This is a genomic window from Castellaniella daejeonensis (assembly GCF_039523555.1).
In the GTDB taxonomy this organism is placed as follows: Bacteria; Pseudomonadota; Gammaproteobacteria; order Burkholderiales; family Burkholderiaceae_B; genus Castellaniella; species Castellaniella daejeonensis.
The window spans coordinates 76,007-133,677 of sequence record NZ_BAAAFN010000006.1; the positions used below are offsets into that span (position 1 = coordinate 76,007).

Below are 57,671 nucleotides of genomic sequence, written 5' to 3' on the forward strand. Positions count from 1 at the left end.
CGTTTCGGCAGGAAGGACCTGCTCCCGAGCCCGGGCCGAGGCGCCGCGACAGGCGGCACCCCGTGCAGGATCAGGCCAGGTTGGCCGCCGCGAAGTCCCAGTTCACCAGGTTCCAGAAGTTTTCCAGGTACTTGGGACGGGCATTGCGGTAGTCGATGTAGTAGGCGTGTTCCCAGACATCACAGGTCAGCAGGGCCTTGTCGGCCGTGTTGACGATGGTGCCGGCATTGCTGGTGTTGACGATGTCCAGGCTGCCATCGGCCTTCTTCACGAGCCAGGTCCAGCCCGAACCGAAGTTGCCGGCGGCGGACTGGGTGAAGGCGGCCTTGAAGGCATCGACGCTGCCCCACTTGGCCTCGATCGCCTGGCGCAGGGCGCCGGAAGGCTCGCCGCCGCCCTTGGGCGACAGGCTGTTCCAGTAAAAGGTGTGGTTCCAGACCTGGGCGGCATTGTTGAACACGCCGCCGCTCGATTTGCGGATCACGTCTTCCAGGCTCAGGGAAGCCAGCTCGGTACCCTCGATCGCCTTGTTCAGGTTCGTCACGTAGGCCTGGTGATGCTTGCCGTAGTGATATTCCAGGGTTTCCTGGGAAATGTGGGGCGCCAGAGCGTCCATCGGGTAAGGCAGCGGCGGCAGGGTAAAAGCCATGACAGTTCCTTCAAAAAGATGTTGCATGCACCACGTCCGGCGCGCCCTGGAACCGAGCCGTCCGGCCGCAATGCAGCCCGGCGCAACGGATCAAGACGCCCCTGGTGTCCCTAGAGCAACACATCGGTCCGTGTCACTTCGGCCTGGGCACGCCCCTGGCCGAACTCGATCTCGATGGGCTCATGAATCTTCAAGTCTAACGCATTTTTGACGATTGCCCCGTCGGCCCGGCGGACCAGCGCATAGCCGCGTCCCAGCACGCGATGAGGGTCCAGCGCCCCCAGGGCAGCCAGGGGGGCTTCCAGCCGCCGATGGCAGTGCTGCAGCAGGCCATCCAGGCCGATGGTCAACCGATCCATCGCCATCGCCGGACGCCGGCGACGTTCCTGCAGCAGCCGGTCCAGGCCGGCCTGCAGCAGCCGGGCGGCAAATTCCAGGCGCTGCCGCCGCAGCTGCAAGCGCTGGACGGGAGAGACCAGCTGGGCACAAGCCCGGTCCAGCCGGATGGCCACGTGCTCCAGGCGCCGCTGCTGGCCCCGTGCGAACAGATCGCACGCAGCCTGCAGGCGTCCCGCGAGCCGGCCGCGCTCCTCGCAGCACAGTTCGGCCGCAGCCGTCGGTGTGGGCGCACGCAGGTCGGCCACGAAATCGGCAATGGTGAAATCCGTCTCGTGCCCCACTCCGCTGATGACCGGAATCGGGCAGGAAGCAATGCGGCGCGCCAGAGCTTCGTCATTGAAGCTCCACAGATCTTCCAGGCTGCCGCCGCCGCGCACCAGCAGCAGCGTATCCACTTCGGCCCGCGCGGCGGCCCGGTCCAGCGCGGCGCACAACTGCGGCGCGGCGTCGCGCCCCTGAACCTGGGCCGGATAGATCACGACCCGCACATGCGGGGCCCGCCTGGCCATGACCGACAGCACATCGCGCAGGGCGGCTGCCGAGAGCGAGGTGACGACCCCCACGGCCTTAGGCAGGACGGGCAGCGGACGCCGCCGCGCGGGGTCGATGAGGCCTTCCTGGGTGAGCCGGTCGCGCAGGCGCAGGAAGGCCTCATGCAGATCGCCCCGCCCCGCCTGGCGCATGGATTCCACCTGCACCTGATAATCGCCCCGAGGCTCATACAGCGAAACCTGGACGCGGAACTCATAGCGGCCGCCGACTTCCGGAATGAAACCCACCGCCTGCGCCCGGCCCCGGAACATCACTGCACGCACGGCTGCGGCTTCGTCCTTGATGGAAAAGTACCAGTGCCCGGACGCGGCCCGGGTGAAATTGGAAACCTCGCCCGCCACCCACAGGCGCGGCACGCCGTCTTCCAGCAATTGCGCCACCCGGCGATTGAGCTGCGACACGGTCAGGACCGCATCGCCGCCCGACTGGCCGTTCTCGGCGATTCTCGGGGCAGAAAAACTCATCAAAACCTATCCACAGAAAGCGCTGCTTTGTCAAACCCGCCTATTTTCGGGCTTATCAGGGGGTCTCATCATGACTCACTTCAAAAAAACATTGCAAGTCATTGATTATCAACAAACTTAAATCCGACACGCGAGTGTGCAAAAAATAACCAATCTAGTACGAAGGGCCATGAAATGAGCGCATCCGGGCTGTTGTGCACAGAATTATCCACAGAAACTGTGGATACCGGCGGGAAAGCCGCGCCCTGATTCAGGTTCAGGCCTTAGAATACGCATTTGCGCCGATTCCCGGCTCCGCATCTCAAGGATCAGGACTGTGCTGGACATCATTCACGCGGCCGGCTGGCCGATCTGGCTGCTGGTCGCCACCTCGGTCATCACCCTGGCGATCATCATAGAACGATTCCTGGCGCTGCGCGCCCGCCTGGTCATGCCCGCGGGTCTGCCCGAGCAGGTGCTCGAACTCATGCGCCGCCAGCAGGACGAACCCGATGCCATCCTGCGCCTGGCACGCGGCAGCCCCATGGGCCGCATCCTGGCCGAAATCGCCGCCCACCGGCACCAGGACGATGCCTGGCGGCTCGCTGCCGTCGAAGCCGTCGGCCGCGACGTATCCTGGCGCCTGAACCGCTACCTGCCCGCCCTGGCGACGATTTCAGTGATCGCCCCGCTGCTGGGCCTGTTCGGCACCGTGGTCGGCATGATCGAAATCTTCGGCGCCTACGATCCTGCCAGTGGCGACCCCGCCCAGCTGGCCCACGGCATCTCAATCGCCCTGTACAACACCGGTTTCGGCATCCTGATCGCCATCCCGGCGCTGGCCTTCCACCGCTATTTCCGCTCGCGTGTCGAATACTTCCTGCACACGATGGAACGCGAGGCCGAGACCCTGAACCGCCTGATCAGCCGGCGCGCCGCCACATGAACTTCCATCATCATCGCGCCCACGACGAGCCCGAGATCAACCTGATCCCGTTGATCGACGTGCTGCTGGTGATCCTGATCTTCCTGGCAGCCTCGACTTCGTTCACCCGCCACCGCCAGCTGCAGGTCGCCCTGCCGCAGGCCCAGGCCCAGGCTCCGGATACTTCGCCCTTCCTGGAACTGGCCATCAGCCGTGACGGGCTGTACGCCCTGGATGGCCATTTCGTGGACGCGGCCGACGACGCCTCCCTGGCCGAAAGCCTGCGCCAGGCGGTCTCCGGCCGTCCGGACATCGCCCTGCGCATCGACGCCGACGGCCAGGCCACCCACGCCGCCGTGGTCCGGGCCTTGGAAGCCGCCCGTCTCGCGCACATCGGCAAAGTCCATTTCCTGACCCAGGCCCGGCCGTGAGGATGCCGGACCGCTCGGGAGGCGAAGAAACCACATGAGCCGCAGGCTCGAAGACCTCATGCTCAAGGCCTGGAGCCGCCGTGGCGGCCTCAGCACCCTGCTGCTGCCCCTGTCCTGGCTCTACGGCCTGGTGGCGGCCCGCCGCCTGCGCGCCCAGGCAAGTGTGGCCTGGAAAGCACCGGTCCCGGTGGTGGTGGTCGGCAATATCCTGGTCGGTGGCACCGGCAAGACCCCCGTCACGATCGCCGTCTGCCAGGCCTTGCGATCCCGGGGCTGGCGGCCCGGAATCATCAGCCGGGGCTACGGAATCGACGTCGGCCCGAAGCCGCGCCTGAGCGACGACGGCGCCGCCGCCGACCGCCTGGGCGACGAACCGGCACTGATCCACGCGTCAACAGGAGCGCCGGTTGCGGTCCATCCCCGACGCGTCCTGGCGGCCACCGCCCTGCTGTCGGCCCATCCCGACACGGATGTGCTGATCGCCGACGACGGCCTGCAGCACACCGCCCTGGCCCGCGACCTGGAAATCATCGTCCAGGACGGGCGCGGCATCGGCAACGGCCGCCTGCTGCCGGCCGGCCCCCTGCGCGAGCCCCCCGGCCGGTTGGCAAAGGCCGACTGGCTCGTCACCCACCTGGCGGCCGGCGAACCCATGCCATCCGGCCCCGCCACTTCCCTTCCCGGCACGGACCCCGCCCCCCGCGCCGTGGTCATGCGCCTGCAGCCGGAGAGCGTCGCGCAGCTGGCCAGCGGCCGCGAGCAGCCCTGGGACGCCTGGCAGTCCGGGCACGGTTCGACACCCTGTGCCGCTGTAGCCGGCATCGGCCGCCCCGAGCGCTTCTTCGCCATGCTGCGCGCCGCCGGCATCACCCTGTCGCGCACCGTGCGGGTTCCCGACCACCAGGCGATCCCCGCGGACACGCTGCGGAACCTGCCCGCCGCCCCGATCCTGATCACGCCCAAGGACGCCGTGAAATGCGCAGCCCCGCACGACCCCCGCCTGTGGGTGGTACGGGCGGCCCCGGCCTTTTCCGACCCATGCTGGCTGGACGATGTGGACCGGGCACTGCGGGGCATCGTCCATGAACGCGAACGGCCCGGCAGCCCCTGAGCGCGGCGATCCGGCCACTCGCACGGCAAACCCCTTCCCGCGCATGGAAACCGGCCGCACAAGCACGGCGGCAGGCATTACACTCTATGCTTCACCACCCTTTCCCGTATCCTGCCCGCCCATGGAAACACGCCTGCTGCAGATCCTAGTCTGCCCCGTGTGCAAGAACACGCTGCGCCACGACCGCGAACGCCAGGAACTGATCTGCGCCGCCGATCGCCTGGCCTACCCCATCCGCGACGGCGTGCCCATCATGCTGCCTTCCGAGGCCCGCTCGCTGGACGCGGCGCCGGCCGCATGAGCTTCATCGTCATCGTCCCGGCGCGCGCCGCCTCCACCCGCCTGCCCGGCAAGCCGCTGCTCGACCTGGGCGGCCTGCCGATGGTGGTGCGCACCGCGCGGCAAGCCGCGCTTTCGGGGGCGTCCCGGGTCCTGATCGCCACCGATCACGCCGACATCGCCCGCGCCGCGGCCGAACACGGCATTCAGGCCCTGATGACCCGCCCGGACCATCCCACCGGCACCGACCGCCTGTCCGAAGTCGTCGAAACGCTGGGCCTGGACGACGATTCCATCGTGGTCAACGTCCAGGGCGACGAACCGCTGATCGACCCTGCCCTGATCGATGCCGTGGCGGACCTGCTGTCACGGCACGCCGATGCGGCCATCGCCACCTGCGCGGCGCCGATCCTCGACGCCGAGACGCTCTTCGACCCGAACGCGGTGAAGGTCGTGCGCGGCGCCCGTGACCGCGCTTTGTATTTTTCCCGGGCGCCCATTCCCTGGGCCCGCGACGCGCTGGCCGACGGACAAAAACGCCTGGCTCCCGGATTGCCGGCCTGGCTGCACATCGGCCTGTATGCCTATCGTGCGGGCTTCCTGCGGCAATTCCCGGAACTGCCCCCCGGGCGGCTCGAACGCGTCGAGTCTCTGGAACAACTGCGCGCCCTGGAACAGGGTTTCCCCATCGTGATCCATGCCACGGACGCCGTTCCGGCGCGCGGGGTGGACACGCCCGAGGACCTGGACCGGGTGCGCGCCCTGTTCAACGACGGAGCATCGCCGCCGCCGGCCTGAATCCCTGCAGGACTTGCTGCGTTGCGGCATAATCGGGAAAACTCAAAAATAGCGATTGATCGGAGGAAATCATGCGTTTGATTCTGCTAGGCCCCCCGGGAGCGGGCAAGGGCACCCAGGCTGCCTACATCACCGAAGCGTTCGGCATCCCGCAGATTTCGACCGGCGACATGCTGCGTGCAGCCGTCAAGGCGCAGACTCCGCTCGGTCTGGAAGCCAAGAAGATCATGGACAGCGGCGGCCTGGTTTCCGACGACATCATCATCGGCCTGGTGCAGGATCGCCTGCAGCAGCCCGACTGTCAGGCGGGCTACCTGTTCGACGGTTTCCCGCGCACCATCCCCCAGGCCGACGCACTGAAGAACGCCCATGTGCCGCTCGATTACGTGATCGAGATCGCCGTCCCGGAGGAAAACATCATCGAACGCATGAGCGGCCGGCGCGTGCACGTGGCCAGCGGCCGTACCTACCACGTCAAGTTCAACCCGCCCAAGCGCGAAGGCCTGGACGACGAGACCGGCGAACCCCTGATCCAGCGCGACGACGACCGCGAGGAAACCGTCCGCCACCGCCTGTCGGTCTACCGCGACCAGACCCGCCCGCTGGTGGATTACTACTCCAGCTGGGCGGCCACCGGTGCGGCCGAAGCGCCCCGCTACGCCCAGATCTCGGGCGTGGGTTCGGTCGACGAGATCCGCGACCGCATCCTCGACATCCTGCGCGCGCACCACACCGCCTGAACGCCACCGGACACCGCCATGGATCTCCGCAACCAAGTCATCCTCGTCACGGGCGGGGCCTCGGGTCTGGGTGCAGGCACGGCACGCGCCCTGACAGCCCAAGGCGCCCGCGTTGTCCTGGCCGACGTTCAGGACGAAGCTGGCCAGGCACTGGCGGCCGAACTCGGCCAGACCTACATCCACTGCGATGTCACCGCCGAAACCGACGCCCAGGCGGCCGTCGATGCCGCTACGGCCCTGGGCACGCTGCGCGGCCTGGTCAACTGCGCCGGCATCGCGCCGGCCGCACGCATCGTCGGCAAGAACGGGCCGCACGAGCTGTCCCTGTTCCGCCGCGTGATCGACATCAACCTGGTCGGCTCCTTCAACATGGCCCGCCTGGCGGCTCAGGCCATGTCGGCCAACGAACCCCAGGCCACCGGCGAGCGCGGCGTGCTCATCAACACGGCTTCGGTCGCGGCCTACGACGGCCAGATCGGCCAGTCCGCCTACGCCGCATCCAAGGCCGGCATCGTCGGCATGACGCTGGCGATCGCGCGCGATCTGTCGCGCCTGGGCATCCGCTGCATGACGATCGCTCCCGGCATCTTCGGCACCCCCATGGTGTTCGGCATGCCACAGGAAGTCCAGGATTCCCTGGCCGCCAGCGTGCCCTTCCCCCCACGCCTGGGCCGCCCAGATGACTACGCCAAGCTGGTGCTCTCGATCTTCGAGAACGACATGCTCAACGGCGAGACCATCCGCCTGGACGGCGCCATCCGCATGGCGCCCAAGTAGATAATATGAGACCCGTGCTGGCCCCCACGCCGCGCGGCCTGCCGGTCACATGAGTCTTCTGCGTTCGGCCGCCACCATCAGCGGCCTGACCCTGTTCTCCCGCGTCACCGGCATGCTGCGCGATGTGCTCATCGCATCGGTGTACGGCGCCGGTCCGCTCACCGACGCGTTCTGGGTCGCATTCCGCATCCCGAACCTGCTGCGCCGCCTGTTCGCCGAGGGCGCCTTTTCCCAGGCTTTCGTTCCCATCCTGGGCGAAGTCCGCCAGCAAGGCGACCATGAATCCCTGCGCCGCCTGCTGGACAGGGTAGCCCTGCTGCTGTTCATCGTCCTGTGCTGCGTGACGGCGGCCGGCATGCTCGGCGCCGCCTGGGTTGTCACCGCCATGGCCAGCGGCCTGCGCAGCGCCGCGCGCGCGCACGAATTCGGCGAAGCCGTGTGGATGACCCGGATGATGTTTCCCTACATCATCTGCATGTCGCTGGTGGCCTTCGCCTCGGGGGTGCTCAACACCTTCGGCCGCTTCGCCGTTCCGGCCTTCACCCCGGTCCTGCTCAACCTGTCGATGATCGGTGCCAGCCTGCTGCTGGCAGACCGCATGGCCGAGCCCATCCATGCCCTGGCGGCCGGGGTGCTGATCGGCGGCGCGCTGCAGCTGACCGTGCAATGGCTCGCGCTGGGGCGCCTGGGCCTGCTGCCACGCTGGGGTCACGGCCTGCGGGCGGCATGGCGTGACCCGACGGTGCGCCGCATCCTGCGGCAGATGCTGCCCGCCACCCTGGGCGTTTCGGTCGCCCAGCTATCCCTGCTGATCAACACCAACATCGCCACCTGGCTCGCGCCCGGCAGCGTCACCTGGCTGTCCTTCGCCGACAGGCTGATGGAGTTCCCCACCGCCCTGCTGGGCGTGGCCCTGGGCACTGTGCTGCTGCCCAGCCTGTCGGCTGCCCACGCCCGCCAGGACCATACCGCCTACAACGCCCTGCTGGACTGGGGGCTGCGCCTCGTGCTGCTGCTGGGCCTGCCGGCCGCGCTGGGCATGGCGCTGCTGTCGGACGGGCTGGTGGCCGTCCTGTTCAACTATGGCGCCTTTTCCCCCACCGACGTCGCGCAAACCCGGCTGGCCGTCATGGCTTACGCGGTCGGCCTGCTCGGCCTGCTGGCAATCAAGATCCTGGCCCCCGGCTTCTATGCCAAGCAGGACATCCGCACTCCGGTGCGCATCGCCATCGCCGTGCTGGTGTTCACGCAGTTGCTGAACCTGGTCCTGGTGCCCTGGCTGGCCCACGCCGGGCTTGCCCTGTCCATCGGGCTGGGCGCCAGCGTCAACGCCCTGACCCTGGTGGTCCTGTTGCGCCGCAGGGGGCTGTACAAGCCCCTGGACGGCTGGCCCGCTTTCTGCCTGCGCCTGCTGCCGGCCCTGGCTGCCCTGGCGGGCGTCCTGATAGCGGCCGACCTGCGCCTGGACTGGATCGAACTGGGCGCCCAACCGGCCATTCGGGCCGCCTGGCTGACGGGGGTTCTGGCCGCAGCCGTCGCAGCCTATTTCAGCGCCTTGTTTTTATTCGGTTTTCGCCCGAAAGACTTTACACGCCGGCGTGCATAGGCTAGAATCGCTGTCTTTGACGCAACCCCGAATACAGATAACCTTTATGGCCAATTCCGCTCAAGCCCGCAAGCGCGCCCGCCAGGCCGTCGCTCACAACAAACACAACGCCAGCATGCGTTCGATGCTGCGCACCGCCATCAAGCGTGTGCGCCAGGCCATCGAAGCGGGCGATCAAGCCGCCGCCAACGAAGTCTTCCGCAAGGCCAGCAGCGTCATCGACCGCGTGGCCGACAAGCAGATCATCCACAAGAACAAGGCTGCCCGCCACAAGAGCCGCCTGTCGGCAGCGATCAAGGCCCTGGCCTGATCCAAGCCCCGGGGGCTTGCGCCATCAAAAAGGACGCCTCGGCGTCCTTTTTGCTTTGGGGCGGATCCTATGAAGCCGGGCCCGCCCCCGGGCAAGGCGCCGCGGGGCGCGGCGCACGAGCCCCAGGTGATATTCAGTCAGGAATCCAGCCGGCCCAGCAACAGGAATTCCATCAGCGCCTTTTGCACATGCAGGCGGTTTTCAGCCTCGTCCCAGACCACGCTCTGCGGGCCGTCGATGACCTCGCCCGTGACTTCCTCGCCCCGGTGCGCCGGCAGGCAATGCATGAACAACGCATCGGGATTGGCGGCCGCCATCATGCGGGTATCCACGCACCAGTCGGCAAAGGCCAGGCGCCGCGCCTCGTTTTCGTCTTCGTAGCCCATGCTGGTCCAGACGTCCGTCGTGACCAGGTCCGCACCCCTGCAGGCTTCCAGGGGATCGTCGAATTCGCGCAGGACGGACGGCGGCTGGCTGCCCACGCGCAGCGGATCCAGGCGGTAGCCGGCCGGCGCAGACACATGCAGCGTGAATCCAAGCAATTCGGCCGCCTGCAGCCAGGTATAGGACATGTTGTTGGCATCGCCGATCCAGGCAACCGTCTTGCCCCGGATCGGACCGCGATGCTCGATGAAGGTCAGGATGTCGGCCAGGATCTGGCAGGGGTGGTATTCGTTGGTCAGCCCGTTGATGACCGGCACCCGCGAATGGGCGGCGAAACGTTCGATGCGGGTCTGCTCGAACGTGCGGATCATCACCAGGTCGACCATGCGCGACACCACGCGGGCAGTGTCCTCGATGGGCTCGGCGCGACCAAGCTGGGAGCCTTCTGTGGTCAGGTAGATGACCGAGCCCCCCAGCTGGTACATCCCGGCCTCGAACGACACCCGGGTGCGGGTACTGGCCTTTTCGAACACCATGGCCAGGTTGCGGTCGTGCAGGGTGTGATGCGGCAGGTAGCGCTTGAACTTGTCCTTGATGAGGCGCGCCCGGTCGATGACGTAGAGAATCTCGTCCTCGGAAAAATCACGCAGCTGCAGAAAATGACGCAAAGGCCCGGTCGGATTGGCGGAAGACATGTCACACCCTGAGTAAAACGGCCATATTACCGTGCGTCCCGTACGCGTGCAAAACCTTCGGGGCCCGCGATCGGATACAATGCGCGGCGAAGGGGACGACGCACGACCTTTATCCAGGATCGTGTTCCCTTTTTGGAATCTCCACATGAGCGACCCTGTCCAGTATTTGATCATCCATGGCAAGACCCTGGAGGGCCAGCGGTTCCGGCCCAGCGACTGGGCCGAACGCCTGGCTGGAGTCCTATCCCAGTTCCGGCCGGCGGGTTCCATCGCCAACCCCCTGTCCTATTCCCCCTACGCCATGCCGCGTACCCTGGACGGCCTGCCCTGCGTGATGATCGACCACCGCCTGCGCCGGCTCGAGCCCCTGGCCTGGAAATTCGCTTGCGAATTCGCCAGCAGCAACCGGCTTCAGACCACGGATACATCCGATCGCACCGGCGAGGAAGCCGCGCCTTCGGCGCCCTCGGCTGCCTGATCTCCTCGCAGGCTTTCCCGCCGCGCACGCCCCGCGGATCCGGCAGTGCAGGCCACTCCGGCCGTCCCGGCAGCGATCCGCCCCGGACCCGGGCTGTGTCAAAATCGATCCATGACGACTCCCGATCTGTTCGGCGACCTGGATCCCGGGCGCCGCACGCGCCTGGGACCCGACGCGTGGGTACTGCGAGGCTTCGCCCTGCCCCGCATGGATGCATTGCTGCCGGCCCTGGCCGGCATCGAGGCCGCGTCGCCCTTTCGCCACATGAAGACCCCGGGCGGCTACACCATGTCGGCCGCCCTGAGCAGTTGCGGCAAGCTCGGCTGGACGAGCGACCCACGCGGCTATCGCTATAGCCCCACCGATCCCGAGACCGGTCTGGCCTGGCCTCCGATGCCCGAGGTTTTTTCCCGCCTGGCTCGCGAGGCCGCAGCCGCCGCCGGGTTCGAGGGCTTCGAGCCTGACGCCTGCCTGATCAACCGCTACCTGCCCGGGGCCCGGATGTCCCTGCACCAGGACAGGAACGAGCGCGATTTCGACGCACCCATCGTCTCGGTTTCGCTGGGCATGAGCGCCATCTTCCTGTTTGGCGGTCTCACGCGTTCCGGCAGGGCGGCGCGGGTGCCGCTGCATCATGGGGATGTGGCCGTCTGGGGAGGCGCCGACCGGCTGCGCTACCATGGAATCATGCCGCTCGACGGACAGCCCCATCCGCTGCTGGGCGCCCGGCGCATCAACCTTACCTTCCGCAAGGCCGGCTGACGGCGCTGGATGGGCCGGCTCAGGACACAAGCAGCCAGGCGCCGCCCCCACTGCAGCAAGAAACGGAGTGTCGGCGGCAGACATCCCCTTTAATCTGGCAGGGAACGAGATCCATCAGGACGACGCCATGAACGCCTTTTTCCTCGCCCCCGACGCACCCGGCATCGATGACGCGGGCCGGCAGGGTCCAAGACCCGAGATTCCCCGATCCGATGCTCGGACCCGCCATGCCGCCATCGTGGAACGGGCCTGCCGCGCCATCGAATCGGCCGCCATGCCCCTGTCGCTTGGCGAGCTGGCCGCACAAGCGGGCCTGAGCCCCTATCACTTCCACCGCATCTTCAAGGCAGCGACGGGCCTGACCCCGAAAGCCTATGCCGCGGCATTTCGTGCCCGCCGCCTGCGCGAGGCGCTGGATGCGGCCGGCGGATCGGTCACGGACGCCATCTACGACGCCGGTTTCAATTCCAGCAGCCGCTACTACGAAACCGCCGGGCAGCTGCTCGGCATGCGCGCCCGGGACTACCGGGCCGGGGGTGCCGGCACGGCAATCCGCTTCGCGGTCGGCCAGTGTACGCTGGGAGCCATCCTGGTCGCCCGGAGCCAGGTGGGATTGTGCGCCATCCTGCTGGGCGACGACCCGGACCAGCTGGTGCGGGACCTGCAGGATCAGTTCCCCAGGGCCGAACTGATCGGCGGCGACGCCAGCTTCGAGCGCCTGGTGGCCCAGGTAGTGGGATTCGTCGAAGCACCCGCCATCGGGCTGGAGCTGCCCCTGGACGTGCGTGGCACCGCTTTCCAGCAGCGAGTCTGGCAGGCGCTGCGCGGAATCCCGCCCGGCGCCACCGCCAGCTACGCCGAGATCGCCGCCCGGATCGGTGCGCCCAAGGCTGCGCGGGCCGTGGCGCGGGCCTGCGGAGCCAACCCACTGGCTGTCGCCATTCCCTGCCACCGCGTCGTGCGCCGCGATGGCGATCTGTCGGGCTACCGCTGGGGAGTGGAACGCAAGCGCGAACTGTTGCGGCGCGAGGAAACCCGGCCATAGCTCCCGAATGAAAAAGGCTCCCCGCAGGGAGCCTCGGATCACGCGGAGTGCAAGGGGCGCGCAGCCCCCTGCACGGATTACTTCGCCGGCGTGTCCTGCTTCAGCTGAGGAATGTCCGACTGGCCGGTCTTGGTCAGCAGGCCCGTCTGGGTATAGGTGAACAGCTTGGCACGGGTATCCACGATGTCCAGGTTGCGCATCGTCAGCTGGCCGATGCGGTCCAGCGGCGAGAACATGGACTCGCCCTTTTCCATCGTCAGGCGGTCGGGGTGATAGGTCAGGTTGGGCGAGCGCGTATCCAGGATGGAATAGTCGTTGCCCCGGCGCAATTCCAGGGCGACCTCGCCGGTGATGGCGCGTGCCACCCAGCGCTGGGCGGTTTCGCGCAGCATGATGGCCTGGGGATCGAACCAGCGGCCCTGGTACAGCAGACGACCCAGGCGCAGGCCGTTGATGCGGTACTGCTCGATCGTGTCCTCGTTGTGGATTCCGGTCACCAGGCGCTCGTAGGCGATGTGCAGCAGCGCCATGCCCGGGGCCTCGTAGATGCCGCGGCTCTTGGCCTCGATGATGCGGTTCTCGATCTGATCGCTCATGCCCAGGCCGTGGCGGCCGCCGATGCGGTTGGCTTCGAGCATCAGCTCGACCGGATCGGCATACTCCACGCCATTCAGCGCCACCGGCTGGCCTTGGTCGAAGCGCACCGTGACTTCCTCGGGCTTGACCTCGACTTCGGGCTTCCAGAACGCCACGCCCATGATGGGCTGGACGATGCGGATGCCGGAATCCAGGTGCTCCAGGTCCTTGGCTTCGTGCGTGGCGCCCAGCATGTTGGAATCCGTGGAATAGGCTTTTTCCGCCGACATCTTGTAGTCGAAGCCGTTTTCCTGCATGTACTGGGACATCTCGGCGCGACCGCCCAGTTCGTCGATGAACTGCTGGTCGAGCCAGGGCTTGTAGATCTTCAGGTCGGGATTGGTCAGCAGGCCGTAGCGGTAGAAACGCTCGATGTCGTTGCCCTTGAACGTGCTGCCGTCGCCCCAGATGTGAACGTCGTCCTCGCGCATGGCCGAGACCAGCATCGTGCCCGTGACCGCACGGCCGATGGGCGTGGTGTTGAAGTACGTCACGCCGCCGGTGGAAATATGGAAGGCATTGCATTGCAGGGCGGCGATGCCCTCGGCCACCAGTTGCGCACGGCAGTCGACCAGGCGCGCGCCCTGGGCACCGTAGCGCAGGGCCTTGCGGGGGATCTCGTCGTAATCCGGCTCGTCGGGCTGCCCCAGGTTTGCCGTATAGGCGAAGGGCAGCGCGCCCTTGTTTTTCATCCACAGCAGCGCGGCGCTGGTGTCCAGCCCGCCCGAAAAGGCGATGCCGACCTTCTGCCCGACCGGCAGGTTTTCAAGAATGGTTGTGCTCATGGGGGTCCGGATAAGCCTGAGATTGGAATCAATCCAGCATTATATCGTCGCGGCATGACCCCGGACCTCGTCCAGCCAGTCCATCGCGACGGCCGCCGAAAGTCCCAGGTTGCCTGTCTGGCAATGCCCGTCGGCGCCTTCCTCGGCCGTGAAGACGTGCTCGTCCGCCAGCCCGGCGACCGAGCGCACGAACAGCCGCGACTGGCGCAGCGGTTCGCCCCCCTCGCCCTCGCCCACCAGGGCCAGGCAGGGGCAGGCGATCCGCGCCAGGGCCCCCTCGTCCACCCGGAACTCGCGCAAATAGCGGTAAGTCGACCGGAAACTCGCCTGTCCGAACCGCAGCATCAGGTTGCGGGCCATTTCGCGCGTCTGGGCGTTCATCACCGTATCGGGGATATGCGGCAAATCGTCCGGACCGAAATCGTCGGCATCGGACAGCCCTGCCGGATCCAGGCCGATGAACGAAGTCATGTAGGCATGCAGGTCGACGATGGGCGAATTGGCGATCAGCGCGCCGATGCGCGGCTCGTGGGCTGCGATTCGCACCGCGAAATAACCGCCGAAACTGATGCCCATCAGCGCCAGCCCCTCGGCCCGCAGGCCCGGCAGCGCCAGGGCGCGGTCCACCACGGCTCTTCCGATGCGCTCGAAATCCGGCACGAAGTGGCTGGCGGCATTGAAGCGCCAGGTATCCATCTGGCCCGGCCCGGTGAACAGCAGCAGGTCATGGCCGCGTTCCAGGGCTGCGGCGCCGTAGGCGATGTAGGTTTCCTCCAGCGTCCCGTCGAAGCCGCTGACAATGGCCAGCAGACGATCCCCCGCCGAACCCGGGCCACGCACATGGTAGGCGGGCAGACGCAGACCATCCAGTTCGAACCACCACGGCTCGCAGGCAATCCCGCCGCTGCGCATCGCGGCCAGGAACGCCCGCCGGCTCGCGAGCCCATGCTCACGATGCAGCGAGTCGTCCACCCGCAGGTAGTATTCCGCCGCGCGGTAGCTGTTGCAGGCCACCAGATACTGGTCGCGCGCACTGATCCCATGTCCTCGGGACGCCCGCGCCTCGGCATCGGCCTCCTGGCGGGCGGCCGCCTGGCCGAAGGCGCGCACCCAGGCGTCCGGATCTGCGTCCCCGATCCCGGCGGCCAGCGCCAGGCACTCGCCCACGGCGGCTCCGCCATAGCGCGCCGTGCCCAGCTGGCGCATGAGCTGGAAATCCATTTCGGGATCCGCGAATCCCCGCACGCGCGTGCGCCCGCGCTCCAACGATCCGGCCATGACATGTCCTCCGATGATCGCCGCCCGGCATGAGCGGCCGCAGCCGGGCACAGGGTAGCGCGGCATGCAGGCAGGCTGAATCGGGGAAACCACGACCAGCCAGATTCGCACCCGGATGTACCGGCAGTGGCCTGTCCGATTCTTCATTCCAGCCTTGCCCTCATTGGGATTTTCTGTGCTAGAATGCTCGTCTTTCGGGGACGTAGCTCAGCTGGGAGAGCGTCGCGTTCGCAATGCGAAGGTCGGGAGTTCGATCCTCCTCGTCTCCACCAGAATTCATTCCAGATCAGTACCAAGCGGTCCAAAAAAGGGCTGGAAACCTAGATAAACACTAGATTTCCGGCCTTTTTTTCATTCAGACTCGTCCAAAGGTGTTCGTTGCAAGCCACGGTTTCTTGACGGTAACATCGACGGTAACCCCTATGCTTACCGTCAATTCCGAAAAAAGTTACCGTCATGGCGCTCTCCGAAACCGCGATCAAAACTGCCAAGCCCGGTGAAAAGCCTCGCAAACTATCGGATGAAAAGGGCCTCTACCTACTGCTGCGGCCGAATGGAGGGCGCTGGTGGCGCTTTGACTACCGTTTCGCAGGTAAGAGGCGCACTATCAGCTTCGGGATCTACCCAGACGTGTCACTGAAGGCCGCCCGAGCCCTACGCGACGAGGCTCGCTCCATGGTGGCATCCGGCGTAGACCCTAGCGAACAGCGTAAGACTGAGAAAGCTGCTGCCACGATTGCAGCAGCGAACAGCTTTGAGGATGTGGCTCGCGAGTGGTTTGCGAGACAAAAACCAAACTGGGCAGCAAGCCACGCCGAAAAGGTCATCCAGCGACTGGAACGCGATGTATTCCCCTGGATTGGCTCTCGCCCAATCTCCGAACTGTCCCCTCTTGAGATGCTGTCAGTCGTACGCCGAGTTGAAGCACGTGGAGCAAAGGACACATCCCACCGGGTGATGCAGAATATTGGGCAAATCATGCGTTTTGCCGTAGCAACGGGTCGTGCCGACAGCGACCCTACCCGAGACCTGCGTGATGCGCTCCCCCCTCTCAAGCACAAGCACTTTGCTTCCGTCACAGAGCCAGCCGAAGTGGGAGCCATGTTGCGAGCATTCGATGGATTCACTGGTACCTTCCAGGTCAAATGCGCCCTGCTCCTCGGCCCACTGCTGTTTGTACGCCCAGGAGAGCTTCGCAACGCACGTTGGTCCGAATTCGATCTAGAGGCTGCACAGTGGCTGATCCCCGCTGAACGAATGAAGTCGCGTAAAGACCATGTTGTGCCGCTACCCAAGCAAGCAGTCGCCATCCTGCGCGATCTTTACCCGTTGTCGGGCCACAGAGAGTTCGTATTCCCAGGCCGATCTCCCAAAAAGCCCATGAGCGGCGCTGCCATCAATGCCGCATTACGCCGCCTGGGGTTCGACACCGTCAATGAAATCACGGGGCACGGCTTTAGAGCCATGGCACGGACAATGCTGCACGAGCAGTTGCACTTCGCACCAGAAATCATCGAGCACCAGCTTGCACACCGGGTTGCGGATAGTCTCGGCAGTGCCTATAACCGGACCAAATTCCTGAAAGAGCGTAGAAAAATGATGCAGGTATGGGCCGACTACCTGGATCAGATCAAGGTGAGCGGCGAAGTGGTGCCATTCCCCGGCACCAGAGTTCAAGAACAGGCGTGAATGTGCCTGAGATTCGTCATCGCGCCAGATATTCCCCCCCCGCAGCCACTCCCAAGATGAACAGAAGCATTACTGGATACTGGGACGACTCCAGAAACGATAAAAACATTCCTTCGCTGGTGAAGGATAATCTACGTCCATATACCAGGTCAGATGAAATACACGCACAACTTGCTGACATATGGCGTGCTATTGCAAAGACATATCGATCCGGAGAGTCTTATGATCAATTAATGAAAGAGCTAGAGGTTGCGTTTTCCAATCACACGAAAGCGTATGCCAATGCAGTCACAAATTACATGGCCGTCTGTGAGAAGTACGGCAGCATATACGACACACTCCTCGTGTTTCCGACAGAGAAACAGAAACGGGAGCAAGATGAATACCGTGCAGCACAGGTAGAGTTCGGCAATACGCCTTATGCCCGAGTTTTCGAAGATCTAGGTATGTCAGGACTCCTTGAGAGACTGGCCTTTGACTTAGCTGCTGGTCCTCCATACCAGTTTGGCCGCCTAGCTATCAGGGCAAAAGTCCAGGAAGTATGTCTGCGGTTGATCGAAAGCGATCATGAGGCATCTCTAGGAAACATCAACTCGGCCGCATACATTCAGCACGAAGCACGATGTGCGCTTGATCAACTGTTGGCCATCCATGAAAAGAACTACTTCGTAGGACAGCATTCGCCACAGAAGGCGAATGGTGGCCACGCGAAAGCAAGGGAGCTGCAGGAGGTCAAGAACGAGGTTATCAGGCTCCTTCACGACCTTCGCCCTGAACAAGGCTGGGAAAGCATACAGAAAGCCGCCGATGCCATGCGGGATAGGCTTATTGGCGAGTTTGTGGAAAACACCCTTTTGAGGGAAACGCAAGAAGGTCCAATCACGTTGTTTCAACGCAACCGAGGCATTACAGAAGGATTATCTTCTGATGGAATGGAACGTACCTTGAAAAAGTGGATGGGCACCGGCAAGGATGCCGATGCCAAAGTCCATGCGGCCTTCGAGGCTACGAAAGCATCGAAGGCCTAAAGGACGCAACTACATCCCGCTGGAAAGCTGGCCTGAGGGGCCGGAAACACTACGAGGCCGCCCCCGCTTCGGACCAGGCTTTGGTGTCACCCCTCTGCCGAACGAACGAGCGCCGTCAGGCAGTTTCAACTTTACGCAGGCATCAACCTTGGTCAGATATTCGGCCACGGTGTTTTCAAGATTCTTGCGTGTCTTACGATCACGATAATCGATCAGGCCGATTCCGAGGGAATCAAGGCGGCTATATACGATTTTCCTGCTATTACAATTATAGTACCGGCCTTGATTGTTGGTTACAGCCATCCACCGCTCACCAATCAGTTGCCCGAGCGTGACATCCTCACAGGATTTCTGCCCATCCAGAAACACCAGGGTGTGGTAATGCCACCCGGTCCTTGGGCCATATTCGAGCTTCCAGCAAAAGCCGACCAGCACATCCTTGTCGAGCTTCTGCTTCAAATGCCCCGGCAGGCTTCGAAAAAAAATATCGCGATCCGCTGCCACTTGATCGTGGGGTATTTTGAGACCAAGCGACCAGCCCGTTGCATCGTCGGCCATGTATTCCAGGTCGAGGCGAATGACAAGCAATTTCGAATATGCCGTGAACAATCCGTTGATATAACCGATCAAACTCCGGTGGTTTTTGTTTGCGGAGCGCTCAAAGTTGCGGACCGTCTCCTTGAAATCGGGCCGCTGAGCATCCTGGCGGAGGGCAGTCACCAGGCAATTCAGACATTTGCTCAAATCGTACGCCACAGTCATAGGGAGACGAGGCGTTCTTACATCCATGGAAAGCGGAAAATACTGCCGATTCTGCACAAAGGCCTGCAGGTATGGGTTGACCTGGTAGTTTGGAAACAAATTGGTCAGCGTGTGGGCGAACTGGTCGTGCAGCAGGACAACCAGACTATTGGCCAGATGATTGCGAGGCTTCACCGTAAAGCTCTTCGCGCCGAGCGCATCGATTTTGTTTTCGACGGTAGCAAACAGGTCGCCCTCCGAGCGGGTGATGCATTTCAGGATGTCAATGGCCTTCACAATCCATTGCGCATCGTGATAATCATTGAAAATCACAGACTGTACAGAAGTTCCCGAGAAATCGTGGTATATGGTTTTTCCTTGCATTGCATCAATCATATTCATACATGTATTCCATAGGACAGAGACGAGCTTTTCTTTTCCGCTCATTGCTATCATTGATATTGTGTTGGATGACTCTGACATCCATTGATCACTTTATATCTGGGTGATATTTGGATATCAAAAAAACCTGAATTGCTGTGTATGGAATGCGTCCCCAAAGCCGGAAGGATTCCGGTTGGTGTCTGCACACCACAACGTTCTGCGTACATCGAGTTGGTGCCAACAGCAGCGGAAGCTACTGCATGCACCTTTGTCTGAAACGCGGGGGAATCCTCGACGATCCGAGCCGGTTTGCATGCAGATTGGTTCCCGACGTTGCGATGCGGTCCTGTCCTGCGGGGGCCAGCGCTTCGCCACCCTCGCAGGTCGTTTCGCCCTGTGATGGGCTACTCGTCCGAACGCGCAGCAGCGCGGGCCTTGATCCAAGCCATGACCTCGGCCTCGAGCCACCCAACCGTACGCGGCCCGAGATGGATGCGCTTCGGGAAACTGGCGTCGTACCGTGGCGACAATTTGCGACTGCGGTCGTAAATGGCTGACCGCGACAGTCCGACAAGTTTGCACAACTCGGGCAGGCGAATGATGCGCCCGGCCGTGTGCAGATTGACCGTGGCGGGTGCCTCGACCTCCGCCACGGAATCGGGCGTGTCCGAATCGGCGGCCTGGGCTGCAGGAGCAGCATCGGCCACAGTCACTACGCGATAGCGCTGCGGGAAACGTGCGCGAAACCGTTCGGCACGCGACAATTTAGTGCCAGACGCGCCGGGAGGCGTGGGAAGGGGTACCGACTGGTGAGAGGGTTGTGCAGGTTGAGACATTTCGGACTCCACTTGGGAATAGATAACGGAAAATCGCGCGATGGAATCCATTCTGAGCGAACTACACATCTCCCCACAGTCCGTCTGCTCGACGGAATATATTTACCGAATAGCAGATGTCTTGACTGCAGATAAATTCTGATATAGATCCTTTATCGACATCAGCTCTGGTGTTTGGATCAGTCTCTGACACTCCATGCCTACGCATCGGCTCGACATTTGGTTCAGTGCGGACAGGTGCAGGCGTGCGACAGTGCCAATACTGCGGTCTGCTACGAGCCCCCCAGAGCCGCAACTTGGCGCAGATACTTAGTTCCTCGCACGAGGGGAACAACCCCAGGAGTTTGGTGGCTTCACCTATCCCCCACACCGCCTCCGCCAGCGCTCGGCATCTTGCCGGTCATACCAACAACGACGGCAGTGCTCAATGCCCAGGCGGACGACCACAACGAAGCCCACAAGGGCCAAAATCTGCTTCATGGAACCTCCCTTGCAGAGGCCGCCGTCAAGCGGCCCCCTCTTCCCATTGGATTAGCTTATGCAGTAAAAAACGCCAGATCTGATGCCTACTCGCAGCCCGTCACGCAGCAACTGCGGCCTTGGCCGCAAGCTTGGCCGCGAGAGAGCGCGGCTGGGGCTGCGTCAGATCTGCCTCGTGAGGTGAAACTTTCCCCGACTCTTCCGGGAAAAACTCCTCCGCAACTGCAGGCAGATCCTCGTCGGTTTCCTCGAATGACCCATTCCCAAATCCTAGCCGTGCAGCCTCATCTAGTGCCGCCTGGTCAAAACCCTGTGCCTGACGTTCTGCATCGGCCCTCCGTGCCTCCTGAATGGCATCAGGTAGCGTCATACCGTCGCGAATGACCAGATCGACATAGAAGATGGGTGTCCGGTAGCTTTGCGTCGTGGACTTGCCGCGTAGCTTCAATTCCAGCGGCATCGTCGCCAGAAGGCCCCCAGAGGCGGCGGCGTAATATCGCAGACGGGCGGCCAGCGTCCGGATCGAGTTGTACGAAGTCGTTCGGAAGATGAAAACGCCAATGTCGTCTTCCTCTCCGATCTTCACATACAGCCGTCCGTAGGGCTTGGTGTCGCTCTGATGACGGCAGCAATCCGGGCTGGCGGCACAAGTGATGGTTTCCATGTCTGTGCCAGTCCGGCGCTGGCAAGTCAGCCCATCGCTGATCGCCACGGGTCGGCCCGTCTCCCGGTTGAATTGGACGTATTCGGCCCGCAGGTTCAGGTCGGGATCATTAAAAGGCAGCATGACCGGGATGGTGCGCAGTTTCGTCGCCTGGGATTGCTTCAACAATGCCTCGTGAGCCGGATGCAGAATCCAGCCATCATGGTTCTGTACCTGGGTGGTCAGCGTAAATTGGTCATCTTTCTCGGGCAGTCGCTTGCCGTTTCGTTCGACAACTCGGCCAATGGAGATGCGCCCGACGATGGGCGGGGTGATGGTAAAGCCTTTGAGCATGGTGAGGCTCCTATAAACGAAAAAGGCCCGCCAGAGGCGAGCCACGAGGGAGTGGAATGGGTAGAGGATGCTTCGTTCATGTCAGCACACGAAAGCGCCGGGAACCAGGGCGTGTGCTGGCGTAGGCCACGACCAGCTCCGGGTGATCCAGCAGCAGCCTATCGACATCGAGCAGCGTGGCATCCCGGCTGCGTTTGAAGGTAACGCGGCCTGTCTCGAATTGAGCGCTGTCTGCATTGCCCATGGCTTGCTGCAGGGTCTGCTTCAGATTTTCGGCCTGGGCCTCCCGATCCTTGATGTCGGCCCGCATCATGACCAGATCCGCAAAGGTGGCGGACAGCGTCCGGTCGTCACTGAAATCCACTGTGGGGCCGCTACCGGGATACAGACAACGCAAAGCTCGATCAGCCGACTCTGATCCATCGGCAGGCGGCGGGGTGTCCTTGATGACGTAATCCCAGAACCGGGCTTCAAGCTTGATCAGCCGGTCAATCAGCTCATCGTCACGTTCGATGCGATGAACATCCAGGCGCTGGCCGCACAGCAACACCGCCACATCTGCTGCATGCTTGCCAGTGACGGCCAACTGGTGTTGAACCTGCAACTGCACGTATTCCGGCACACCCTCCCGCCAGAGGGCCGCGCCGTATTCCCCGGCGGTCTTGCACTCCAGGATCTGTACGGCAGGACTGCCAATCACTTCACGGTCGAGATTCGCCAACATGAAAGAGTGCTGGGGGTGCTGTAGAACCGCATTAACTTTGCGTACCTTGCGCTCGGTCTGCTGCGTGTAGGCCGCAGCTACAATCGGCTCCAACAGCGTTCCCCAATAGACAGGTTCCGTGGTGTCTTTGGGATCAGGTTTGGGCAATGTGTCATCCCGCCCGGTTTTTTCCAGCCACAGTTCCAGCGGGCTTTTGTAGGGAGACAGTCCCACGGCTGCGGCTGCATCCGATGCGCCGATGCCGGTCTTTCGGACTTCCAGCCATTCGGTGCGATCCAGTTTTCGGGTATCGACCAGACGTAGCGCGGGGCGGCTATCTGGTTTGCGGTTGGGTAATGCCATGATGAAAACCTCCAGAATGACGAAACCCGGTCAGCGCATAGGCGCTGCCGGGCTTTATGGGGTTGATGGGTGCGAACGGAAGACGTGAACAGCCAACATTCGTCAGGCGACGAGTTTGAGGGCTTCATCCCAGGCTTTCTGCTTGATCGCAGCACCCTGGCCGAACCATGCTGCATCCAGTCGGTGATCCGTACTGCGGGATCGGCGGTGGTGGTCCACGAACTCGGTCACAGAACCCAGCAGCCCCCAGGCGGTGCCAGCAGCCGATCCAAGCTCCGCACCCATGCCGTGCCCGTTGTAGAGTTCCTGGACGCTTTTCAAGGCCCGATTGTTGACGGCTGGCTGCCTACCATCAGCTGCAGCTGGATAGGTCAGCACACGACGCAAGAACGCCTCTGCGGCGGTGTCCGTGATCTTGCAGTCGGCCAGTGCCTTCATGCGAACCATGAAGCTGTCCCAGCTGGATACGGCAATGCCCAGTTGCCGCTTCACGCTGTCAGGATCAAAGACGCTGCGATGCGACACACGCACGGCACCTGCCCCGTCACCCAGGGCAATCGCCAGCGTGTTGTTGCAGACGACCCGGACAGAGGTGAATTGGGCCGTGGTGGCCAATGTGCCGTCGCAAGCCGTAGCCAGCAGCAAATAGCCATTCACCTCATCCCGCCCTTTGAGGACAGCCTTCTGGCCGGTACGAGCCAGCGCCCAGAGCTTGCGTCCGCCCTTCAAAACGCCAGCGGTTTCCAGTTCGTAGCCCCCGGCCTCCGTCAGGTCTTTGTAGAAGGACAGGATTTCCTCCGGCTGCACGACCTGAAAACGGTCAGAGACTACGGACAGTGGGGCTTTGGTGTCCGATCTGTACAGGACTTTCTGGCCGGGAAAAGCATGAATGGAACCCAGGTGGTCTTCTTGGGCGATGTAGCGGACATCCCCTGCTTGGATGTGCCAGTTCATGCCAGCTTGCTGTGCCCAGACTTGAAGCGATTGGTGGCGGGCGAGTTCATTGCCCAGGCCATGCCAGGGCGTTTGGCCAACATAGGCCATGGATTCGACGAGATGCATGTTTTAATCCTTGAAAGAGACAGAAAAACACCCATGCCACTAACTCTGACTGCTAGTGGCGTGGGCGTTATGGTGGTAAACAGGAAAATCTCTACTAAGCCACAGGCATGTGGAACATATGGCCGCAATTTGGCATTCGTAGCTGTCGAGTACCAAGACGTCAAGTTGGCGACTATAGCTATGACCGGTTGAACAACCCATGATGCACCCCAGCAACATGCCCATCAAGCTGCCAGCCAAGCTGCCGATAACACCGATGGTGCTATCGGTCTTGCTGCCGTAGTCTCGTATGATGCTGTATTAGGATTTGCAGCGGGTAATAGGAAAGAGGATATATCAGCTTCGGGGCGGTAGTGGCAGACAGACTTGGACAACCTCGCCCCCCCTGAGGAAAAGATTTTGAGGGTGATATATGGATGAGAAAATCAAAAATAATATTTAGCCACAAAACCCTCATACTTCCGCCTTTCCAATAAGGTCGAATTAATTTCCAAAAAGGTTGCACTGTGGAAAAAGAAGAATTTCATCTGGCAGATCTTGCGATTAATCTGGCAATCGACAGAATTCTTGAAAAAGGGTCTGATGACGTATTTAAACCTCCTGTCTTTTCTCTATCTGTGGAAAGTTCTATTCTTTCAAAAAACGCAGACGCATTTCGTAAAGTTGCTTATGGAAAAGCGCTTGATTTCTTGAAAGCAGCTGACTTAACTAGAGAAAGAATAGGTCCGGCACGCCGCGGCCTTGTCGCGAAAGATAAAAACAGTTTCCGTCAGTGCGCTTGGCTGGACCCCTTTGATGCTGTTAAATATCTAGCTGTTTCATATATGCTTTTCCATGAAATTGAAGCAGCTCGCATCCCCAAGCATGAGCGGATAGTGCATTCGCATCGCTTGTCAGAAAAAAGCGATGAAATATTTGATCAAAATTTTGGATATGACAGTTTTCGCCAAAGATCATCCGAGCTTTCCCGCGATCGTATTGGGAAATGGAAGGTCGTTACGGACATATCGAATTTTTTTGATCGCATAAGCAATCACTCACTTGAAAACCACCTTCTTGATCTTGGATGCAACAAGAAATATGTTTCTCTTGTCCGAGAAATGCTGTATTTTTGGGCGGGCGATCGCAGGAGTTATGGCATCCCTGTTGGTTCTGATGCCAGTCGCATCTTATCCGAAGCGGTTTTATTGGACGTTGATGCCAAGTTAAAAAATTATGGGATTGTTTTTGTTAGGTATGTTGACGATTTCAGAATATTCTCCGAAACAAAAGCTGAGGCATTAAAAGCGATTGAGATTTTGACAAATCTTCTTGCGGACGAAGGATTGTCGTTAAATAACAGGAAGACGGATATCTTTAAAATAGTTGATGCCGAAGAGATTTCTCAGTTTACAAATAAACTATCTGAAGGGGAGCATCAAGGTATAGACCTAGAGGAAAAGATAGAAGTAAAGCGTGCGATCCGTGTAAGCGGCAAATCCTCAATCTCTCGTTTTTACAGGGAACCAGGAAAAGAGGCTCTTGAGAAAATAAAGAAAATATCAAAAGACGAAATAATCAATGGATTCATTAATAGCTCTGATTTTGATATAGAACAACAAATAAAGCTGGTGGTCAAGTATTTTGTATATGTCGACCAAGATGTTGATCTTCTAAAGATTTTAATAGATAAAAAAATAACCTCAATTTTTTATATAGCGGATGCCTTGATTAAAGAAGTGAAAAAATTTGATCAAGAAAAGCGCGAAGCAATAAAGAAAACTATTTTTGATTCTGTTGAGTGGTTGGAGTGCGCCTATCCGTTACAGATCCCAATATTAAGAATTGCAGGCCACCCCTTGTTTATGGAGCCTGGATTTGTGCATGGCGTCATCGATAGGCATTTATACACAGATAATATTATTTTTTTCAGAGAAGCAATCACTCTAGGGGCTCACTGTCTTGATAGGTCTAGATTAAGAACGTTAGCCATGAATGTATTTGAGAATGTTCCTGATTTTGTGCGCCGGCAAATTTATTTTTTGGTAAACAGCAGTGAAATATTATCCGAATCCGAAAGACGACCACTATTGAGAAATATGAAACAGCACATAGATGACTGGTTCATTGGTCAGATTTAGCACTATTTCCTCAGCACGGTTAGGCTTGTAATGAATTATGACTTTTCCAGCACAAGACCCCCTCGCTTAATTTCAGTAAAACTATCATTATTTCTTGGTGAAAAATAATATTTTATATATTTCGAAAACACATCGATCAACAAGAACGTTGCCAGCAGAGACATTCGGGATCATGTTCACGATCTACTACAAAGAAATGGGACGAGACGGCATAAATCGCTGGCGTTCCATCATGGATGCCAGCGACCTCATGAACGAGAGAAAGAATCGGAAATTCTGTACTTTTCGGTATTACCTGCCTCAGCGCAGCTGATCTATATTTCTTCAGGTCAGGTGAAGCAAAAGCCACAGGCATTGCACCTATAGTTTTTGAGAATATTGACATCAAGCTGATGTCCTAATGCTCTACCGGCCGCACAGCCTGCTGTTGCTCCAGCCAGAACCCCGGTAAACCCGCCTAGCACGATCTCCGCCGGGTCTGCCGGCAGACTTGTTTGCACGCTACGAATCACCGTAACAAAACCGCATAATGCGCCAATAGTCGCTCCAATAGCTGCACCGCATCGTTTGGCGCAATCACGTGTGAGGATGCGACTGGAGCCACATGCAGGGCATAAATGGATAAAACGTTGGGTCATAGTTACCTCTGATGATCAAAATGCAGGCATGGATTTCGTCTGGCCGCATCCAGCCTGATGCTCACTTAGGTGATATAGGGCTGAAAAAATCTGGAATTCTGGCTTTATGGCGGAGAACGGGAGGTAGTACTAGCCCCCTACTGCTTGCATTCGACGGGAGGACATCTGCTAGACTTCGCAGGTAACAAAATATCCCAGGGCATTAACCCAACAGGAGTCAATTCGCCGTGTCCGCTTCATCACTAGACCAAGACCAACTGCGCGATCTGATGCTATCCCTGGTACCCAATGATGGCACCACCATTGGAAACACGGCATTGCGCCGAGCGATTGAGGCAAAGCTCCAGGACGGTACTACGCTGTCCGACGATGCCTACTGGCAAGCCCATGCTGCCCTGATCGCCAATGGCCTGTTGGTCAAAGGACAAGGTCGAGGTGGTTCTGTGCGGTTGGCCTTCCCCACCAATACCGACAGTGTGGACAAGGCCGATCACGACGGATTCCTGTTGGAAACACAACAGGCACCCGATCCCGACGATGAAACCACGCCCCCCGCACCTCGCAGGACAAAATCGACCGTCCGTAACAGTCGGACTACTGCCGACGAAGCCCAGATCCTATCCTACCGCCACGCCGACAAGCGCGTGAACAACCCCGAGGTAGGCATGGTGACCCCCGCAACGGATCCTGAAGAAGGCAAGACAAAATGGGCGTATGACCCTCATCTGGATCCTGCGCTGCATTTTGTCCCGCAGCGCAGCCAGATCGAACGCCTGATTGACGATGCACTGGCCTCGGGCGACACCGATCAGATGCGTGCAGCCCTGGAAGAGCTGAAACGCCAGCAAAGCCCCTATCTGAACTGGGCAGGCAAGGCAGAACGCACCAATTTCGACATCGATACCGTCAGCCTGCATGTCCACGAACGTATTGACCCAGCCAGCATCCTGGCCGCCGTGCGCAAGGCCATGACCGGGAAAGCCAAGAGTCAAGGAGCCGCCAAAGCGCTGCAGCCAGGACTGTTCGATGCTCCCTTTGAAAATCTGCCGCTGCGCGATGCCATTGATTTTTACCGTCACGAACGTGGCTGGGCCAATCGATTGATTTCCGGCGACAGCCTGCTGGTCATGAACAGCTTGCTGCAAAAGGAAAACATGGCTGGCCGGGTGCAGATGATTTATATCGACCCGCCCTACGGCATCAAGTACGGCAGCAACTTTCAGCCCTTTGTCGGCAAGCGGGACGTCAAGGACCGCAAGGACGAGGACCTGACTCAAGAACCAGAAATGATCAAGGCCTTCCGGGATACCTGGGAATTAGGGATTCACTCGTATCTGACGTATCTGCGGGATCGACTGTTGCTGGCACGGGAGCTTTTAAATGAAACAGGAAGCGTGTTTGTGCAGATTTCAGAAGAAAATGTACACCACGTCCGGGAGTTGCTAGATGAAATAATCGGTGAAAGCAACTTTATGGCCGATATTATTTTCATAAAAGCTGGCGCACTTGGTTCTGTAGGCCTTCCTAGGCGCAACGATTACATACTGTGGTATTGCAAAAACAAAAGTCAAGTCAAATATCACCAGCTCTTCCTTGAAAAGGATCCTATTGAGGATATAGGAGCTTATAGGTTAACCCAAGAAGCCAATGGGAAAATTCGTCCACTAAAAAACAACGATGATTTGTCAAAGGTACGCCCCCTTCGATACGTACTAATGACAAAACCTGGTCCAGGGCAAAAATATTCTTACGAGTTTCAAGGAAGAGAAATCACCAGTGGCAGTAGATGGTGGGGGTTCCCCCCAGAGAACCTTGAACGCTTGCGAAAATCCGGCCGGATAGCGAATAGTGGGACCGATAGCATCCGCTACCTGTATGATTTTCCAGCCTCATACCTTTCAAATGTGTGGCTCGATACCGCCACTGGCAGCGGCATGGGAAAAATCTACGTAGTCCAAACCAATGAAAAAGTCATCGAACGCTGCCTCCTGATGACCACTGACCCTGGTGACCTAGTCCTAGACCCCACATGCGGCTCTGGGACGACGGCCTTTGTCGCCGAAAAATGGGGCCGCCGATGGATCACCTGCGACACATCGCGCGTGGCGGTCACGCTGGCCAAACAGCGTCTGATGACGGCCAGCTACGATTACTTCGATCTGAAATACCCACAGGAAGGCCTCAAAGGCGGCTTCGTCTATAAGACCGTACCGCACATCACCCTGAAGTCGATTGCGAACAACCCGGAAATCGACACCATCTACGAGAAGAAGCATCCGGCTATCGAAGCCTCCCTAGCAAAACTGAACCAAGCCCTGCACACGGCAGGGGCACCTGTCTTTACTATCACTGAAGGCGGCCGCAAAGGCCAAGAATTGGATTTCTCCCAGGGCGATGCTTTGTTTGAATGGGAGGTTCCTTTCGACTGCCCGGAAGGCTGGCACTCTACTGCACAAGAAGCACTGGCTGCATTCCATTCGAACAGACAAGCCATGCAAGCCCAGATGGACGCCAGCATCAGCGCACATGCGGACCAGGAAACCCTGTACGACCAGCCGACCATTGCCCGCGACAAACTGCGCATTACAGGCCCCTTCACGGTAGAAGCCGTCCCCTTCCCCAGTGTCAAGTCACTGGACGAAGCTGATGGCCCGCCAGAAGCCGACACCAGCATCGCCCGCACGGGCGAATCCGGCCGTCAGCATCAATGGCGAGATGAACTGCTGAAAACTGGCATTCGTGGCAAGGGCGGACAGAAACTGAATTTTGCAGACCTGGAGCCACTACCCACGGACGACGGCATGAAACATCTGCATGCCACCGGCCACCTGGACTCAGGTGAGCGCGTGGTGGTCAGTTTCGGCCCGGAATACGGAGCGTTGGAACAGCGTCAGGTTACCAATGCGCTGACCGAAGCGGGCAACCTGTTCCCGCTCCCCAAGATGATCGTGTTCTGCGCCTTCGCCTTTGACCCCGAAGCGGCGAAGGACATTGATGCCTTGCGAGGCATCACAGCACTAAAAGCGCAGATGAATACCGATCTACTCACGGATGACCTGCGTAAAGCGCGTGCCCACAACCAGAGCTTCTGGCTGATGGGCCAGCCCGAAGTGGAGGTGCGCAAGGTCAAGGGCGACCAGTATGTAGTGGAGGTCCACGGCTTCGACTACTTCGATACCGTCAAGGGCGAACTGATTTCCGGTGGCAAAAAGAAAATTGCCATGTGGGCACTAGACACTGATTACGATGAGCGGAGTCTGTTTCCACGCCAAGTCTTCTTCCCCATGGCGGGACGCGGTGAGGGGTGGGAAAAGCTCAAGAAAAGCATCCGGGCAGAACTGGATGAAGCCCGCCTGGACACGTTCCACGGCACGGTCAGTCTCCCCTTCCAGGCAGGAGATAACCGCAAGATCGCAGTCAAGATCGTGGACGACCGAGGCATCGAGTCCTTGAAAGTCATTCCGCTGGATTGAGGGAGGATTGGTCATGGCACATCCGTCCCTTATCATCAGTTCCCCTTTTGAGGCACCCACGCACCACTGGGTTCGGGAGTCCGACAATAAGCTCAAGCTGGCATTTGGGCGTCGGCCTGCTGGCTATGAAATTTTTGATACCAGGAACAATACGGTACGCGGAGTCGAGCTGGATCTAGTCAACCGGATCCGGGAACGGGTGTCTGCTTGGCGTCAAGCTGATTACCCAGGAGTCACGGCCATTACTCGCCAACTGTTGGAGCACTGGCACGATAGCAGCGCCCGCCAGTACACGTTCTATTTCTGCCAGCTGGAAGCCATCGAGACCCTGATCTGGCACATCGAATCTCCCGCAGAATACAAACAGGGGATTGCCATTCCTGGAGACGGTGGAGCCTGGGAGCGCCTGTGCAACAAGATGGCAACGGGTACCGGCAAAACGACGGTCATGGCCATGATCATCGCCTGGCAGGTGCTCAATGCACTGACCTACCCCAAACGCAACAAGGATTTTTCGCGCGCCATCTTTATCGTGGCACCAGGCTTGACCGTCAAAGAACGGCTCCAAGTGCTGCAACCAGGACATCCTGCAAATTACTACGACCAGTTTTCCATCTGCCCCAACGAAGCACTGCGACAGAAACTGAACCAAGCTGTCTTGCTGATCGATAACTGGCACAGTCTGATGCCGCTCAAAGATGTCGCAAGGTCTGTTGTCAAAAAGGGGGCCGAAAGCGACGAAGCCTATGTACGTCGCGTCCTAGGTGCACTGGCAAACTACAAAGACATCGTCATCATCAATGATGAGGCCCATCACGCCTATCGCAATAGACCCGAAGCCAAAGTCAGCAAGAAGGAAGCAGAAGCGCTCGGTATCAACTTGGACGATGCCACACGCTGGATCGAAGGACTTGATCGTATCCACAAGATGCGCCGCATCAGTCATTGTTTTGATCTGTCGGCTACCCCCTTCGCCCCCACCGGAAAAACCAGCACGGAAACTGCGCTGTTCGATTGGGTCGTCTCTGACTTTGGCTTGAACGATGCCATTGAGGCGGGCCTGGTCAAAACGCCACGCGTCGTCATCCGAGACAACGCGTTGCCCAATGCCAAAACGTATCGCAGCAAGCTATACCACCTGTACCGCGAACCTGAAGTCCAAGAAGATCTGAACCGGCGTGGGGCGGAACCCCATGAGGCACTTCCTCAGCTGGTACAACAGGCCTATACGTTGCTAGGGGCTGACTGGCGCGAGGCCTATGCAGCATGGCAAGCAGCGGGGCATGTTTCTCCTCCCGTCATGCTGACGGTCTGCAATCGGACCGAAACCGCTGCACGGCTTGAGCACTATTTCCGTCAGGGCGATGCCCATTGGCCTGAATTGCAGGCCCCCGCTCGTACACTGCGGGTGGATTCGAAAGTCCTGGACAAAGCCGAAAGCGGGGAATCTACCACGGCTGACAAAGCCTACGAAGAAGTCCTACGCGATATTCTTGAGTCCGCCAACATCCCAGAAACGATCAAAGCACGCCTGCGGCCACTGAAAAAAGAGGAACTGCTCCGTGCCATCATCGACAATGTGGGCAAAAGAGGCACGGCAGGCCAGGATCTACAGAATGTCATTTCCGTCGCCATGCTGTCCGAAGGCTGGGATGCCAAGAACGTCACCCACATCATGGGGTTGCGCGCGTTTACTAGCCAGCTCCTGTGCGAACAGGTCATTGGCCGTGGGCTGCGACGCGTATCCTACGACACCGAGCCTGTGCAATGCCCAGACGGCCAGGTACGCGATCTGTTCAAACCAGAGTTCGTTAATGTCTTTGGCGTCCCGCTCTCCATCTTCCAGGATGTAGACGATAGCGGTGACGCGCCCCCTCCACCGAAGCCCAGCATTCAAGTCGAATCCCTTGCTGATCGAGCCGAGCTTGAGATCAGTTGGCCCAACGTACTGCGTGTAGACACCGTCTTGCGCCGTGAACTGACGATCGATTGGAACAATCGCGCTGCGTTGCAATTGAACATTGATCCGGCTCAGATTCCGGTCACTGCCGACCTGGCCCCTGCCTTGGGCGGAGCTGCCGATATGTCCAAAGCCGTCCCGATTGATCTGGAAAAAATCCCCGAGGGCTTTCGTCAGCAACGATTGTTATTCATGGCTGCCCGCAAGGCCATGGAGAGCTTGGGAGGGAAGTTTGTCGGAGGTCGCGAGCTGCTGGTGCAACAGTTAGTCCGCCTGGTAGAACGCTTTTTCAATTCTGATCACCTTCATATTCCGTCCCTGTTTCATCAAGACCCTCTGCGCAAACGGATCCTGATTGCGCTATCCATGGACAATATTGTTCAGCATGTTGCATCGCTGATCGAGCAGCAAAATAGCGAACGGCTGGAGCCCGTATTTGATCCGGAATTTCCGATCGGTTCGACCAGATTGATGCGTACTTGGTACACCACCAAGCCGTGCACCGAAACAACAAAATCTCAAATCAGCCACGCTGTCACTGACAGCACGTGGGAGGATTACGCAGCCAAACGACTAGAAGCCAGACAGGACGTCACTGCGTACGCCAAGAACGACCACTTAGGCTTTCAGATCTATTACCTCTGGCGTGGCAGCAAACGCAAGTACGTTCCAGACTACCTGATACGCCTGGCCAACGGAAAAATGCTGGTACTGGAAATCAAGGGCGAAGACTCAGATCAGAACCGCAAGAAACGACTGGCGCTGGACGCCTGGGTTCGGGCGGTCAATGCACGCGGTGGTTTTGGCGTCTGGTGCTGGGATGTGGTGAAAGGTGAACCAGCACAGATCGATGATGTCATCGGGCATCATGCCGCCTCACCTCTTCACTCTGAGCCTATTGGAGAATCCCTTGGTGCCAACTGATGCACCGAAGGTAACCAGCAGCGGTTGGCCGAATGGGGCCACCTGGGAGCAGCAGAACAAGCACACCGCGTCGAGGAACAGTCGGCAAGCTCAGATCCGTCCGAGTTTGTCTCATGCAATCCGACAAGGCATTATCAAGGCAACAATAGCACAAGTGACGGTAACTTTGTCGGTAACTTGATAGATAAAACTATTAAAATCTGCTCTATAAGCGGGTTTTCAGCAACAGTTTGGTAGTCCTCGTCCCACCAAACACCACGCCTGACAGTTCTCTGTCGGGCGTTTTGTTTTTTGCTGTTTGCCGCGCCACCGCCCGGCTGTTCCCCGCACCTGGCAACAGATGCCGCATCGCCTACCAGAGGCCATCGTGCGGCCCGCGCGCATGCCGGGTGCCGCTGCGCACCAGGCAACGGCCGCTCATGTCCATGAAGCCAGGCTGGATGCCCAGCCTGCGCCGCTCGGCGATGTACCAGTCGCGGCTCAAGCCCATGTCCTCGAGCAGGTAGTCGTCCAGCTCCAGCAGGTGCCGCAGGGCCCGGCGGTTGCCCATCCGGCGCACCAGGTGCCGAAGGATGTCCGGAAGCCGATCGGCCAGGGTGCGGCCGGCGACGGCCGGCTGCGTCAATTCGAAAGTGTCATTCATCATCCGCATCCATAAATCCCGTTGACGATTGCGAACAGCACGTCGGTGTCCCGCCACGCCTGCAATATCCAGCCCAGGGCCCATGCGCCCGCCCCCACCGCCAGGGCGCGCCCAGGCACGCCCCGCCACGCCGCATTCCTCATGGCCTTGCCATTCGCAGCGTGGATCCCTCGGACACCGCCAAGGGCGTATCGTCGATCAGCCAGTGCGCAAGGGCGGCTACACATCCGATGGCGATCGAACCGATCCAGAGCCATTCGTAGGAATGCGTATGGTCGTAAACCCACGCACCCAGCCATACGCCGAAGAAACCGCCGACCTGATGACCCAGGAACACGATGCCGAACAAGGTTGCGATGTAGCGCAGCCCGAACATCCGCAGCACTAGTTCATTGGTCATCGGAGCGGTGCCCAGCCACAGGAACCCCATGACCAGGGCAAAGGCATACGCGCTTGCCGCTGTGACCGGCACTGCCAGGAACAGCAGCATGGCCGCCACCCGGACCGCATACAGGCCGGCCAGCAGGTGCTTGATGCGCCAGATTCCGGCCGACCGGCTGCAGGCGTAGGTACCGAAGATATTGGCCAGTGCGATCAGTGCCAGCGCCGTGCCGGCCTGCTCCAGGCTCAGCCCATGCCCCAGCAGGTAGGCAGGCAGGTGGGTCGCGATGAAGGCCAGCTGGAAACCGCAGGCAAAGAAGCCCAGGTTCAGCAGCCAGAATCCCCGGTGGCGCCAGGCGTCCCGTACGGAAGCGCCGACAGGCCGGTCTGCCCCCTCGACCCGTTTTCCTCGGGGGCGGGCACGCAGCGGCACGGCCAGGGGCAGGCTTGCCAGCATCAGCAGTCCGAGGACGATCGCGGTGGTCTGCCAACCCACGCCGGCGAGCAGGCGCTGGACGAAAGGCACCAGGCAGAACTGCCCCAGGCCTCCGATCGCGCCGGAGACGGCCAACGCCCAGCTGCGCCAGGGTGGCTCGAAGATGCGGGACAGGGCGCCATAGACGGTGCCGAAGGCCGTGCCCGACAAGGCAATGCCGATCAGCACGCCGCTGCCGGCCGTGAAACCGGCGGGCCCCTGTGCATGCGCCATCAGGTACAGGCCCAGGCCATAGGCCAGAACCCCCAAGCACAACACCCTGCCGGAGCCATAGCGGTCGGCCACCAGGCCGGTCGCAGGCTGCGCCAGCCCCCAGACGAGATTCTGCAGGGCCAGGGCCAGCCCAAAGGTTTCCAGCGGCCAGCCATGACCGGATGTCACCGGCTGCATGAACAGGCCCTGCGTATGCCGGATTCCCAGCGACAGGCCCATGAGGACTCCGCCGGAAATCACGATCGTCCAGCGGGATGCGGCAGCCGGGACCATGGGAGCATTCATCCTGTGTCTCCACGAGTTCGGTTCGGACATGGGCACACCGCCAGCCCCGGCCCGGCATCGGATACAGGGACGCAAGCAGCAGGTCGGTCTTGGGCATCATGTTCCGGTTCAGGGGAAGATCGGCCCCCTTGGGGCGACGGAACAATCTTCACCGATCGGACCTGTGTATTGAATACACAGTCATAATGAGTTTTTCCGATACACATCGGATAATCAGGGAACTGAATTTCGAAAAAACGCTGAATCTGTATCTTTTTTCCGTACCTGATAGACCCTACAGTGACGGATGCTCCGCCTCCGGATTCCACCGCTCGCGCGGTACGATCAATGAGCCGTTATCTCAGTCTCGCCGACACCCTCGGCAACCGCATCGAGCAGGGCCTGTATGAAGCCGGCAGCCGCTTGCCTTCCGTACGGGCGCTGAGCATCGAACACGGCGTCAGCCTGACGACCGTGCAACAAGCCTATCGCTGGCTGGAAATGTCGGGCCTGGCCGAAGCGCGGCCCCGCTCCGGCTGGTATGTGCCGATAGCCCGGCCGGCGCCCGAACTGCCCCGTATGGGCAAGCCCAATCTGCGGCCGATCGATGTATCGGACTGGGGTCAGGTCCAGGACCTGCTCGACCTGGAGCGCGACGGCAAGACGGTCCAGTTGGGCCGGGGCATGCCGGACGTCGAAAGCCCCAGCCTGCGGCCCCTTCAGGCGGCGCTGGCACGAGAAGGCCGCCATGCCGGCATTGCCAGCCTGCACTACAACGACATGCAGGGGGTTCCCGCCCTGAGGGAACAGTTGTCCCGCCTGGCCGTGGATGCGGGCTACCGGGCCGGCCCCGAGGCGCTGATCGTGACGACCGGCTGTCAGGAGGCACTGTCGTGCGCGGTGCGTGCCCTGTGCGCACCGGGCGACATCGTCGCTGTCGCCTCGCCCAGCTACCACGGCATGATGCAGATTCTGAAGGAAGCCGGTGTCCAGGTCTTTGAGATCCCCTCCGATCCGGTCCTGGGCATCAGCCTCGAAGCCCTCGAACTCGCGCTCGACCGCTGGCCCGTCAAGGCCATCCAGGTGATTCCCAACGCCAGCAACCCGCTTGGCTACACCATGCCCGAGCATCGCAGGTTGGGTCTGATCCGACTGGCCCAGCGCTTCGACGTGCCCATCATCGAAGACGACATCTACGGCGATCTGGTCTACGGCTGGCCCAGGCCCCACGCCCTGAAGGCGCTCGACGAAGACGGACGGGTCCTGCTGTGCAGTTCGTTTTCCAAGACCCTGGCACCGGGACTGCGGGTGGGCTGGATCGCGCCGGGGCGTTATTTCGATCAGGTGCTGCGCATGAAATACACCAGTTCCGGCCCGACCGCGCCATTGCCGCAGATCGCCATTGCCGAGTTCCTGCAAAAAGGACACTACCCGGCACACCTGCGCCGGATGCGGCGCCAGTACCAGCGCCAGCGCGACGTCATGATCGAATGGGTGCGACGCTATTTTCCCGAAGGGACGCGGATCAGCCACCCCAAGGGGGGCTTCACCCTGTGGATCGAATTGCCGGAATCGTTCGATACGCACGCGCTCGATCCCATGCTGCGGGAAAACGGCATCGTCATCGCGCACGGCAACATCTTCTCCGCGGCCGGGAAATACCGGAACTGCATGCGCCTGAGCCACGCCTCGGTCTTCACGCCCCGCACCGAATGGGCCGTCCGCAAGATCGGAGAAGCCATCGGTGCAATCCTCGACACCCACCACTGAAACACGTCATGCCGGAAACCATCGTCATCCCCGCAGCCGACGGCTACCCCCTGGGGGGCTGCCAATGGCGCCATGCGCGATCGGGCAGCGCTCCTCTCCCGGTGGCCATCATCAATCCCGCGACCTCGGTGCGCGGCCGGTACTATTCGAGATTCGCCGACTATCTGCATGCACAGGGCTGGGACGTCCTGACCTACGACTACCGCGGCATCGGCGAATCGCGCCGGGGATCCCTGCGTCGTCTTCAGGCCGACTGGATCGACTGGGGAACGCTCGACTTCGAAGGCGTGCTGCGATACGCCGGGCTGAACTTCCCGGAACAACCCATCGACGTGATCGGGCACTCCGTCGGCGGCTTCGTCATCGGCCTGGCGCCATCGGCGCAGCGCGTGCGCCGGATCTTCACCATGGGCGCCCAATTCGCATACTGGCGGGACTATCAGGCGGAAAGAAGGCGGTCCATGTTCCTGAAATGGCACGTCCTGATGCCCTTCCTGGCGACACTGCTGGGCCACGTCCCAGCCAAAAGGCTGGGCTGGATGGAAGACACGCCGAAAGGCGTGGCGCTGGACTGGGCACGCATGGCACCACGCTTCGAGGATTCCGTCCGCCGGGGCATACTGACGGCAGACGGACTGCCGCAGGCAATCGAACTGGCCCGCAACTTCAGGACGATCGACGCACCGATCCTTGCCCTGGGCACCGAGGACGATCCCTTCGGCACCGAGGCGGCGCTGGACCGCCTGCTGAAATACTACAGCGCCAGCCAGCGCAGCCACCTGCGCATCAGCCCGCGCGACATCGGCCTGGAATCGATCGGCCATTTCGCGTTCTTCCACGAACGCTTCCGCGACATCCTGTGGCCCTACGCCCTGGAATGGCTGCGGAACGCCGCCCTGCCGGCGGGCGCCCCAGGGCGGCTGAAAATCATGCCGCCCGGGTACTGACCCCTCTTTTTCATGCACCACAGGGCACTCCATCCGGAACCCTCCCAGGCACACCCCGCAAAGGAACCCCAGACCATGAATGATCGATACTCCGGCGACACCGCACCCGGCACGCTGCTCATCACCGGTGCCGGCCGCGGCATAGGCGCCGCGACGGCACAGGCCGCCGCGCGCCTGGGATACGACATCGTCCTGAACTACGCCCGCGACGAACGCGCGGCCCGTTCCGTGGCGAAATCCATCCGCACAGAGGGACGCAAGGCCTTCGTCATCCAGGCAGACGTCGGCCGAAACGAAGATATCCGGCGGATGTTCGACACGATCGAAACCGAGATCGGCCCGCTCCGGGGCCTGATCAACAATGCCGGAATCACCGGGCCGATCGGACCCTTCAAGGACACCACCGAGGAAATCATAGAGCAGGTGTTCCGGGTGAACGTGCTGGGCGCCATGCAGTGCGCGCGCGAGGCGCTGGACAACTTCAGGCGCCATGGCACGCGCGGCGTGATCGTCAATGTCTCCTCGGTTGCGGCCCGCACGGGCAGCCCCGGCGAATATGTGCACTATGCCGCCAGCAAGGCCGCGCTCGAAGCCTTCACCCTGGGCCTGGCCCGGGAAGTTGCCGGCGAAGGCATCCGGGTCTGCGGCGTGGCCCCGGGCAGCACCCTGACGGACATCCACGCCGCTGCCGGCGAACCGGACCGTCCCGCCCGTGTTGCCCCCCGGATCCCGATGGGGCGTCTGGCGGAGCCGGCCGAGATCGCCGAAACCATCGTCTGGCTGGCCTCTCCGGCCGCCTCCTACGTGACGGGCACGACGCTCGCCTGCGCCGGGGGGCTCTAGCCGCTTCCCCGATCCGGAAGGCCCCGGCGCCATCCGGACACCATCACGGGGCGCGGGAGTGCCCTTGAAGACGATGGGCCGATCTGCCCGGTTGTGGCGCCGAAGACGCAGATCGAGCCCTCTTTTCCTCAAAGTTATTGATCTGGATTAATAGCCCTTCAATCTCTCCGGTCATGCGGGCGGCGGCTCATTTTCCTCACCGGCGCAACTTTACAATCACCTGACAATTGAGCCATCGTCGGCGCCCCTTTCCCGGGCGCCGCATCGAACGGAACGCCCACATGAAACAAAGTGCCCTCGATACCTTCCTCAATCGGCTGCGCCTCTGGCAAAAATTCGCCATCCTGGCGCTCTTCGGTGTGGTGCTGGTCGCTGCACCCTTTACCCTGTACATGCATGAATCCGGCAAGACCATCCGGGCCACCCGGCTGGAGACCAGCGGCCTGCAGCCCATGCGCCTGCTGATGCACACCCTGCAGCTGGTCCAGCAGCACCGCGGCCTGTCGATGATCACGCTCAACGGCGACCTGTCGGCGGAAGCCCGGCGGGCCACCCTGCAAGGCGATGCCGACCGCGCATTCGAAGCGCTGGATGCCGCGTTGCGCCAGGACGTCCAGGCACCGGCGCTGCTGTCCGCCTGGAAGGAAGTCCTGCAGGACTGGGTTTCATTGGCAGGACAGGTCACGCAAAAAAGCCTCGCTCCGGCCGAGAACTTCCAGGCCCACGTCGATCTGATTGCCCGTCTGCTCCGGGTCAAGTCCCTGCTGCTGCAGCACTACGGGCTCAGCTTCGACCCGCAGGCCCAGGGCTACTACCTGATCGACACGGCGCTGAACCAGGTGCCCATGCTTACCGAGCTGTTCGGGCAGATCCGCGGCATGGGTTCGGGCCTGCTGACGCGCCGTACCGCCTCGGATGCCGAACGGCTGCGGATCATGGTCCTGATCAACCGCGCCGAAGAACACTACATTGCCCTGAACGATGCCCTGGAAAGCGCCATCCGGCAGTACCCGGAGCTCGGCGCCGAACTGACCGAACCCGGCCGCACGGCGCTCCAGGAGGCCCGTCAGGCAATCGAACTGGCTCAGAAGGAAATCCTCCAGACGCAGACCATGCGGTTTCCGGCCACCGACTTCTTCGCCCGCTACACCCAGGCCATCGACGCCCAATACCTGCTCAACCAGGCAGCCCTGGCACAGCTGGAATCCGTCCTGGACGACCGGGCAAGCCAGCTGTCCGGCGCCCGCCTTCTGCTCGGCGGCGGCATCGTGCTGCTCAGCCTGCTGGCGGCCTGGGCCAATTTCCTCATCACCCGGGCGCTGCTGCGTCAGCTGGGCGGCGAACCCGCCTATGCCACCGACATCGTGAACCGGATCGCCACCGGCGACCTGGCCGTACCGATCCAGCTGAACTCCCGGGATCGGACCAGCCTGCTGTTTGCCTTGGGCAACATGCGTGACCACTTGGCGGAAATCGTCAGCCAGGTCCGCAGCGGCGCAGACGCCATCGCCTCGGCCTCGGCCCAGATCACCGCCGGCAACCTGGACCTGTCTTCGCGCACCGAGCAGCAGGCCAGCTCCCTGGCCGAGACCGCCGCCACCACCGAGCAGATCACCGCCACCGTGCGCCAGAACGCCGACAACGCCCAGCAGGCCAATACCCTGGCCGCAGCCGCGGGCCGGACTGCCACCGACGGCGGCGCCATCGTCGCCGAGCTGGTCTCCACCATGGGCGAGATCAACGCCAGGTCCCAGCAGGTGGCCGACATCATCGGCGTGATCGACTCCATCGCCTTCCAGACCAACATCCTGGCCCTGAACGCCGCCGTCGAAGCCGCCCGTGCCGGCGAGCAGGGCCGCGGCTTTGCCGTGGTGGCCTCCGAAGTGCGCGCCCTGGCCCAGCGCTCGGCGGGCGCCGCCAAGGAAATCAAGACCCTGATCGACACCTCGGTGGAATCGACCGCCAAGGGCAACGAGCAGGCCGCGCGCGCCGGCGCCACGATGCAGGACATCGTCGACGGCATCCACCGCGTCACCGACATCATGGGCGAGATCAGCGCGGCCAGCCGCGAGCAGACCACCGGCATCGAGGAAATCAACTCGGCCGTCACCCAGATGGACGACGTCACCCGGCAGAACGCCAGCCTGGTGGAAGAATCGGCCGCCGCCGCGGCCAGCCTGCAGGAACAGGCCGACACCCTGGCCCGCCTGGTCGCGACATTCCGCCTGAAAGACCACAGCGGGGAGGACTGCGGACACCCTGCCGCCCTGCCTTCGCCGATGGCAGCACCTCGGTTGAGTCACCATGCGGGGACATGAAACAGGCAACGGTCTGGCATGAATGGCTGGCGGCCGGAGCGATGCAGGACTTACCCACACCCCCGGTGGACAACCCTATGGAAAACCCTATGACAGATCCGCGACATCAAGCTCCGGCGCGGGTCGGGAAGACATCGGGCAGGAAATGGCCAGGACGTGGATCGGCCGGCGCGCTGACGGCTCCATGGCAGCCGGTGTCCCCTGCACGGTCTGAATGGAACGAGGCAACCGACTGATACCATAGTGGTCTTCACCCGCAGGCCACCGATATCCAAACAAGCTTCCACACCATGAAACTCGCCACCTGCACTTCGGATTAGCGTCTCAAGTTGCACCAATACGTTCCTAACGTACTGTTATTTAACGACAACGTCTTGAATTTCAGTTTCTTGGCATGCCATGATGGCCCCTGACATCACACCCTTTCTGGGTAGCTAGGTGGGTAGCTAGCAGCGATTCAGATCGCTAGCTACCCAGGAACACCTAGCCAGGGGCAGTCTTGGCAAATTCAACGAATAAACTCAACGACATCCAGCTTCGCAACTGGGTGGCGCAACGCAAACCCATAGCCCGATCTGATGGCGGCGGACTGACTTTTACGCTTTCTGGTTCCGGTACTGCGACATGGGTACTGCGCTACCGGCTGGGCACTCGCCACAACGGTCAGGCTGTGCGGCGTGAACTCACGCTTGGCAACTATCCCGACATCTCATTGCGAGAGGCCAGGATTCTTGCAGGCAAACACCGTGCTGCCATTGATGGCGGTGATGATCCGGCCATAGACAAACAATCCGAGAAAACACGGGTTCGAGCCGATTGGACCATCCGCGAACTGGTGAAGGACTATCAGGACAAGGTACTGGTTGAACCAGATTACGCTGCAGACACAATCGAATATCGAAAGTCTGACTATGAGCAAGTCATCCTGCCCCACCTCGGCTCCCGACTGACCTCATCCGTCACATCCATAGACATCGTGGGGATGGTCGTAGAAGCAAAGCGCACCTGGACCGTCAGCAAACGTATCCTGACATCCGCATCCATGCTTTTTGATCATGCCTGCGGCCAGATGCTGATTCCGGCAAACCCATGCACAGGAATTCGGTTGTCGGCCATCATGGGGCCACGCCCTCCGGTTCGCCAACGCATCATGCTGCAGGAAGACGAGCTCCGGGCATTGCTGCCGGATATCGACATCATTGGCATAGAAAACGCGCTTGCCTTCCGTATCCTGCTCGCCACCTGCGTGCGCGGCATCGAACTGGCGAGCGCCAAAAAAGAGAACCTGTTTCTGGATCGCGGCGTCTGGTGGATTCCAGATGAGGCGGTCAAGACGAGAAAAGGCTTCTTGGTTCCCATCGTGCCTGTCGTTGCCGCCTGGTTTGAGGCGCTGATTGACCTGTCCGGCGAATCCACCTACCTGCTGCCTGCCCGTCAGGAGCGGCGGCGGCGCAAGCACCAGGGAGACATCCACGTTGGAACCACAACCCTGTGGGCCGCTTTCAAACGTGCCTTTGACCGCCAGGACATTCCGATCAGGCACTTTACGCCACACGACACCCGATCAACCGCCAAGGGGCACCTGAGAAACATGGGTGTTTCTCGGGAAATCTCGGAAATCGCACTCAACCACACGCTCAAAGGTATGGAGGCCATCTACGATGTCCGCGAAGAAATCCCCGAACGGCGGCAGGCGCTGGCCATGTGGGCGGACTTTCTGATTGCCTGCGAGACAGGAATGTCCCCCTCACATGCATCCAAGCCCACGATCAGCAATATCATCCAGTTCAGAAAAGTTGCGGGGATCCACTCATGAACCCAAAATTGAAATTCCTTTCGTCACCCGAAGTGTGTATAATTGGCAGCGACAAGACCCGCCAAGGCTATGTACGAAAGTACACCCTCAAACCGGCGGGTTACTCATTTCTGGCCCACGAAACAGCAATAAGCACACGGATGGGCCTGCGGTGACACGCCATCCTCTTCCCTTCGCCAAACCGGCAACTACCTATGCCGAACAAGTAGCCATCCTCGAACGGCGCGGGATGGACGTAGATGACCATGCGGCAGCGGAATTCTACCTACAGCACCTGAACTACTACAGGCTCAGCGCCTATTGGTTGCCCTTTGAGGCCACCCACACGCCCCACACCTTCATCCCGGGCACCCGTTTCACGGACGTTCTGAACCTGTATCTGTTCGACCGCAACCTACGCCTGCTGGTGCTGGACGCAATAGAGCGCATTGAAGTTTCGATCCGCAGCCAATGGGCTTACCAAGTCTCCCAGCGACACGGCCCCCATGCGTACCTGGATGCCGGATTGGCCGCAAACCGAGGCCGCTGGGAATCTGACCTTACGAAACTGGAAAAAGAGGTTCAAAGGTCCGACGAAGTGTTCATCAGACACCTGCTGGCAACGTATTCGGAGAAATTACCCCCGGCCTGGGCCGTCTGCGAGGTCATGTCCCTGGGGCTGCTCTCGCGCTGGTATGGCAACCTCAAGCCCATGCCTACTCGCAGCGCCATTGCATCAGTTTACGGCGTCAATGAGAAGGTCTTGGGTTCCTGGTTGCACCACCTGACGATGGTACGAAACACCTGCGCACACCATAGCCGCCTCTGGAACCGGGAATTCACCATCACCCCGCTGATTCCAAAGACCAAGCCCCAAAACCTGCTGCATCAATTCCAGCCAGGCTCCCGCAAGCTATACAACACGCTGACGCTCTTGCTGCACTGCATGGACATCGTCGCCCCGCACCATAGCTGGAGGCAACGGCTAAAAGCCCTGATCGAGCAACACAAGCCGCCTACCCGCGCCATGGGCTTCCCGCCACGATGGGATCAACTATCCCTCTGGCAGTAGCCAGACCGAATCGCTCCATTCTTCCTGGAGATCACCATGAACGAACCTCTCTCCGAGGTCATCCGCATCCGGGTGACCCCATCCCATGCTGCGCGGCTGGGCGAAGCCGCAGCCCTATCCGGCCTGTCCCTGTCCAACTACATCCGCCGCCGCCTGGCTGCCGAAGACACCCTCCAGGAAGAACTGACGCTGCTGCGCCAGATCGTGGCGGAATTGGGCCAGCTTCGCGATACCCGCACCGCTGCGGTTGAAACCGCCCATCTGGTGCGGGCCATGGCCAAGCCCGAACACATCGCCCTGGCCCAACAGACACTGCTGCAACGCCGCTAACCTCTCCCCGGCCACCCTTCGGCCACCCGCTGTCCCCTCTCCCCAGGAAATCTCCCCATGCATACCCTTCCCGCCTTGCGGGCCGGGGCGCTGGCGCTTGCCTGCGTCCTGGCTCCCCTTGCCCATGCCTCCGGCACCGCCGACGCTGACCTGTTGACCGGCATCCCGCGCCTGGCATGCGAAGCCACGCTCTGCCTGTCGTCCAGCCTGCGCCCAGGCGAATGCAGCCCATCGCTGGATCACTATTTCGGCATCCTCAAATACAACCGTCATGGCCTGGATTGGGATGCGACGGTCGCCGCCCGCCGCGCCTTCCTGGCGCAGTGCCCTGCGGCCGCAGAACCCGGCATGGCCGACCGGGTGGACGCCATTTCACACGGTGCAGGCAAGTGCGATGCCGACTATCTGAATCGCAGCTATGCAGACACCGCCTACAAATGGCGGCAGCGCGGCTACCGATACGATGCATCTACCGGCAACCGGGAACCCGTCTACGAAGTCCAGCCGCTGCCCACGGTGACGCTGACGCAGTTGCCCGCCTGGTGCGTGGCCTACAACGATCACGCCTGGACTTACGAACTGTCCATCCGCTATGTCGGTCGCCCGACCATGGGCGGGCGCTGGGTCAAGGCTGTGGACTATGACGCGGCCCAGGCCAAATGGGACGCGGATCACAACGGCCAATGGGCCTCAGGCTGGAATTTCTCATTGTCCGACCCCAGGCACCGGGCCGGTTTCTAAAGGGGCCGCGCCATGCTTTCTGCCCTGGCCTCCCTCGCCCTTGCCTGCGCACCGCACATCCACCCGGTCACGCTGAACGCACTGATTCGCCACGAGTCGGGCGCACGGCAATACGCCATTGGGGTGAACAGCAAGCGCCAGGCCTCCATCCAGCAACCCGGCACCCTGGAAGAAGCCCAGCGCACCGCGCAAGACCTGATGGCCCAGGGTGTAGATTTCGACGCAGGCCTGGGCCAGATCAACGTGCGCAACTGGCACTGGCTGGGCCTGGACAGCACCACGGTTTTTGATCCCTGCAAGAATCTGACCGCTGCCCAGACCGTGCTATCCGCCTGCTACGCCAGGGCGCTGCGCCATCATCGCCAGCCGCAACAAGCCTTGCGGGCGGCACTGTCTTGCTACAACACCGGCAACCTCACGCGGGGCTTTGCCAATGGCTATGTGGGCAAGGTACTGGCCCAGGCGGGCATTGTGGTCCCAGCCCTCAAGCCAGACCCCGACGATGAGGCACCCACTGACGACGCGCAACCCGCCAAGACGGACAGCCCGGATACCGCGTCAGCCCCAACGCCCACCCAGCCACCCGGCACCCCGGACGGCTTCACAGCACATCCCATCGCCGATGGCTTTCAGCCACCGGCTCACTGATCCCACCGCAGCACCGCATCCAGCGGCCCGCTGCCCTTCCCTTTCTTTCCCCACAACACCCCAACACGCCGGCCGGCGTCTGGGGCAGGAGTCATGCCATGCAAAAAATGCCACACATCACACTCCAGACAACCCCGCGACATTTCATGGACAGGCTGGTGACACTCTGGATACTGGCGATGGTCAGTCACGCGACATGGGCGCAGTCTCTGGGCGGCCTGTCTCGCGCCCGGACCACGCTGCAAACCCTCAAAGACAATCTGGACATCATTCTGCCGATTGCCGCCGTCATCATCGGCGTCATCATCTTCGTGCTGTATTCGGCCGAAGTGATGAGGAAGGATGACGCCATCCGCTGGGGCATTGGCGTGCTGCTGGCCGGGTCCGCAGCCGAACTCGTTGTGCTGCTCTGGAAGTAAGCCATGGCGACCCGCACCAGCAGCACACGCGCCGCCCGCACCAGCCACACAGACCAGTCTCCCGACCATCAGCCCCCGAACACCTATCCCGTGTTCAAGGGGCTGGGCCGCAAGGCGACCTTCATGGGCATCCCCACCACCCTGATGCTCGGCGCGTTCGCATGCGTGGCCATCATTGCCATGACAGCCGGACTGGCCTGGTGGGGACTGCTGCTGGTCGTGATGCCCACGCTGGCCATGCTCACCCGCGATGACGACAAAGCCATCGACATCCTCTGGCTGGAACTGAAGACCCGGCGCACGAATCGCCAGCAACGATTCTGGCACGGCTCCAGCTACGCCCCACAGGGCTACCACCGCCACCGGCCCTGGCGCCGATTGCTTTCCCGAAGGACTCTGCCATGACCGCAGCCACTGCACTGGCCGTTGATGAACGGCTGGTTTCCCGCTATCTGCCCTATTCCCACCATGTCACCGACCGCATCATTGCCTGCGACAACCACGAATACCTGGCGGTCATCAAGGTAGCCGGTCGGGCACCGGACGCCTACGGCCAGACTGAACTGAAAGACTGGATCGAGGCCCTGCACAATGTGCTGCGCGGCCTGCCGATGGGTTCGCTCGGCCTGTACTCGCACATCATCCGCAGGCGTCTGACGGAATACCCCGACAGCACATTTGCACAACCTTTCGCCACCCGCTTTGATGCGGCCTACCGGGCGACGTTCGACACCTCGGGGCTGATGGTCAATGACCTGTACCTGAGTGTGCTGATTCATCCCATCGCAGACCCCGTGCTGGGCACCTTCGCCAGCCTGGAAAAGGCGGATGCAAAACGCCTGGCTCACTGGCAGGACGAATCCATCGAACGCCTGGACAGCGCCGTGCGGGCACTGATCGCAGGACTGTACCGCTACGATCCGCAGATCCTCGGCATCGTGGATCGCCGGGGGCTGGCGTTCAGCGAAACGGCTGAATTTCTGGGATTCCTGCTGTCGGGCACTCATCGACCCGTGCCGATCAGCCGGGAACGGCTGCGCGAAACCCTGCCCCAGGCCCGTCCCATCTTTGGCCGCCACGGCGAGTTGGGCGAACTGCGCACCGTCGCCGGGTCACGCCTCTTTGGCATGATGGAATTGCGCGACTACCCGGAAGCCACCAAGCCGGGCCACCTGGACCGGCTGCTGGGCCTGCCCCATGAGTTTGTGCTGACGCAATCCTGGGGCAGTCACACAGGAGCCGCCGCCAAGAAACTCGTCAAAAAACACCACAAGCTGCTTGTGGACTCGGGTGACGATTCGGTCAGTCAGGTCACGCAACTGGCCGATGTGATGGACGATCTGACCTCGGCCCGCCTGGGCCTGGGGGATCACCATGCCACCCTCCTGGTGTATGGCACCTCGGCAGACAGTGTGCGTCAGGCATTGGCGCAGACGGCCACCGCCCTGGCCGAAGACGCCGTAGGCTTTCGGCCCCTGGACCGGGCCTTGGAAGCCGGGTTCTGGGCGCAACTGCCGGGCAACTGGCATTGGCGGCCCCGGCCCGTGCCGGTGACCTCCCTGAATTTCCTGTGCTTTTCCAGCCTGCACAACCAGCTGACGGGCAAGCCTGCCGGAAACCCATGGGGGCCAGCCGTCACCATGCTGAAAACGCAGACGGGATCGCCCTTTTTCTTCAACTTCCATGCCTCCACGGAAGACCTGGACGAAACCGGCAAACGCCGCCCGGGCAACACCCTGATCATCGGCATGACGGGCACCGGCAAAACCGTGCTGCAAGGCATGTTGCTCACCCAGGCACAGAAATTCGGGGCTGCCTGCGTGGTCTGGGACAAAGACCAGGGCATGCAGGTACTCATCATGGCCCTGGGCGGACGGTACTTCAATATCCGCCTGGGGGAGCCGACCGGCTGGAACCCCTTTCAGATGGAACCCACCAAGGGCAATGTGGCCTTCATGGTGCGCCTGGTCATCTACCTGGCCGAACGCCAGGGCGAAGCCGTCACCACCCGGCAACGGGCTGACATCACCCAGGCGGTCCAGCAACTGACCACACTCATTGACCGACCGGCCAGAACGCTGTCCACCCTGAACACCTTGCTGCCCAACCCCTACAGTGAGGACGACACCCACAGCACCATCCACGCCCGCCTGGCCCCCTGGTGCCAGGGGGGTGAATACGGCTGGGTATTCGACAACCCCACGGACGACCTAGACCTGCAAACCGGCAGTGACCGGCCTGCCCTCTTTGGTTTTGATCTGACGGAATTGCTGGACGATGACGAAGTGCGCGGCGCAGCCACCCTGTACCTGAAACACCGCGTCGATGCGCTGCATGATGGGCGGCGCATCATCAATCTGTACGACGAGTGCCAGCACCCGTTGAAGGACACGCATTTTCAGGAATCCATGCAGGACGCGGCCCGCACAATCCGCAAGAAAAATGGTGTGCTGGCGCTGGCGACCCAGGAACCGGGGGCCATCATCGACAACCCCGTAGGCGCATCCCTGGTGCAGCAAACGGCCACCCTGATCCTCTTGCCCAACCCCAAGGCCCGCGCCCGCGACTACATCGAGGGCTTTGGCCTGACGGTCGCGGAATTTGAACTGCTCCAAAGCCTGGGCGAAGCCAGCCGCAAGTTTCTGGTCAAGCAAGGGGCCAGCGTCACCGTCGCCCAACTGGATTTATCGGGCTGCGACGACGAACTGCTGGTGTTCTCCGGCAGCCCCGACATGGCAGACCTCGCAGAACAGGCCGTTGCCCAGGCCGGGCCTGATCCCGCCGCCTGGTTGCCGGTCTACCTGAACGCCATCAAGCAAACCCGTCAGTAAATCGAGCCGGTCGCACACGACCGGCCCTCTCCATAGGACACCCCATCATGCAGCATGACGCAGATCGGCTGCGGGCTGAACGCGCCCGTAGCCTGGACCAGCACCAGGCCCGGCAGGATCGGCAGGCCCACCAGGACCCCGGCTTTTACCAGCGCCTGGGCCTGGAAACACCGGCCCACGAAGTCTCAGAAGCAACCTTCATGATTTCGATCTATTGCGAACGCTGGACCCCGGAGGATATGGAACGTGGGCGATTCAGCGAAGGCATCGCCGTCATTGAACGAGAAACCGTCGATGCGGATGCGTTGCGGCGCATTGCCCAGGATCACGGCATGGATTCGCCCTCTGCCTCGGACCCACGGCATCAGCCGTACCTCTGGTTTTCGTCCTCAACACCGCGTGAGGACCGCGAATATTTCGAGCAAGGTGTGCATAAGTATTACAGCCTGCACATCGATAAAGCCGATGGGCACCGCCCAGAACCGGCAGATTGGCAGCGCATCGCAGACCTGATCGGGGTGCGTTTTGACCACCCGCTACAACTGCATCCCCCGGCGCATGAACAGGAAGGCCCGGACTTATCCCTGTAAATCGCCCTTCCGGCAGACGGAGGCCTGGGCCACAGCCTGCGTACATCCTGAAACGATCAGGACGCGCAGACTGGCTTACAAAAACCTGGGCCACACCCGACTCCGATCAACCCTACCGATGAAGGACACCCCATGAACCGACGCTACTTCCTTGCCGCCTCTGGTGCTTCCCTGCTGACACTGCTGGCCGGATGCAAGACGGACCAGGATGGGGCGAAGTTTTTGGGGTATTGGAAAGCGGACAGCAAGTATGACCCTGACGCCATTCACATCGAACGCAATGGCGATAGTTTCCTGTTCACGCTGGTGACGAAAGACCCGTTTGGCGGTGGCTATCAGATCCACAAACTGCCCGCCAAACTGGACACCTCGGCCAATATCCTGATCGTGGGCGACAAACAGATTGCCTATGACGCAAAAGCCGATGTCATCGTCTCAAACCAGATGAAGGCCCGTCACGCAACAGAAGCCGAATTCCAGGCCATTGCCCAGACAGCCTCCCAGCCCTGATCCCCTGCGCCTGTAGGCGCTTCCCTCTCCCCCTGGAGCATTCCCTATGACACGCTGCAAGTCGTTTGCGGCGGGCATCGCCCTGTCCGCTGCTTTTGTGAATTTCGCCCATGCCAGCGGCATTCCCACCGTGGATGCCGCCACCATCGCCCAACTACAGCAACAGCTACTGACCGCCAAAGATCAGTTGAAGAACCTGACCGACCAGTTGGCCACAGCCAAAAGCCAGCTTGCGGCCTTCACGCAATCCAGCGGTTACGGCAACGTCGTCGGTAACGCCGACATCCGCAACCAACTCCGGGCGGCCCTGCCCGCCAATGCGCAAGATCTGTTGAACCGTTCCGGTGAATCCAACCTGGATGGAGATGTGGGCCGCATCACTGATGAAGTCACAGCCCCGGTGAATTTCCAGGAAGATCGCCAGGCCCTATCCCGGCAATCGCTGAACATCGAGGCGACCGCCAAAGCCATGAGCGAACGGGCCTATGACTCCATGACCCGCCGCCTGGCAAACGTGGATGCCCTGCAAGACAAGATCAACCAGACCAGCAACCCCAAGGAAATCGCGGAACTGCAGGCCCGCATCCAGATCGAGCAAGCCAACATCCAGGCGGAGCAAACCCGGATTCAGCTTGCCTCGCAGCAGTTGGAAGCGGAACGTCATCTGCTGCAAGCCCGATCCGAACAGGTATACAGCGGCTGGTTCGGAAGCAACCAGAACGACACCCCATCCGGTGCCGAAACCCAGCAATAGGATCGTGCCATGGCTGGTCTGAACCCCACAATCTCACCGCCGTCAGCACCCAGCGACATTGCCCAATGGGTCATGGATCAGACGCAAAATGCGCTGCGAGATGCCGTCAACGGCCCCATACAGGCGCTTTTCGAGGCGCTGATGCCCGCCATTGTGGTCGGCCTGACGCTGCAATTCGTGTTCTATGCGTTTGCCCTGATGCACGGCCAGGCTGGCATGACCGTGACGGAGTTCTTTCGCAAGGCCATCCTGGTGGTCATCGTATCCATCTTCTTCGGGGCTGGAGGCCTGTATCAGAACGACATCGCCAAAACCATGATTGCCCTGCCCGATGATGTCACCCAGATCGCCTTGGGCACCGGCAGCGTGGCTACCGAGGTGGACAAGCTGCAGACCGAAACCGGCAAGGCATCCAGCGCAATGATGGGCAAAGGCCAGAACGCCTGGTACAACGTCCTGCCTTCCACCAAAGAAGTGCTGGTCAGCATCCTGGCCACGCTCATCAGGATCAATGCCGCCGTGGTGGGCAGCATCATCATCGTCATCGTGGTGGTCTGCAAGGTCGGCATGTCTCTGGTCGTGGCGGCAGGACCGATCTTTATTGCTGCGACCCTGTTTGAACCCACCAAACAGCTATTCAATAGCTGGGTCTCCCAGGCGCTGAACTTCGTGTTTCTGGCCTTGCTGGCAGGACTGATTTTCGGACTGCTGCTGCAACTGAACATCCAATTGATCCGGATGATCGCAGAGCAGATCAACGGTGGGGCCAAAGACATTCTGGGGCTGTTTGGTGCCCAGATTCTGGTCGGCCTGGCCAGTCTTGTCGTCATGATCATGCTGCCGGGCCTGGCTGCGGGTCTGTCCAACGGCTTCGGTGCCCGCCTGGGTATCGGCTCCGCTGCCCACGGCGCGTTTTCTCTCCTGCGCATCCGCAGCCTGCTGCGGCCTCGCGTCCGCTAAGTCCTCCTGCCGTCCAGCCACACCGCTGGCCCCCGGCAACCCATCCCCTCCACCGTCATGGCCCGCCGCGCCCGGCAGGCCTGGAGTCCTTTACCCATGAAATCCCTCATCGCCACGCTGACCCTGGCGGGGCTGCTGGCTGGCTGCGCCTTTCATGCGCCCCAGCCACCGCTGCCGCCCGACTCACCCCGCGTCCCGGTCAATGCCACGCCCCCCACCTTCCAGGGAGACATGAACCATGGCTGACACGCTCAAATCCGAAGACATCGCCGCCTACCTGGAACAATCCAGGGGCCTGGAACGGGACCACCTGGGCGAACTCATCACCAGCCGTAAACGCGCCTGGCAAGTGGCCTGCGGTGCAGGCATTCTGGCGCTGGCTGCGGTCGGGGCCGTCATCGGCCTGACGCCGTTAAAGCAGCCGCCTGAAATGTATGTGGTGCGGGTCAATGATTCGACTGGTGCCATCGAGCATGTCAGCAGCCTGGGCCAGCCCCTGGAGGACTACGGCGAACGCATCGCCAAGTATTTCCTCAACAGCTATGTCCTGAACTGCGAAGGCTATAGCTGGCAGACCATCCAGGAACAATTCGACACCTGCGCCCTGCTGTCGTCGCCCCCCATCCAGACGGCCTACGGCAAACGCTTTGAGGGGCCACAGGCTGTCACCACGCGCCTGGGCACCCAGGGCACGGTAGACATACAGGTTCATTCGATCACGCTGGGGGCCAATCAGGCCGCCATCGTCCGTTTCACCAAAACCGAACGCGATGTGAACACGGGCGATGTCACGCAAGTCAGCCACCTGATTGCCACCATGGCCTATGAGTACGCCGATGTGCCGCTGACCGAAGCGGTCGCCCGGCGCAATCCCCTGGGCTTTCAAGTCACGCGCTATGACCTGGCCGCCGATCTGTCGCGCTAAACGCCCGGTGCATCCGAAGGAATCCCCCATGAACACACTCCTGCTCAGGCGGCATGCCCTGGCATGCGCCCTGGGCCTGGCACTCAATCTGACCCTGAGCGCCAGCGCCCTGGCCCTGGAATACCCCCGATCCGCACAGCGGGACCACCGTGTGCGCTATGTGAACTACAACGCCGCCGATGTCATCCAGCTGGATGCCGTGATTGGTGTCGCCACCCATATCGTGCTGGCCCCTGATGAACGCTACGTCTATCACGTTTTTGGCGACAGCAAGGCCTATGCCTTCACCTACAAGGACAATCACCTGTTTTTCAAGCCGACCGCCCAGGACGCAAACACCAATCTCATCGTCGTGACCAATCGGCATGATTACAGCTTTCGGCTGTCCTACAGCGACCAGCGCAACGCCCCGGCCCTCTACAAACTGGTCATCCGATACCCCGAAACCGCAGCCAAAGTGCGGGATCAGGCTGCTCGTCAAGCGGCCATCGAGCGATCTCTGCAAGCCACCGGCATGCCGGTGAACTGGCAGGCCTACACACGCAGCGGCGACACCAGCATTGCGCCCGTCCACGCCTGGGACGATGGTCGTCAGACCTGGCTGCAATTTGCGCCAGGGGCAGACATCCCGGCGGTCTATCGCGTCACCCCAGACGGTCAGGAAGTCCTGACCAACTACCACATGGCCGATGACCGGACGATGGTGCTGCATCGCACCTCGGCGCTGTGGCACCTGCGCCTGGGTGAATTGGTGCTGGCCATCCATAACGAAACCTACAGCGCCACGACAGTGCCGCCCGATACCGGGACCACGTCACCGGCAGTGCGACGCCGGGTGAAGGGCATCTCAAGGAATACACCATGACCACTGATCCGAACATCCCCCCCTCGGGCGATGGCACGACGGCACCCCACGAACAAAACCAGCTCCCCTTGAACCTGGATCGGGAACCCACGGACCTGGAAACGGCGGGGCGCAGCGCCCCACGCGGTGCCCGCGCCTTTCTCTGGCTCACCATCCTGATTGCGCTGGCCATTGCAGCGGGAACCCTGTTCAAGGTCTGGCACCGCGAATCCGCACCACAGACTGACCCCGGTCGGGACGGGGAACGCAGCGGCATTGCCAACCGCCTCAAAGCCCCAAAGGTCGAACGACCTGCGCCACCGCCCAAGCGTGAGGCGCCGCCACCGCCTGCCGTCCAGGCGCGTACCTACTACGTCCCGCCACCCGCACCGACTCCGCCGCCTGCGGTCGATGAAGTGGCACAGCGCAGGCTGGACAGCCCGCTGACCGAATCCGCAGCAGACAGCGGCACCAGCCAGACGGTCAGCGGCCCACTGGCCGATGCAGGGCCGCTGGCCGACAAGCTGCGCCCCCCGGAACTGGCCCCCTCGGTCGCCGGGCAGTTGGGCAACCGAAACTTCCTGCTCACGCAAGGCACGATGATTGACTGCACCTTGCAGACCAAGCTGGTCAGCACCCAGGCCGGTCTGCTGACTTGCCTGGCCACCCACGATGTCATGAGCACCAACGGCAAGGTCAAGCTGATCGACGCGGGCACCAAATTCACCGGCTACCAGTCGGGAGGCATCGACCAAGGACAAGGCCGGGCCTTCATCACCTGGAACCGGCTGGAAACGCCTGCTGGCGTCATCGTCAATCTGGGTTCGCCCGGCACCGGCCCGCTGGGTGAAGCAGGGGTTGATGGCCATATCGACAACCATTTTTGGGAACGCTTCGGCAATGCCATCTTGCTGTCGCTGGTGGGCGACCTGGGGGCGTGGGCGGCCAACCAGGGACAGTCCGGCAACAACAACGTCCATTTCGACAACACCCGCGAAGGCAGTCAGGAAGTCATCGCCAAGATTCTGGAAAAGTCGCTCGACATCCCCCCAACCCTTTACAAGAATCAAGGTACGCGCATCGGCATCATGGTGGCCCGCGACCTGGATTTCAGCCATGTCTATGACCTCGAACCCATCCACTGAGCCGCGCCCCTTTGATCGGGCGATTGCTGTCAACACGTTTTTGCGGCCACTGGCCGCGCACCTGGACGATGCAGCCGTCACGGAAATCGCCATTGTGCGGCCCGGTGAGTGCTACAGCCGGGTGCGGGGTGCCTGGGTGCTGCACGAATGCCCCAGCCTGACCTACCCGCATCTGGAGGCGCTGGCGACTGCCCTGGCGGCCTACAACCACATGGCGAAATCACCCATCCTGTCGGTCGTGCTGCCAGGCGGTGAACGCGGCCAGATTGTGCAGCCTCCGGCCTGCATTGACGGCACCCTGGCCATCAACATCCGCAAGCATGCCCAGGCGGCGTTTACCCTGGAGACGCTGCAAGCCCAGGGCGCTTTTGATGCCGTCGATGATGCAGCGGCCCGGGCCGCTGCGGGCGGCATGTCGCCCATTGACCAGAACCTGCTGAAACTCAAGGCCAGCGGCAACATCCCGGCCTTCCTGCATGCAGCCATCCTCGCCCGTAAAAACATTGTGGTCGCGGGTGCCACCGGCTCGGGCAAAACCACCTTCGCCCGCTCACTCATTGACCGGGTGCCGGTCGATGAACGACTGATCACCATCGAGGACACGCATGAGCTGATGCTGCCCCGGCACCGCAACCGGATTCATCTGATGTATGGCGGCGTCCGGGGCCGGGTATCGGCCACCGATGCCCTGGCGGCCTGCATGCGCTTGTCGCCAGACCGGATCTTTCTGGCAGAGTTGCGCGGCCCCGAAACCTGGGACTACCTGGCGGCACTGAACACCGGCCACCCTGGATCAGTGACCACCACCCATGCCAACAGTGCCGCCGACACGTTTGACCGCATGGCGGTGCTGATCAAACAGTCGCCCACAGGCGGCAATCTGGACCTCGCAACCATCCAGGCGTTTCTACGCCATACCGTGGACGTCGTGCTGTATTTCGAGCGTTTCCAGTTGAAGGAACTCTGGTTTACACCACACGCGGCACTGCTGGACACGCCAGCACCCGCCGCACTGCAAACCTGCTGATCCCCCTGGGTGCCGGGCACTGCCGGCACCCGTCCTGTCACCTTCTTTTCCCCTGACCCCGCGTGAGGCCTTGTTCACGAATCCGGCAGGCCTTGGGCGGGCCTGTCTGGAGCATTTCCCATGACCGCACCCACCCGCCTGCCCTTCCAGCGGGCCAGCTCTGTGCTGCGCCTGTCCGCCGCTATGCAACGCGCCCAGCAAAAGGCCCAGCAAGCGATTGCCGCCGCCGCTGAAAAAGAGGCCCACACTCCGGCCCCCTTCATCGTGCCCGGCATCAACGAAACGGCCCGCGCCATCCCCAACTACATCGCCCGCAGTTCCATCTTTGCCCCGGTGCGGCGCGGCTGGCGTCCCCTGCACGATGACACGGTGTTTTTGGAAGGCAGCAACATTCTGCTCAAAGGCTCGGGCAAGCAACTGACCGAAGACCACGCCGACATCTGGATGCATGCCATGTTCCTGCAAACCACGGCACTGCTGGGCGAAGCGCCCTCCATCAACCGGGCGGATTTCCTGCGCGGCATGGGCAGGCCCACCGGAGGCAGCGCCTATGAATGGCTGCACGAAGGCATGAAAGACCTGGCCCGTTTTACCCTGTGCATCGAGGCCAGGCGCAAAGACGGCTCGGTGAAATACAGCTACGGCAATCATCCATCAGCCCGTGTGCTGGCCATGATCGGCGGATTCGATTACGACGAACGCAGCGGCAGCTATACGATCTACGCCGACCCACGCTGGGCGCAAATCTTCGGCAATCGTGAATACGCTCTGCTGGACTGGAGCAAACGCCTGCAAATGCGCCACGACCTGTCCAAAAGCCTGCAACGGCTGATCGGCACATCCGCCGATATGCAGCAGAAATACAGCCTGGACATCCTGAAGGATCGCGCCCAATACACCGGACGGATGCGTGATTTCAAAGCCAGCCTGGAACGCAGCCTGGCCGAATTGGAAGCCCTGGAAGTGATCGCAGCCCCCCGTATCGAGGCGGCAAGCCGGGGCCACGAACAGGCGGTCTGGACCCGCCTGGACCGCTGAATCTGCATCGGCATAGCATCGCGCCCTGCTCTGCCAGCGAACCAAATCGCGGCAAGACCAAGCCGCAAATTGGCCTGAAATTGGTCAATCATTGATCAATTTCAGCTTGTGGATAAGTCACTCCAGCCATCGTCATAACATCGCGTCTGCATCGTCATAGCATCGCGGGTTATCGTCATAACATCGCGCTTTATCGTCATAACATCGCGCCCCTGATGGCTGAAAGCCTTTATTCATGCGGTTTTCCAGCCATCAAAACGCCTTCTACCTTATTTCTACCTTTCTTCTACCAGAAGCGACCTGTGGATAAGTCTTTCGCCTACCCACACTGATCGCAGCACACCCCGTCCGTCTCCATCCGCCACACCGGGCAGCCGACTGGTGGCGGCTGGGGTTCAGCAACGGAGCGACATCTGCCCATCCGGGCCCCCCTTCTCAATCCTCACGACCGCCCTTCCAAGCGACAGGGCAAAGGAGTTCTCATGCACTCGAATCTTGACACGCGACTGCTGGCCATCGCCCAACGCGCCGCCCGCGAAGGCATCGGCGCACTGAGCCTGGGCGAAGCCCTGACTGCCGCCCTGGTGCTGGATCGCAATGACTGGCTGCACGAACGCGGCTACAGCATCGCCGATGCCCTGGATCGGATCGGCACCGAATGGGCCGCCCGCGTCCCGGCTGTCGCCCGGCAGTTTCAGACCGATCTGGCCCAGGCCCAACTGCGCTTCTCCTTCGAAATCGTGCCGCGCAGCGGCGACGGCGAAGGCTATTTGCTGCGGCTGCTGGACCAGGGCCAAGAGGTCGGCTGCGGCCACTTCCCGGCACGCGGCAAGTCCGTGCGCTTTGCCGATGACCAATGCGCCTATGACGAGGCCCACGCGGCGGGCCTGGCATGGCTGGACGGCAAACAGGCCCTGGCGCTGCCTGCGCTGCAACACTGATCCGCAAGGCAAGCCCCGATGACCGAACACCCCACCAAACCCGATCCCGTGGCCCATTACCGGGCCGTGCTGGACAGCCTGGACCCGCGCTTGCGCATTGCCGCCAAGCTGCGGGCATTGTTCCCGATGATTGAAACGCAGTTGGCCGCAGGCGTCCCCCATGCCGCCATCATGGAGGACTTGGCCCAGGCCGGACTGGCCGTGCGGTCCAGCACCTACATCACGACACTACGCCGCTGGCGCAAGGCCAACCGTCCTCAAACGGCCCCAGCCGACCCTGTGGCAACCCCCACACCCACGGCGCACCGCACCGCGCCTGACACACCGCGCACCACACCCACTCCACCGCCCATGGATGCCATCCAAGGGCGGCCCCACGGCATTGAAACGCCCAGCGACCTCCGGCAAATCCGCCACATGCGGGTAGACCTGGAGGCCCTGCGGCGCGAAGGCCTGGAGCAACGCCAAAAAGCCACCAACCCCACTCCCCAAGACAAGGAATGAACCCATGAAAGTCGCAGTCCTCAACTACACCGGCTCGGTCGGCAAAACCGTCGTTGCCTCTCACCTGCTAGCCCCGCGCATGAACGGCGCACAGATTTTTGCCGTCGAGTCCACCAACGAAACCGGCGCGGATCTGGGCCTGTCGGTCGATCAGTTGCGCGGTGAACACTTCGGGCGGCTGTTCCGCGAACTGCTCACCCGTGACGATGCCATCGTGGATGTCGGGGCCAGCAACATCGAA

General features: G+C 61.3%; 54 protein-coding genes and 1 tRNA gene (1 of these 55 cut by a window edge). 43 read left to right on the forward strand and 12 right to left on the reverse strand.

Translation table 11 applies throughout. The features are described 5' to 3' along the window. Positions 1-70 precede the first annotated feature (70 nt). Together sodB and xseA are read right to left on the reverse strand one after the other, a co-directional pair. Positions 71-649 (reverse strand): superoxide dismutase [Fe], encoded by a 579-nt coding sequence (gene sodB, locus ABD022_RS02265; RefSeq protein WP_325124947.1) that lies wholly within the window; start codon positions 647-649, stop codon positions 71-73. Between the two features lie 110 nt (positions 650-759). After that, the gene (gene xseA, locus ABD022_RS02270) at positions 760-2,064 is read right to left on the reverse strand and encodes an exodeoxyribonuclease VII large subunit (protein ID WP_343819826.1); all 1,305 of its coding nucleotides are present in this window, start codon (positions 2,062-2,064) and stop codon (positions 760-762) included. 316 nt (positions 2,065-2,380) lie between these two features. Between xseA and ABD022_RS02275 the strand changes: the two genes are divergently transcribed. From ABD022_RS02275 to rpsT, 9 genes are all read left to right on the forward strand, one after another. Further along, positions 2,381-2,989 (forward strand): MotA/TolQ/ExbB proton channel family protein, encoded by a 609-nt coding sequence (locus ABD022_RS02275; protein WP_325124951.1) that lies wholly within the window; start codon positions 2,381-2,383, stop codon positions 2,987-2,989. Further along, entirely contained in the window at positions 2,986-3,399 is a 414-nt protein-coding gene (locus tag ABD022_RS02280; RefSeq protein ID WP_325124953.1) for an ExbD/TolR family protein, read from the forward strand. Before ABD022_RS02275 ends, ABD022_RS02280 begins: the two co-directional genes overlap by 4 nt. A gap of 34 nt (positions 3,400-3,433) precedes the next feature. Further along, entirely contained in the window at positions 3,434-4,510 is a 1,077-nt protein-coding gene (gene lpxK / locus ABD022_RS02285) for a tetraacyldisaccharide 4'-kinase (protein ID WP_325124954.1), read from the forward strand. Between the two features lie 121 nt (positions 4,511-4,631). Then, the gene (locus ABD022_RS02290) at positions 4,632-4,811 is read left to right on the forward strand and encodes a Trm112 family protein (protein ID WP_325124956.1); all 180 of its coding nucleotides are present in this window, start codon (positions 4,632-4,634) and stop codon (positions 4,809-4,811) included. Then, positions 4,808-5,587 (forward strand): 3-deoxy-manno-octulosonate cytidylyltransferase, encoded by a 780-nt coding sequence (gene kdsB / locus ABD022_RS02295; protein WP_325124958.1) that lies wholly within the window; start codon positions 4,808-4,810, stop codon positions 5,585-5,587. Before ABD022_RS02290 ends, kdsB begins: the two co-directional genes overlap by 4 nt. A gap of 71 nt (positions 5,588-5,658) precedes the next feature. After that, positions 5,659-6,327, forward strand: coding sequence for an adenylate kinase (adk, locus tag ABD022_RS02300; protein ID WP_325124960.1), 669 nt, complete (start codon positions 5,659-5,661; stop codon positions 6,325-6,327). 18 nt (positions 6,328-6,345) lie between these two features. After that, positions 6,346-7,104 carry a 3-hydroxyacyl-CoA dehydrogenase gene (locus tag ABD022_RS02305; RefSeq protein ID WP_325124962.1) on the forward strand — a complete coding sequence of 253 codons (759 nt, stop codon included), beginning with the start codon at positions 6,346-6,348 and terminating at the stop codon, positions 7,102-7,104. 49 nt (positions 7,105-7,153) lie between these two features. Next, on the forward strand, positions 7,154-8,710 hold the full coding sequence (murJ, locus tag ABD022_RS02310) for a murein biosynthesis integral membrane protein MurJ (protein WP_343819828.1): 1,557 nt from the start codon (positions 7,154-7,156) through the stop codon (positions 8,708-8,710). Positions 8,711-8,756: 46 nt separating this feature from the next. Then, on the forward strand, positions 8,757-9,020 hold the full coding sequence (gene rpsT, locus ABD022_RS02315; RefSeq protein WP_043683041.1) for a 30S ribosomal protein S20: 264 nt from the start codon (positions 8,757-8,759) through the stop codon (positions 9,018-9,020). 137 nt (positions 9,021-9,157) lie between these two features. Here the strand turns inward: rpsT and argF are convergent, their stop codons facing one another. Continuing rightward, complete coding sequence (gene argF / locus ABD022_RS02320) at positions 9,158-10,099, reverse strand: ornithine carbamoyltransferase (RefSeq protein ID WP_325124968.1); 942 nt, start codon at positions 10,097-10,099, stop codon at positions 9,158-9,160. Positions 10,100-10,244: 145 nt separating this feature from the next. Here argF and ABD022_RS02325 point away from each other — a divergent pair, with 145 nt between their 5' ends. From ABD022_RS02325 to ada, 3 genes are all read left to right on the forward strand, one after another. Beyond that, complete coding sequence (locus tag ABD022_RS02325; protein WP_343819831.1) at positions 10,245-10,577, forward strand: DUF3579 domain-containing protein; 333 nt, start codon at positions 10,245-10,247, stop codon at positions 10,575-10,577. A 111-nt stretch (positions 10,578-10,688) separates the two neighbouring features. Next, positions 10,689-11,339 carry a DNA oxidative demethylase AlkB gene (alkB, locus tag ABD022_RS02330; RefSeq protein WP_325124972.1) on the forward strand — a complete coding sequence of 217 codons (651 nt, stop codon included), beginning with the start codon at positions 10,689-10,691 and terminating at the stop codon, positions 11,337-11,339. Positions 11,340-11,466: 127 nt separating this feature from the next. Beyond that, entirely contained in the window at positions 11,467-12,384 is a 918-nt protein-coding gene (gene ada, locus ABD022_RS02335) for a bifunctional DNA-binding transcriptional regulator/O6-methylguanine-DNA methyltransferase Ada (protein WP_325124974.1), read from the forward strand. Between the two features lie 77 nt (positions 12,385-12,461). Here ada and argG read toward each other — a convergent pair whose 3' ends face one another. Both argG and ABD022_RS02345 read right to left on the reverse strand, forming a co-directional pair. Continuing rightward, positions 12,462-13,805, reverse strand: a complete 1,344-nt coding sequence (argG, locus tag ABD022_RS02340) for an argininosuccinate synthase (RefSeq protein WP_325124980.1) — start codon at positions 13,803-13,805, stop codon at positions 12,462-12,464. A 39-nt stretch (positions 13,806-13,844) separates the two neighbouring features. Then, positions 13,845-15,083 (reverse strand): alpha/beta hydrolase, encoded by a 1,239-nt coding sequence (locus ABD022_RS02345; RefSeq protein ID WP_343819835.1) that lies wholly within the window; start codon positions 15,081-15,083, stop codon positions 13,845-13,847. 196 nt (positions 15,084-15,279) lie between these two features. Between ABD022_RS02345 and ABD022_RS02350 the strand changes: the two genes are divergently transcribed. The 3 genes from ABD022_RS02350 (at position 15,280) to ABD022_RS02360 (ending at position 17,800) form a co-directional block, all read left to right on the forward strand. Further along, positions 15,280-15,355: transfer RNA gene (locus tag ABD022_RS02350), tRNA-Ala, on the forward strand. Positions 15,356-15,539: 184 nt separating this feature from the next. Further along, the gene (locus ABD022_RS02355) at positions 15,540-16,772 is read left to right on the forward strand and encodes a tyrosine-type recombinase/integrase (RefSeq protein ID WP_343819837.1); all 1,233 of its coding nucleotides are present in this window, start codon (positions 15,540-15,542) and stop codon (positions 16,770-16,772) included. 56 nt (positions 16,773-16,828) lie between these two features. After that, positions 16,829-17,800 carry a hypothetical protein gene (locus ABD022_RS02360; protein WP_343819839.1) on the forward strand — a complete coding sequence of 324 codons (972 nt, stop codon included), beginning with the start codon at positions 16,829-16,831 and terminating at the stop codon, positions 17,798-17,800. A gap of 9 nt (positions 17,801-17,809) precedes the next feature. Here the strand turns inward: ABD022_RS02360 and ABD022_RS02365 are convergent, their stop codons facing one another. From ABD022_RS02365 to ABD022_RS02385, 5 genes are all read right to left on the reverse strand, one after another. Next, a complete protein-coding gene (locus ABD022_RS02365) occupies positions 17,810-18,943 on the reverse strand; it encodes a YagK/YfjJ domain-containing protein (RefSeq protein ID WP_343819840.1) in 1,134 nt (377 codons plus the stop codon). Positions 18,944-19,329: 386 nt separating this feature from the next. After that, positions 19,330-19,812, reverse strand: coding sequence for a helix-turn-helix transcriptional regulator (locus ABD022_RS02370; protein WP_343819842.1), 483 nt, complete (start codon positions 19,810-19,812; stop codon positions 19,330-19,332). A gap of 529 nt (positions 19,813-20,341) precedes the next feature. Beyond that, positions 20,342-21,238, reverse strand: coding sequence for a recombination directionality factor (locus tag ABD022_RS02375; RefSeq protein WP_343819844.1), 897 nt, complete (start codon positions 21,236-21,238; stop codon positions 20,342-20,344). Between the two features lie 76 nt (positions 21,239-21,314). After that, positions 21,315-22,304, reverse strand: a complete 990-nt coding sequence (locus ABD022_RS02380) for a YqaJ viral recombinase family nuclease (RefSeq protein ID WP_343819845.1) — start codon at positions 22,302-22,304, stop codon at positions 21,315-21,317. Between the two features lie 102 nt (positions 22,305-22,406). Further along, positions 22,407-23,366 (reverse strand): DUF932 domain-containing protein, encoded by a 960-nt coding sequence (locus ABD022_RS02385; protein WP_343819846.1) that lies wholly within the window; start codon positions 23,364-23,366, stop codon positions 22,407-22,409. A gap of 506 nt (positions 23,367-23,872) precedes the next feature. Here ABD022_RS02385 and ABD022_RS02390 point away from each other — a divergent pair. From ABD022_RS02390 to ABD022_RS02400, 3 genes are all read left to right on the forward strand, one after another. Further along, positions 23,873-25,486 carry an RNA-directed DNA polymerase gene (locus tag ABD022_RS02390; protein WP_343819847.1) on the forward strand — a complete coding sequence of 538 codons (1,614 nt, stop codon included), beginning with the start codon at positions 23,873-23,875 and terminating at the stop codon, positions 25,484-25,486. A gap of 865 nt (positions 25,487-26,351) precedes the next feature. Then, on the forward strand, positions 26,352-29,597 hold the full coding sequence (locus tag ABD022_RS02395) for a site-specific DNA-methyltransferase (RefSeq protein ID WP_343819848.1): 3,246 nt from the start codon (positions 26,352-26,354) through the stop codon (positions 29,595-29,597). Positions 29,598-29,610: 13 nt separating this feature from the next. After that, positions 29,611-32,481, forward strand: a complete 2,871-nt coding sequence (locus ABD022_RS02400; RefSeq protein ID WP_343819850.1) for a BPTD_3080 family restriction endonuclease — start codon at positions 29,611-29,613, stop codon at positions 32,479-32,481. A 352-nt stretch (positions 32,482-32,833) separates the two neighbouring features. Here the strand turns inward: ABD022_RS02400 and ABD022_RS02405 are convergent, their stop codons facing one another. Next, on the reverse strand, positions 32,834-33,124 hold the full coding sequence (locus ABD022_RS02405; RefSeq protein WP_325124984.1) for a YjiS-like domain-containing protein: 291 nt from the start codon (positions 33,122-33,124) through the stop codon (positions 32,834-32,836). Between the two features lie 139 nt (positions 33,125-33,263). Further along, a complete protein-coding gene (locus tag ABD022_RS02410; protein WP_425545192.1) occupies positions 33,264-34,499 on the reverse strand; it encodes an MFS transporter in 1,236 nt (411 codons plus the stop codon). Positions 34,500-34,826: 327 nt separating this feature from the next. On the opposite strand from ABD022_RS02410, the gene ABD022_RS02415 reads away from it, so the two are divergent. The 25 genes from ABD022_RS02415 to stbB all read left to right on the forward strand — a co-directional run. Next, a complete protein-coding gene (locus ABD022_RS02415; RefSeq protein WP_325124986.1) occupies positions 34,827-36,248 on the forward strand; it encodes an aminotransferase-like domain-containing protein in 1,422 nt (473 codons plus the stop codon). Positions 36,249-36,256: 8 nt separating this feature from the next. Continuing rightward, positions 36,257-37,195, forward strand: a complete 939-nt coding sequence (locus ABD022_RS02420; RefSeq protein WP_343819851.1) for an alpha/beta hydrolase family protein — start codon at positions 36,257-36,259, stop codon at positions 37,193-37,195. 75 nt (positions 37,196-37,270) lie between these two features. Beyond that, a complete protein-coding gene (locus ABD022_RS02425; RefSeq protein WP_343819852.1) occupies positions 37,271-38,038 on the forward strand; it encodes an SDR family NAD(P)-dependent oxidoreductase in 768 nt (255 codons plus the stop codon). 281 nt (positions 38,039-38,319) lie between these two features. Then, on the forward strand, positions 38,320-40,356 hold the full coding sequence (locus ABD022_RS02430; protein WP_343819854.1) for a methyl-accepting chemotaxis protein: 2,037 nt from the start codon (positions 38,320-38,322) through the stop codon (positions 40,354-40,356). A 499-nt stretch (positions 40,357-40,855) separates the two neighbouring features. After that, positions 40,856-42,172 (forward strand): tyrosine-type recombinase/integrase, encoded by a 1,317-nt coding sequence (locus tag ABD022_RS02435; RefSeq protein WP_343819856.1) that lies wholly within the window; start codon positions 40,856-40,858, stop codon positions 42,170-42,172. Positions 42,173-42,323: 151 nt separating this feature from the next. Further along, entirely contained in the window at positions 42,324-43,223 is a 900-nt protein-coding gene (locus ABD022_RS02440) for an Abi family protein (protein ID WP_343819857.1), read from the forward strand. Between the two features lie 36 nt (positions 43,224-43,259). Beyond that, positions 43,260-43,553, forward strand: coding sequence for a plasmid mobilization protein (locus ABD022_RS02445; RefSeq protein ID WP_343819859.1), 294 nt, complete (start codon positions 43,260-43,262; stop codon positions 43,551-43,553). A 57-nt stretch (positions 43,554-43,610) separates the two neighbouring features. Continuing rightward, positions 43,611-44,294, forward strand: coding sequence for a TrbM/KikA/MpfK family conjugal transfer protein (locus tag ABD022_RS02450; RefSeq protein ID WP_343819861.1), 684 nt, complete (start codon positions 43,611-43,613; stop codon positions 44,292-44,294). Between the two features lie 12 nt (positions 44,295-44,306). After that, the gene (locus tag ABD022_RS02455) at positions 44,307-44,942 is read left to right on the forward strand and encodes a lytic transglycosylase domain-containing protein (RefSeq protein ID WP_343819863.1); all 636 of its coding nucleotides are present in this window, start codon (positions 44,307-44,309) and stop codon (positions 44,940-44,942) included. A gap of 98 nt (positions 44,943-45,040) precedes the next feature. Next, positions 45,041-45,361, forward strand: coding sequence for a TrbC/VirB2 family protein (locus tag ABD022_RS02460; protein ID WP_343819865.1), 321 nt, complete (start codon positions 45,041-45,043; stop codon positions 45,359-45,361). Between the two features lie 3 nt (positions 45,362-45,364). Continuing rightward, the gene (locus ABD022_RS02465) at positions 45,365-45,766 is read left to right on the forward strand and encodes a VirB3 family type IV secretion system protein (protein WP_343819867.1); all 402 of its coding nucleotides are present in this window, start codon (positions 45,365-45,367) and stop codon (positions 45,764-45,766) included. Then, entirely contained in the window at positions 45,763-48,192 is a 2,430-nt protein-coding gene (locus ABD022_RS02470) for a VirB4 family type IV secretion/conjugal transfer ATPase (protein ID WP_343819869.1), read from the forward strand. The genes ABD022_RS02465 and ABD022_RS02470 overlap by 4 nt, the downstream gene beginning before the upstream one ends. 47 nt (positions 48,193-48,239) lie before the next feature. Next, on the forward strand, positions 48,240-48,782 hold the full coding sequence (locus tag ABD022_RS02475) for a hypothetical protein (RefSeq protein ID WP_343819871.1): 543 nt from the start codon (positions 48,240-48,242) through the stop codon (positions 48,780-48,782). 132 nt (positions 48,783-48,914) lie between these two features. Further along, positions 48,915-49,292: a hypothetical protein gene (locus ABD022_RS02480; RefSeq protein WP_343819873.1), complete on the forward strand. Its 378-nt coding sequence runs from the start codon at positions 48,915-48,917 to the stop codon at positions 49,290-49,292. 46 nt (positions 49,293-49,338) lie between these two features. Continuing rightward, on the forward strand, positions 49,339-50,046 hold the full coding sequence (locus ABD022_RS02485) for a TrbJ/VirB5 family protein (RefSeq protein WP_343819875.1): 708 nt from the start codon (positions 49,339-49,341) through the stop codon (positions 50,044-50,046). A gap of 9 nt (positions 50,047-50,055) precedes the next feature. After that, the gene (locus ABD022_RS02490) at positions 50,056-51,006 is read left to right on the forward strand and encodes a TrbL/VirB6 family protein (RefSeq protein WP_343819877.1); all 951 of its coding nucleotides are present in this window, start codon (positions 50,056-50,058) and stop codon (positions 51,004-51,006) included. A gap of 96 nt (positions 51,007-51,102) precedes the next feature. Next, positions 51,103-51,252, forward strand: a complete 150-nt coding sequence (locus tag ABD022_RS02495; protein WP_343819879.1) for a conjugal transfer protein — start codon at positions 51,103-51,105, stop codon at positions 51,250-51,252. Beyond that, on the forward strand, positions 51,245-51,931 hold the full coding sequence (locus ABD022_RS02500; RefSeq protein WP_343819881.1) for a VirB8 family type IV secretion system protein: 687 nt from the start codon (positions 51,245-51,247) through the stop codon (positions 51,929-51,931). The genes ABD022_RS02495 and ABD022_RS02500 overlap by 8 nt, the downstream gene beginning before the upstream one ends. A 28-nt stretch (positions 51,932-51,959) precedes the next feature. Continuing rightward, positions 51,960-52,796 carry a TrbG/VirB9 family P-type conjugative transfer protein gene (locus ABD022_RS02505; protein ID WP_343819882.1) on the forward strand — a complete coding sequence of 279 codons (837 nt, stop codon included), beginning with the start codon at positions 51,960-51,962 and terminating at the stop codon, positions 52,794-52,796. Further along, positions 52,793-53,920 (forward strand): type IV secretion system protein VirB10, encoded by a 1,128-nt coding sequence (gene virB10 / locus ABD022_RS02510; protein WP_343819884.1) that lies wholly within the window; start codon positions 52,793-52,795, stop codon positions 53,918-53,920. The genes ABD022_RS02505 and virB10 overlap by 4 nt, the downstream gene beginning before the upstream one ends. Next, on the forward strand, positions 53,898-54,947 hold the full coding sequence (gene virB11 / locus ABD022_RS02515) for a P-type DNA transfer ATPase VirB11 (RefSeq protein WP_343819887.1): 1,050 nt from the start codon (positions 53,898-53,900) through the stop codon (positions 54,945-54,947). The genes virB10 and virB11 overlap by 23 nt, the downstream gene beginning before the upstream one ends. A gap of 120 nt (positions 54,948-55,067) precedes the next feature. Next, entirely contained in the window at positions 55,068-55,985 is a 918-nt protein-coding gene (locus tag ABD022_RS02520) for a TrfA (RefSeq protein WP_343819888.1), read from the forward strand. 482 nt (positions 55,986-56,467) lie between these two features. Further along, entirely contained in the window at positions 56,468-56,926 is a 459-nt protein-coding gene (locus ABD022_RS02525; protein ID WP_343819889.1) for a hypothetical protein, read from the forward strand. Positions 56,927-56,944: 18 nt separating this feature from the next. Then, positions 56,945-57,430 (forward strand): hypothetical protein, encoded by a 486-nt coding sequence (locus tag ABD022_RS02530; protein ID WP_343819890.1) that lies wholly within the window; start codon positions 56,945-56,947, stop codon positions 57,428-57,430. A 4-nt stretch (positions 57,431-57,434) separates the two neighbouring features. Next, positions 57,435-57,671, forward strand: the beginning of a protein-coding gene (gene stbB, locus ABD022_RS02535; RefSeq protein ID WP_343819892.1) for a StbB family protein. Its footprint extends 471 nt past the window's final position; the window shows 237 of its 708 coding nt (coding positions 1-237); the start codon lies at positions 57,435-57,437; its stop codon lies off the right edge, out of view.

Bases quoted from the DNA above. Each gene is read 5' to 3' on its own strand.
- sodB (WP_325124947.1), bottom strand. From the start codon at position 649: ATGGCTTTTACCCTGCCGCCGCTGCCTTACCCGATGGACGCTCTGGCG.
- xseA (WP_343819826.1), bottom strand. From the start codon at position 2,064: ATGAGTTTTTCTGCCCCGAGAATCGCCGAGAACGGCCAGTCGGGCGGC.
- ABD022_RS02280 (WP_325124953.1), top strand. From the start codon at position 2,986: ATGAACTTCCATCATCATCGCGCCCACGACGAGCCCGAGATCAACCTG.
- lpxK (WP_325124954.1), top strand. From the start codon at position 3,434: ATGAGCCGCAGGCTCGAAGACCTCATGCTCAAGGCCTGGAGCCGCCGT.
- ABD022_RS02290 (WP_325124956.1), top strand. From the start codon at position 4,632: ATGGAAACACGCCTGCTGCAGATCCTAGTCTGCCCCGTGTGCAAGAAC.
- kdsB (WP_325124958.1), top strand. From the start codon at position 4,808: ATGAGCTTCATCGTCATCGTCCCGGCGCGCGCCGCCTCCACCCGCCTG.
- adk (WP_325124960.1), top strand. From the start codon at position 5,659: ATGCGTTTGATTCTGCTAGGCCCCCCGGGAGCGGGCAAGGGCACCCAG.
- ABD022_RS02305 (WP_325124962.1), top strand. From the start codon at position 6,346: ATGGATCTCCGCAACCAAGTCATCCTCGTCACGGGCGGGGCCTCGGGT.
- murJ (WP_343819828.1), top strand. From the start codon at position 7,154: ATGAGTCTTCTGCGTTCGGCCGCCACCATCAGCGGCCTGACCCTGTTC.
- rpsT (WP_043683041.1), top strand. From the start codon at position 8,757: ATGGCCAATTCCGCTCAAGCCCGCAAGCGCGCCCGCCAGGCCGTCGCT.
- argF (WP_325124968.1), bottom strand. From the start codon at position 10,099: ATGTCTTCCGCCAATCCGACCGGGCCTTTGCGTCATTTTCTGCAGCTG.
- ABD022_RS02325 (WP_343819831.1), top strand. From the start codon at position 10,245: ATGAGCGACCCTGTCCAGTATTTGATCATCCATGGCAAGACCCTGGAG.
- alkB (WP_325124972.1), top strand. From the start codon at position 10,689: ATGACGACTCCCGATCTGTTCGGCGACCTGGATCCCGGGCGCCGCACG.
- ada (WP_325124974.1), top strand. From the start codon at position 11,467: ATGAACGCCTTTTTCCTCGCCCCCGACGCACCCGGCATCGATGACGCG.
- argG (WP_325124980.1), bottom strand. From the start codon at position 13,805: ATGAGCACAACCATTCTTGAAAACCTGCCGGTCGGGCAGAAGGTCGGC.
- ABD022_RS02345 (WP_343819835.1), bottom strand. From the start codon at position 15,083: ATGGCCGGATCGTTGGAGCGCGGGCGCACGCGCGTGCGGGGATTCGCG.
- ABD022_RS02355 (WP_343819837.1), top strand. From the start codon at position 15,540: ATGGCGCTCTCCGAAACCGCGATCAAAACTGCCAAGCCCGGTGAAAAG.
- ABD022_RS02360 (WP_343819839.1), top strand. From the start codon at position 16,829: ATGAACAGAAGCATTACTGGATACTGGGACGACTCCAGAAACGATAAA.
- ABD022_RS02365 (WP_343819840.1), bottom strand. From the start codon at position 18,943: ATGAATATGATTGATGCAATGCAAGGAAAAACCATATACCACGATTTC.
- ABD022_RS02370 (WP_343819842.1), bottom strand. From the start codon at position 19,812: ATGGATTCCATCGCGCGATTTTCCGTTATCTATTCCCAAGTGGAGTCC.
- ABD022_RS02375 (WP_343819844.1), bottom strand. From the start codon at position 21,238: ATGCTCAAAGGCTTTACCATCACCCCGCCCATCGTCGGGCGCATCTCC.
- ABD022_RS02380 (WP_343819845.1), bottom strand. From the start codon at position 22,304: ATGGCATTACCCAACCGCAAACCAGATAGCCGCCCCGCGCTACGTCTG.
- ABD022_RS02385 (WP_343819846.1), bottom strand. From the start codon at position 23,366: ATGCATCTCGTCGAATCCATGGCCTATGTTGGCCAAACGCCCTGGCAT.
- ABD022_RS02400 (WP_343819850.1), top strand. From the start codon at position 29,611: ATGGCACATCCGTCCCTTATCATCAGTTCCCCTTTTGAGGCACCCACG.
- ABD022_RS02405 (WP_325124984.1), bottom strand. From the start codon at position 33,124: ATGAATGACACTTTCGAATTGACGCAGCCGGCCGTCGCCGGCCGCACC.
- ABD022_RS02410 (WP_425545192.1), bottom strand. From the start codon at position 34,499: ATGAATGCTCCCATGGTCCCGGCTGCCGCATCCCGCTGGACGATCGTG.
- ABD022_RS02415 (WP_325124986.1), top strand. From the start codon at position 34,827: ATGAGCCGTTATCTCAGTCTCGCCGACACCCTCGGCAACCGCATCGAG.
- ABD022_RS02420 (WP_343819851.1), top strand. From the start codon at position 36,257: ATGCCGGAAACCATCGTCATCCCCGCAGCCGACGGCTACCCCCTGGGG.
- ABD022_RS02425 (WP_343819852.1), top strand. From the start codon at position 37,271: ATGAATGATCGATACTCCGGCGACACCGCACCCGGCACGCTGCTCATC.
- ABD022_RS02430 (WP_343819854.1), top strand. From the start codon at position 38,320: ATGAAACAAAGTGCCCTCGATACCTTCCTCAATCGGCTGCGCCTCTGG.
- ABD022_RS02445 (WP_343819859.1), top strand. From the start codon at position 43,260: ATGAACGAACCTCTCTCCGAGGTCATCCGCATCCGGGTGACCCCATCC.
- ABD022_RS02450 (WP_343819861.1), top strand. From the start codon at position 43,611: ATGCATACCCTTCCCGCCTTGCGGGCCGGGGCGCTGGCGCTTGCCTGC.
- ABD022_RS02455 (WP_343819863.1), top strand. From the start codon at position 44,307: ATGCTTTCTGCCCTGGCCTCCCTCGCCCTTGCCTGCGCACCGCACATC.
- ABD022_RS02460 (WP_343819865.1), top strand. From the start codon at position 45,041: ATGCAAAAAATGCCACACATCACACTCCAGACAACCCCGCGACATTTC.
- ABD022_RS02465 (WP_343819867.1), top strand. From the start codon at position 45,365: ATGGCGACCCGCACCAGCAGCACACGCGCCGCCCGCACCAGCCACACA.
- ABD022_RS02470 (WP_343819869.1), top strand. From the start codon at position 45,763: ATGACCGCAGCCACTGCACTGGCCGTTGATGAACGGCTGGTTTCCCGC.
- ABD022_RS02475 (WP_343819871.1), top strand. From the start codon at position 48,240: ATGCAGCATGACGCAGATCGGCTGCGGGCTGAACGCGCCCGTAGCCTG.
- ABD022_RS02480 (WP_343819873.1), top strand. From the start codon at position 48,915: ATGAACCGACGCTACTTCCTTGCCGCCTCTGGTGCTTCCCTGCTGACA.
- ABD022_RS02485 (WP_343819875.1), top strand. From the start codon at position 49,339: ATGACACGCTGCAAGTCGTTTGCGGCGGGCATCGCCCTGTCCGCTGCT.
- ABD022_RS02490 (WP_343819877.1), top strand. From the start codon at position 50,056: ATGGCTGGTCTGAACCCCACAATCTCACCGCCGTCAGCACCCAGCGAC.
- ABD022_RS02495 (WP_343819879.1), top strand. From the start codon at position 51,103: ATGAAATCCCTCATCGCCACGCTGACCCTGGCGGGGCTGCTGGCTGGC.
- ABD022_RS02500 (WP_343819881.1), top strand. From the start codon at position 51,245: ATGGCTGACACGCTCAAATCCGAAGACATCGCCGCCTACCTGGAACAA.
- ABD022_RS02505 (WP_343819882.1), top strand. From the start codon at position 51,960: ATGAACACACTCCTGCTCAGGCGGCATGCCCTGGCATGCGCCCTGGGC.
- virB10 (WP_343819884.1), top strand. From the start codon at position 52,793: ATGACCACTGATCCGAACATCCCCCCCTCGGGCGATGGCACGACGGCA.
- virB11 (WP_343819887.1), top strand. From the start codon at position 53,898: ATGACCTCGAACCCATCCACTGAGCCGCGCCCCTTTGATCGGGCGATT.
- ABD022_RS02520 (WP_343819888.1), top strand. From the start codon at position 55,068: ATGACCGCACCCACCCGCCTGCCCTTCCAGCGGGCCAGCTCTGTGCTG.
- ABD022_RS02525 (WP_343819889.1), top strand. From the start codon at position 56,468: ATGCACTCGAATCTTGACACGCGACTGCTGGCCATCGCCCAACGCGCC.
- ABD022_RS02530 (WP_343819890.1), top strand. From the start codon at position 56,945: ATGACCGAACACCCCACCAAACCCGATCCCGTGGCCCATTACCGGGCC.